This is a genomic window from Streptomyces sp. SP18BB07, assembly GCF_036322545.1.
In the GTDB taxonomy this organism is placed as follows: Bacteria; Actinomycetota; Actinomycetes; order Streptomycetales; family Streptomycetaceae; genus Streptomyces; species Streptomyces deccanensis.
Genome location: NZ_JAQYWT010000354.1, coordinates 1 through 52,864, shown reverse-complemented (window position 1 = coordinate 52,864; position 52,864 = coordinate 1). Strand labels below are relative to the sequence as shown.

Sequence of the window (52,864 nt, the reverse complement as noted above, 5' to 3'; positions counted from 1 at the left end):
TCCTCCAGCGCCTGCTCCGCGACCAGAATCCGCGTCTCGATCTCCCTGGCCTTCGCCGTCACGAACGCCTCCGGATCGTCCATCGCCGCCCACTCCCGCGGCCGGTACGTCTGCCAGTGCTCCCGGACCATCGGACTGAACATGTTCATCGTCGTCGCCTCCCAGCGCTGCGCGGAGCGCGGCCTGCTGTGCCTCGATCTCCTCGCGGGAGATGACCTTTTGGTCGTCGTTCCCGCCATTCTTGCGGACTGTCGCGCGGGCCGCCTCAACGCCGTGCAGAGCCACGTTGATGGAAGCGAGCCGCGTCTTGGCCTTCTGCCGGTCGGAACTATCCGCGTCCCGGTCCGTGGCCCGCACGGACATCTCCCGTGCCAGCTCCTCCGTCACCCGGTTCAGCTCGGCGAGGAGGCCCTCGGGCACCCACAGCTTCCGGCCCTTGATGTGGTGGCCCTTTTTGTTGCTGGGCACCAGGGGGTTCACGCCGTCGTCCCAGCCGTACCGGTCCTTGAACAGGCTGTAGAGGTACTGCCGCTCCTGGCTGGCGTTGGCGAGCCGGTCGCGCAGGCGCTCGTTCTGGTACAGCTCGACGAACATCTTCGGCACGAACACGGGGCGCTTACGGCCCCAGGTGCGCTCACCGCGGGTGTCGGGGTCGTTGTCGTACGCCTGGACCATTGCTGCCAGAGCTGCGGCGCGGGAGGGGTAGGCGGTGTCTGCGTGCCCCCAGGTGTGCTTGCCCCAGGTCCACCCGATCTCGCGGGTCTTGTGCCCGTGCGTCTGGTCCCGGTAGTCGACGTAGGCGTACCCGCTGCCACCGCCGATGCTGATCATGCCGTTGTCGTCGGGGTTGTCGACGCGCGCGATCAGTTGCTCGACCTCCGGCGTGGTACTGCGGCGGTTCTGCTCGGCCTCCAGCACGGCCATGCGTTCCTTGCGGGCGGCCTTGACGTCGTCGGTCTCGCTGTACGAGGAGCGGCCGCGGCGAAGCTCGGTGTACTCCGCGCTCAGGTCGTCATCAGTCAGGTTCTCGGGGGCGTCCCGGTCGGTGATGGCCCGCTTCTCCCGGTCGCGGCGCTCCCGCTTGACGTCCTCCAGGCGACCCTCGAGGACCTGCTGCGCCTCCGGCGGTGCCTTGCGGAAGTCGCGCCGGAGCAGGTCGTTGTACTCCTCGGACAGGTCGGCGTCGGTGAGGTCGGCAACGGGCGGACGGTCGGCGATCTGCTCGGCGTGGCGGCTCTGCTGCTCGCCCACGATCGCGTCGTGCCGTGCCTGCAAGGCCTGACGCGTAGTGCGCTCGGCTTCGGGGTCGTCGCCGGCGGCCTGATGCATGCGGACCCGGTCCGCGATGGTCTCGCGGGCCTTCGCCAGGTCCTCCTCGGCCATGGTCGTCAGGTCGGCATCGTCGTCGACCAGAGTTTGCGAGCGGCGGCGGCGCTCGCTGTAGATGGCCCGTTCGACGTCGTTGGCCGACTCGCCCTTGCGGGAGCCGTACGTGCTGCGTTCCTCCTGCGACTCCTTGATGCGGGCGGCAATGTCGTCGTCGCTGAGCGATGTGGCGTCGCGGGCGGCAGCCTCGTCCCGCTCCTTTCTGCGCCGTTTCAACTCCTCGTCGATCATGTCGACCTCAGAGTTCAGACGCCGCCGGTTGGCCTCCGAGCGAGAGCGGTTGATCTGGGTCCACCGGGCGTACTTCATCTGCGAGAGGCGGGCGTCGTCCGCGTCGGCCATGGCCTTGCGCAGCGCTTCCGTCTCGTCGACCGCGTTGGCCGGGGCGTCGGGGGTGCCCGCGCCGGTCTCGTCGGTGACGTGGATGTTGCGGCCCTGGCGGACGAGATTGCCCAGTACCTCGGCGATCCGCTCGTCGCGGGTCGCATCGGTCATGTTGGCCTGGGTCTGCCAGGCGCCTACGGGGCCCATGGTCGGGGCCCACTTCACGGCCTTGACCTTGCCGACGGCGGAGTAGTCGCGCTCGTCGCCCTTGATGGTGCCGCGGAACACCATGACTCGCTTGGCCGGCTGGCCTGGCTTGCCCGGCTTCATCACCCACGCCGCGGTGATGCGGTCGCGCTGGTTCGGGGCCTGGGCGGCGCGGTGCAGGCGAGCCATCACCGCGGCGCCCTGCGGCGGGTACGACGGGACGGGGACAGTGACGCCGTCGATCTTGGCCTTCGGCGGGTAGCCGCGCTCGCTGGTCACGGCGACCTGCCCGTCCGGGCCGTACAGGGTGATGGCTCCGCCGTGGTTGACGAAGTGGTAGCCCTCAACACCCTCGACGGGCTCGGCGTCGTCCGGCAGCGCCTGCGCCTGTGGCTCCTCCGGGGTCTCCGGTGGCTGCGGAGCGGCAGGCGCCTCCGGGGTGGCGGCCGCCGTCGGGGTCGCCGCGGGTTCCCCATCCGCGGCGTTGTTGCGATGGAACCTCTCTGCGGCAGCGTCGAGGACTTCGCTCATTGAGCGGTTGTCATCGGAGCGCCAGGTCTGGATACGGGTGTCGGGGTCCGACAGGTCCAGCGGCTTGCCGTCGTCCCCCATCGGAGGGTTCTCGGCGAAGGACTGGGCGAATGCCTGTGCGTCCTTCTGGGAGGTCCACCGGCGGCGGAGCGGCGCCCCACTGCCGGTGGCGGCCAGGTACCACTCGCCGTTCTGGTCCGGGCCGACGACGAACTGGCCGCGGCCGACGAGCTTGAGGCGGTCGTTGTTGATCAACCCTTCGAGGAGTCGCGCGGCGCGCTGCTCACGGAGGCTGTCGGGGCCGATGTCGTTGATCTGATCGAGGCGCTGCTGCCAGTGGGCGCGCACGGCCTGCAGGGTGCTGAACCGCTGTCCGTTGTTGCCGGTTGGACTGTCTGCGGTGGCCTGCTTCGGAGCGGCCGCGGGCGCTGCGGTGGCGTCGAACTCCCGCCGGGCCCGCTCGATAGCACCCTGGATGTTCTCGCCCTTGGTAGAGCGCCAGTCGCGGGCAGCGCGGTCGAGCTGCGGGTCGGAGAAGTCGAACGGCTGGTTGAACTTGGTGATCTGCCCGTTGACGGCGGTCTTGTCGAGGTGTTCGGCGAACCGGGTGGCGTCCTCGGCGGTGTTGAAGTCGCCGGCGGCGTTCATGCGCTGTCCGGTGCCGGTGGCCGTGAGGTACCAGCGGCCGGAGTCGTCGCGGAGGATCGCCACCCTGCCGGAGGGGGTCACCCGCAGGTCGTCGTCGAGGGCCACCCAGCGCAGGAAGGTGGCCATATCCGGGGTCGTGCCGGGGCGCTCGGCTACCTGCGTGAAGTGGCGACGGACAGCTGCGGTGTCGGCGTACCGGGCTCCGTCGGCGTGCCGCCGGTTGGGCAGGGCATCGACGTTGACCGGGTGGGCGCCGTCTTCGGGCTCGTCCTGGTCGTCATCGTCGTCCGGGCCGTCGCCGTCGTCTTCGCCGATGGGGCGGCCCTGGTCGTCGTTGTCGTGCGGGTCGTTGGGGGTGTCGGGGTCGCCGTCGTCGTCCCGGGCCACGCCGTTGCCGCGGCGCGGGTCCTGGGTACGCCGCTCGTCCTCTGCTGCGACCTTCTCTTCGTCGTCGGTGGGCGCGGTGCCGTCGGGGCGGGCGACCATGCTGACCCACTTGGCACTGGTGGTGTGCCTGCGCCCCGCGAACTCGTTGGGGCCGCTCTGGTCCTGGACGAGGATGCGGTCGTGCGGGAGCGCCCGGACGACGCGCGCGAGCTTGCCGCCCCACAGCCGGACCGTTCCGCCGGTCTCGATGAACCGGCCCTTTGAGTCACGAGGATGCAGAGCGGGGTTCCACGGCCTACGCGTGGCCTTGACCTCGAGGTCGCGACTCAGGTCCTGCGACTCAGCCTGTGCAGTGGGGCGATTCAGCATGGCGCGGACCATGCACACCACAGGTGGTTAGCGTCGCGGGCTACCGTCCGCGTCACAGATCAAGATCGTTCTTGCACAATTGTGCAAGGGCTCCGCCCGGCCGCCTACATGGTCTCGGTGAGGATGTGGAGGGCGAACCACCCGGAGAATCCGAACCAGCCGACGGCGAAGACGGCTCTGCCGACTCTGCTGCTGCGTGTGCGGAAAAGGCGGCGGACGTTCTCGGAAAGGGTGTCGTCGTCGCGCTTGTTGGCGAGGGCGATGCCCTCGGCGACGGCGAAGGCGAGGCTCCAGGCGATCCATACGGTGGCCCACATGACGGATTACTCCTTCGGTTGGGGGAGGGGGCGGGGGCCAGTGCCGTCGTACGGGGCGGCGTGGCCGGCGTCGAGGAGGTCGGTGTTCAGGCATGCGCCGTCAGCGGTTGTGATGGTGGCGAGCCAACGGCCGTACTTCTCTTTGCGGTGGGTCTCGACCACCAGCTCGGCGGGGGCGTGATGGTCGAGCCAGTCGGTGACCCACGCGTTGGCGGCCTTGCCTTCGGGGGTGTTCTTCTCCGGGGTGTTGAGGCCTCGGAGGCGGACGCGCTGACGGACGCGGATGCCGAAGCCGAGATCTATGTCGAGGTCGAGGGTGTCGGCGTCGACCAGGCGCTCGACGGTGGCGGGGTAGGTGTTCAGGTCAGCTCACCTCCTCGTCCGTGTCGTAGTGGAGGCGGCATCGGCAGTTGATCGTGAGGGCGATCGGCGCGAACGGGTCGCCGGGGTAGCGGAGGCTGGCGCCGTCGACGGTGTACGGGGTGCCGACGGGTAGCGTCTTGCCGTGCAGGGCCTTGTGTGCGGGCCGTACGCGGGTGTCCCTGCGGCTGACCCAGGTCCGGACGACGCCGGGGCCGGCGTTCTCCGCCGCGGCGTCTGCGGCGCCGTTGATGGTCGCCACGGCGCAGGCCTCAGCGACGCGGGCTATCAGAGCGGGCTCTGCGGACGTGTAGAACTCGATGACAGCGGCTTCGAGGTCCGCGACGGTTCTGGCGTCGTTCTGGGCGGCGCGGAGGACTTCGGCGAGTTCGGCGAGGAAGACGGTGATGGCTTCGCCCGCGTACGCCGCGGTGATGATGGCGGCCGCGGCCGCGGACGGGGGAACTGTGTCCGTGCCGGTGAGGGCCTGCCCGACCTTGCGGGCGGTGGCGACTGCGGCGTTCTGCAGGATCGGAGCGAGGGTCTGGCTGGTCTCCTCGGCCCAGCGGGCGGCGCTGACAACGCGGCCTTGGTCGAGGTCGGCGTCGACGTGCCGGGTGTCGTTGTCGTTCTCGGGCTCCCAGTACCGCGTGTACTTGCGGAGTTTCGGTGCGCGGAGCCGGGCGAGTATGACGCCTTCCTGACGTGCCAGAAGGGCGGTGATGGCGGCGGCCACGGCCATGGAGAGCGCGTCGAAGTCGTCGTCGGTGACTTCGTATCCGTCGTCCTGGGGCAGGGCCTTGGCTTCGAGCTGGCCGCGGGCGGTTGCGACGTCTTCGGCGGCCTCGCCGGGAAGTGCCGCGGCTTGGGTGTCGCGAGCGTGGGCCACGTCGGCGGCTGCGGCTCCTGGGCCAGGGGTGGTGACCGCCGCTCGGGCTGCGGCAACAGCTTCAGTGGCCGTCTCCGTCGAGCCGGCGGGTTGTGCTCGGGCCGCTGCGACATCGTCCGCAGCGCTCGGGCCGGCGTCCAGGGCGCGCGCGGCCGCCACGTCTGAGGCCGCGGTTTCGGGTGCGCTGCCCTCGGGGAGCGGGGCGCCGGAGAGGGGGGCACCGGGCATGCCTCCGGCAGCCGGGTCGGGTCCGAGACCGAGCGCTGCGGCGTCCTGCGGGTTGGCCGGCACGGGGGCCTTCTGCGGGCTGATCCACAGGGCACGGGACTGCGGGACACCGAAGGGCTTCCGGTTGGCGATCTCCCGGTACTCGTCGATGGTGATGAGGCCCGCCTCGAACTCCTTACGGGCCTCCTCGCGGACCTGGCGGCGGGGGAACTCCAGCGCCTGGACGCGGGAGGTGTCGAACCGGACGATCCACTCGTCATCCAAGTCCGGGTCGAACCCGGAAGCGATCAGGTTCAGGTGGGGGAGCTCCGTGTGGTCCCAGAACGTCCACTCTTCGCGGTCGGCGTTGGCGTAGGTGCGCTCGGAGGCGTTGCCAACGATGGACTCCGGGACGCCGAACGCAGCCAGAATCTCGCCCTTGGCGGTGCTGGACAGCGTCTCGTAGGCCATCTCTCGTGGCCGGGCGGAGGTGTCGACGTAGGTGACGCCTCCGGGGCCGGTGCCGACGAGGGTGAGCTGCCCGGCGTTGTGCGCGCCGGGGGCCAGGCGCTTCTGGATGCGCTCGACTTCTCGCTGGTCGACGCCATCGAGGTCGATACCGACGATGCCGCCGGGGCGGCCGTCGTTGTCGATGAAGCTGATGTTGTACGTGCGGGCCTTGACGTCGAGGTCGATGGACAGGCCCGCGGCCTCGAGCGGAGTGACGCCACAGAAGGGGTCGAGCGGGTGCGGGTCGCGAATCCAGATGACGTGCTTCGGCATCAGCTCCCGGACTTGACCGGCGTAGTTCGTGAACTCGAAGTGTTTGACGTAGTCGGCGTTCTGGTCGTCCGGGATGATCTGGACGCGGTCCGGTGGGAGCAGATCGAGGCGTACGAGAGTGCCGCCGCGGCTGTAGGTCTTCTCGATGAACACGCCCTTCTTGGACAGAAGGAGTTGCGCGCTCAGCCGCTTCTTGAAGACGTCGCCGGTCTCCAGCGGGTTGGCCTTCTTGTTGAGCAGCTTCAGCAGGGGGTGCTCGTCGAGGGTCTCCTCGAAGCGGCGTTCGTCGCCTCCGCGGCCGATCTGGATGGGGAGTGTGCTGGCGTGCTTGCTGATGGCCTCGATGGACTTGAAGGTCCAGATCGATCGCTCGTAGCCCTCGACGATGACGCGTTCCATGTCCCAGCCGTCCGCGCGGCCGGGGGTGCCCCACACGTTGGTGACGCCGGCGTACGTCATCGACACGTAGGCGTTGCCCGCGAGGAGATCCTTTGTCTCTGCAGGCGGTGGAGGCGCGGCGGTGCGCGGGGCGAGGAGGCCCCGGAGGGCGGGGAAGAACTGTCGAGGCATCAGGCAGCCCCCTCGTGCCCAGGCTCACGGGTGGCGAGCCACATGCCGACGAGAGCGACCGCGAAGGACACGCCGATCCAGCCCAGAGGGATGCACAGGACGAACGCGCAGCCGGTGAGTCCGCCGTATCCGGCGATGCAGGCTACGGCGCGCGCGACGTGGGCCCAGCGTGGTGCGTCTGCCTTCGGGCGGATGAGGATGCCTGTGGCGAGGAGGCCGGCCGTCGCGGCAGAGAGTCCGGCCGCCCAGTGGAGTGCGCCCAACGCCATGAGGACGCCGAGCAGGCCGAACGCGGTGAGGAACAGGCCGGCGGCTTCACGCGCGAGCGCCCAGGAGGTTCGCTGAGTAGTCACGCCGCGCACCTTGGAGAGCGGGCGGCGTTAGTGTCGCGTGGTCAGCGAGGGGGGCGGGAGACTCCGGACGTGTAGGCGATGATGCCGCGGCGCTGGATGCGGCCACCGGGGACGACACGGGCGTTCTTCGGAGGGGTGGGGATCTTCCTCTTGGCACGGGTGCTCTGGTCTCCGCCGATCAAGTGCCGGTTGTCGACCTTCGCGGAGCAGTCCTGCCCGGTGACCTCGTCGTACGGGCGGCGGCAGGCCTTGCAGTAGACCTCGAGCGCGTCTATCCGTTGGCCCCCGACCGCCTTGAAGCTCCCGCGGTAGTCGGCCGTCTTCGCGATCCGCGGGGTGACCACGATCTCCGCGGCAACCACCCACACGTGGGAGAGGTCAGGCTTCTCGTCCTCCGCAGGAGGGGCAGGGGGGCCTTCAGGGTCGGACTCTACGAGTGTCTGGGTCTCGGTCACGGGCGCGGTCTCCGAGGCGAGCCAGACGAACAGAGACTCCTGCAGGTGCGACCTGCCGGTCTCGGGCGAAAGGGGAGCTGTCGCGGTCGTCACCGTTCCTCCGGAGCGCAGTGGGGTTGACGTAACCGCAAACCCCTTTACTGCCCCAACGTCAGCGGCTCTGTTCTGTTACACGTCCCGCTCGTTACGGTCCTCGTTCCAGCCGTGTACGGAGAACGGTTCGTCCTTGATCCAGTGACTGATTCCGAGGGCGTTGTACGGCACGGTGTTGTCGGGGAGCCTGTCCGGCTGGTGCCAGGACAGGCCTGCGCACTTCTCCTCTTCGGCGTTGTACGGCTCGCCCTCCCAGTGGGTGGCGGTGAGGAACCAGCCGGTACGGACTTCGCCCTCGGGGTTCCGGTACTGCATGACGTGGACGATTCGGAGCGCTGCCAGAGGGACGGTGACACCGACTTCCTCCAGGACTTCTCGGGCGGCGGCCTGGAGGACGTTCTCCTCCTCGCTGTCGACCTTGCCGGAGGGGAGGTTGAGCAAGCCGTCGGCGTACCCGGTGTCCTTCCGCTCCGCGAGCAGGATCCGCCCGCCCCTCTCCAGGATGACCATGACGTCGGTGATGGTGCGCAAAGGCATGGGGTCCCTTCCCGTGGTGCTACTGAAGGGACCGACCCTAGTGGTCAGTCAGATGGTGATGAGCCCCCGTTGGTCAACCTGTGCGGCAACCCACTGGACACGCTCGTCGATGGAGAGGCCGAGCGGCATTTCGAGGATCGGCACGCCGGTGCGCTTGCACGCGTCGAGGATGGCGCGGTCGGCTTCGTCCTGGAGGCTCAGCACCTTCTCGCGCATGCGGTCTCCGCCGGCCTTCTGGTCGTACTTGTCACGGCAGTACACCACGGCGTCGTACGCGAGCGGCATCCAGGCTCGGCACAGGGACTCTGCGGAGGCCAGGACGCTGCCGACGCCGGGTTCGGACGGGTCGAGGACCAGGCGGGCCAGGGCGAGGACGTTGGCGGGGGTCTTGTCCGTGATCAGGAGCTGGTGGTGCCGGGCAGCGCGGAGGGGGACGGTGAGGTGCTGGGCGAGGAGGTCGAGTTCGGCGACCAGGTCGAAGTTCCCCTCCTCGTGCAGGACGATGGCCTCCATGAAGGGGCTGGTGCGGGCGGGCTCGCCGGTGCACGTCGCGCCGATGGACTGGCCGCGGTAGTGGGCGGTCAGCGCGTGGACGAGCGTCGTCTTGCCGGCTGCCTGGGTGCCTTCGACGGCGATAACGGCGCACTCTCGGATGGGCACGGGTCCTCCAGAAGTCGGGTGAAGGTGGGGTGTTCGAGCCAGGACCAGGCGCCTTGGGCGTGCTCGGCGAGGGCTCGGTTGACGTTGAAGCCGTCCGCCGGCCAGTGGCCGACTCCGGCGGTCCGGGCGGCGACGTAGGCCGTGGAGAGGGAGTGGCGCAGGTTCAGGACGCTGACGCGTTCGCGTCCTTCGGCGTCGCCGTCCTCGGTCCAGCGGCGGTGGAGCGCGGGCATGGAGGCGCTGCGCAGTTCGGGCTGTGTCACATCGAGCCCGAGTTCGGTGCACACGTCGACCAGCCGGCGGGATGTGCCGGTGAGGATGTGGCCGGCGTCGTAGCGCGTGTCCAGGTAGCGGGCGGTGTCCTCGTCGCTGTCCTGGCGGCGCTGCATCCACTGGGCACGCGCGTAAGTGAGCGCGGGGAGGGCTCCGTCGGGGGCGTTGGCCGCGAGGACGGCGAGGTCCGAGCAGAACTGATGCCCGGTGATGAAGTCGGCGCTCTCGGCGGCGGTCTCCACCGTCTGCGCGGCCAGCGTCACGAGGGCGTCCATCTCCCCGGGGTCGTCGACGTACACGGCGGTGTACTCGAACGGCACCGTGGTGACGTCGGCCGGGGTGTCTGAGGGAAGGTCGAGCCAGGTGATGCTGAAGCAGAACGGCTTGTTGCCGTTCTTGATCCGGTAGTTCTTGGTCCACTCCGCGTCGATGGAGGCGATGCGGACCTGCCCTGAGCGGCGCCGGGGTGGCTGCATGGGGCGTACGAGACTGCTGGTGGTGATCATTGTTCCCTGCCGGTTGAGCGGGGCCGCGCGCCGGGTGCGGCGGCCCCGCTGGACGCTACTGCGTCGTCAGGTCCGTACGCTGCCGAAGAGGTTGGGCAGCACGTCCCAGGCGACGGCTTCCATGGCGTCTCGGATGTGCAGCTCTCCGTCCCAGTGCAGGCGATCGGTCACCTTGCCGCCGAGGAGCGCGGTGGTGAGCGCCGACGACAGCGCGCTGCCGGCCATGAACTCGGTGACGGTCTCGGGCATCGCGCCGAACACCAGCTTGTCGCAGGCCTTCTGCGCGTCGTCCTGCTGCTGGCAGCCCAGGAATTCGGGCACTGGCACCAGGCCGTGGTCCTGAGCGGTTGTGGAGATCAGACCGAAGGGCCCGAGGTCGTAGCCGGTATCAACGCAGAGCGCCACGCCCTTCTCCCGTACGGTGCGGTCGCGCCACGCTGCGGTCACGGCCTCGATGCCGGGCAGGCGCGCTGCGCCGTTGGGTCGGGGCATCTGGTTCAGGACGTGGAGATCGTCCGCGCCGTTGTGCCAGGAGATGACGGAGGCTTCGCGCCGCGCCTGTATCAGGGTGGTGTCGATCTCGGTGAGGATCGCCTCGTTCTCGCCCTCGGCGCTGGGTACCAAGGTGCGGTAGCCGAAGTGGATGAGCGGAGCGGAGACCGGCATGGTCTTGGTGCGGTGGACCCGCATGACGACCACCGCGGCCCCCATGATCACGGGCTCCGTCGAGTCGCCCCACAGTACGGACAGTGCGGCGAGCCACTGGCCTTGCTTCTGCACGGGGTTCGTTGTCGACCCGAACGGTGTCTGAGGCCATCCCAGGTTCGTCAGTTGCCGCATCTCACGCGCCCTGGGCAGTCGGCACGCCCTGGGGGACCGTGTGGATGGAGAGCCCCAGGTACTTCTGGAGGTGGTTCTTCTTGAAGCGGTACCGCTTCCAGATCTCGGTGATCGGCTCCTCCAGGACGTTGCCCAGCGGCTCCCAGAGGTCTTTCGCGTCGTACACGGGCCAGGCCCGAGCGATCCCGTTGGGCTCGATCACGATCATGTGGCCCTCGTTTTCGGGGGTCCACGTGGTCAGGCGCAGGGCCGGCGACCACATGTGCTCAGAGCGCAGCCGCTTCAGTTGCGCGAACTCCGTCTCCGCTTCGTCGTGGGAGATGAACTCGTGCTCGGGCAGCTTCAGCGCGTTGCCCTTGCGCAGGGGCAGGATGAACTTCACTTTGCCCGCGTTGAGGACGTCGGCGATCTGGACCGTGAACGGCAGCACAGACAGCGTCGAGCGGTACACGACGGCGGACAGCGCCAAGGGGATGCCCTCGGCCATGAGTGCCCGAACGCCGGCCATCTGCTTGTCGTAGTCGCCGCGTACGCGGTTCGTCGTCGCCCGTGGACCTTCCAGGCCGATGTTGGCGAAGGCGATCTTCCCGGCGATGTTGCGGGCGTGGTCCAGGCCGTGTGTGGCGTTCGTGGGCACGGCGAGGATGTGGTCTCTGTGGTACATGTCCACGATCTCGGCGAAGTCTTTACGCATCAGAGGCTCACCACCGGAGAGGAAGACCCGGTGCACGCCGGCGAGGTTCCGGCGCATCTGGTCGAGCTGGTCCAGCGAGGGGTCGGGCAGCTGCAGGGTTTCGGAGCAGAACGAGCAGTCGAAGTCACAGCGTTTGGTGACCTGGAGGATCACCGACAAGGGGACCGTGGATGCGGTCACGGCCGCATCGAGTTCGAAGTCCTCACCGGTGTCGAAGTGGTGCCCGTTGAACGCGAACCCGATGCCGCTTCCGAGGTCACGGCGTCGCTGGGCCGGTACTCCGGGCATTCCGAGATTCGTCATGTGCGTCTCCTTTTCGTCAGGTGGTGCGGGTGCGCGCGGGTGATCGCTGTGCGACGCCCGCGACGGTCGCCAGGACGAGGAACAAGCTGGCCACGGTGGCGTACGGGGCTGGCGCAAACCACTTGGGCAGCACGTAGCCGAGGTTGTACGTGGCATGTCCGATCACGAGCGGCAGGAAGGTCCCGTACCGCCGGTACAGCCAGACGTGGCCTGCGGCGAAGGCGGCCATGGCGACGGCGGCCAGCCCCATGTATGCGTGCAGCAGTGCCTCGATCAGGCAGATGCTGCTGTAGATCTGCCAGGCGGGTCGCCGCGCGGCAGCCAGAAGCGTGGCGGTGGCGGCCACGATCACGATCTCCTCGATGGCCACCGTCGCGACGAACTTCAGGGCGACGGCTGCGGGATCGTCGGCGTTGAGCGCGGCGCGCTGGTCAAGGCCCACGGCCCATGCGCCTTCAAGACCGACGTAGCGGAGCGCCTGCTCGATCGAGCTGCCCAGGACGGCGCCCGCGAGGCAGATCAGGAACGCCCACGACGTGACCCTCCACGTCTGGGCCCGCTGCTCGACGTTCGCCACGCGGAAGCCGGGCCGGGTCGGGCAGCCGTGTTTCCGGCATACCTCGATAGCCAGCCACGCCAGTGTGCAGCCGTACACGGCCGTTCCGAGATTCATGGCGAGCACGCTGGACGACGGGGTTGTTGTGTAGACGAAGGCTGTGCCGCCCAGAGCCACGAGCAGGCGGTACACCAGGCGCTGCCGGGGCAGGATATGAGGCATGCGGCCTGCGAGAACCCAGGCCATCCAGACCGCGACGACGAGCACGGCGCCGAATCGGACGGCGTCGGCGAACCGTTCCGCGGCGTTCGAGGCGTTCACGGTCGTCACGGCCTGGGCCACGGACATGCAGGACGCGAGGGCCAACAGCCCGCCTGCTGGTATGAGCAGTTGAACCAGATGGGATGGCTCGTCGACCGCGGGTGCTAAGGCCGGCGAAGCTGGTTGCTTCATGATCTCGTTTCTCTCGATTGGCGCCGAACGGAGCTGTGAGTGCCCTCCGGTTGGCTCACGTCGGGCGACAGCGGGCCAACCGGAGGACGGGGCCCGTCTCCTGCCTTGCCGGGGGAGTCACAGGAGACGGGGTGGGGGGCTAGCTGAGGGGTTGCGCAGCGTTACCCGCGCGGTGCCGGTCCTGCCACGTCGCAATGGGCTGATCAGTGACGGCGAAGAGCAGGTGCAGCGAGTGCCCCGGCGCGGCGGGTGTCTCCACCTCGTGCTGGACGTGCTTGGGCAGGATCAGCACGTCGCCGGCCCGCATGACGATCTCGTCGGGAGACCTGCTCCGGTCTGGCCACAGCCGCCACCGCTTGGCGCCTCGCATCTGCACGATCACACCGAGCCACGCATCTTCGTGCGCGCCGAGGTTGCTGTCACCGGTACGGGACTCGTACGCCGTACAGATCACGTGCCGACGCAGCAGGCCAGCCAGCTGCACCTCGGCCAGGCTGAACCAGCCGTTGCTGCGGACGCCCAGACTCTCGTAGACGCGCGTCCTAGGGCGCTTCTCATAGGCTCGGGCCGCCGCACGCGTGTCGGTCTCGCGCTCGAAGTCCTGGCCATTGATCAGGGCGACCGTCTGCTCTACGTCTTTCTCCTCGCCCACTGGCAGCGGAAGGCCTTCGACCCACGAGGGCTCGAACGCACGCTGTACATGGGCCAGATGTCCGTCCCCTGATGATCCGATCCGGGGCAACGCCGCGGAGCCGAGGCGGGCCAGGAAGGCGAAGGCAATTGGATGTTCAGTGCTTGTTTCCATGATCTGGTTCCCCTACATCACGTAGAGGTGGAAGGGCCTGCCCTCGTGATAGCCGGTAACGCAGTCGCTGGCACTGGGCTGCTCGGCGTAGGTGGTGAATGACTCGTCCGAGAGGCAAACGGTCTGAGTGTCGTGCAGTACGTCGCTGAGGGTGACTTCGCGCAGGGGCGTCGGGTGCAGCTCTATGACGCGCCGCTCGGGGTCGACCTTCTGAACGAGCATTTCGCCCTCTTCGAGGGGGAGCCCCTGCGGCGCGTAGAGGAGCTTGAAGTCTCCGTCGACGCCGTGCTCCTGAATTACCGCCGTCAGTCGGCTCATCAGGTCGGTGTGCCGCTCCACCAGTGTGGGGGAGGCCTGGGGCATGTCCTTCTCCTTTTGTGTTCTTCGGGTGCTCGGCACTTGCGCCTGCGCCGAGGGCTTTGCGCCGCCTGACGATCCGGGCTGAGAAGAGCAACCGGACCGCCAGGCGGCCGTCTACGTGGCTGGGGGTGCCGTCAGGGGCGGAGACTCATACAGCGCCGACGGGGACCGGCCGACCTTCCACGAGGAATGCGGGGTGCCGGGAGGGGTCTTCGAGCGCCGCGACGGCAGCCCGGACACGTCGCTCGGTGTGCCCCCCGGCAAGCTCGCTCAGCTGGTCCAGCGGGACGAACTCGTACCCGATCAGCTCTGGCTCCTCGCCCGGCGGCGGCTCGGGCAGAACGATCACTGCGTTGCTCGGCACGGTGCCGCCGTCGAAAACGAGGTTCAGCCCCTCCGTCACGCTGGTCTCCTCGTTGCGGGGAACGTAATCCACCACGAGAAGCCGCCCCGGTGTGAAGACCAGGCCCGTTTCCTCACTCACCTCGCGCCCGCACGCCAGGTGCGGCGCCTCGTCTCCATGCGCGCAGCCGCCGGGCAGCCCAAAGGTTCCGTTCTTGTAGCCCTTCTGCATCATGAGCACCGCCCCGGTCTCGTCCCGGATGACGGCGAGCGCCCCCGTACGACGGCGGGGTGGATTCGTAAAGTCGGTGTCCCCGTGCATGCCTGTCCTCACAGTCTGGATTGAGTGGCCGGGTCCCCCGGCCGGGGGGCTCAGGGGTGCCGCGGCCCTGGGCTCGGGCGGCGTCATAGGCGCGCTGCCGTGGCACCGGTCGCTGCACGACGAGCGTCTTCCGCCGCCATCACCCGCAGCTCATTCATGGACACCGGAGTGACGCCGTGGAGGCTGACCGCGGTGAAGCTGGCCAGCGTCCACCGGATCTTCTCGTCGTTGACGGATACGTACGTGAGGTCGCCTGGCCGTCCTTCGGGGATCGGGAGCGGCTTCAGGGTTTCCCTGTCGTAGACCTCGCCGGCCACGCCCCACAGCGGGCTGTAGTCCACGAGCGCGGCGGCCCACCCCCGCCCAAGGGGCGGGCAGTTCTCGATCGCCTCGACCGCGCAGGGCGCATGCAGAGGGGGCGCGGCCGTGGTTTCCCCTTCGAGGATCGGGGTGTCGCCCCCCAGCAGGTGAAGGGTGGGTTCGTCGGCGCCTGGGCCGAGGACCGTCAGGCCGCATATCTGGCACAGGCTGTACCGCATCGCCCGCTTCTGCCGGGGCGAGTTGACCCCGCGGAAGTTCGGGGTGCCGCAGCCCTGGGCGAGGGCGGAGCGCACCCACAGCGCCTCGTGGCGACGGTCAGTCACCGGGTTCTCGTCCTCGAATCCGATGCCCTCGCCACCACGCCCGATTCTGCGGACGACTTTCGGCTGGCGAACGGCTTCCGCATCCCACGCCGTGACGTACGGCACGTGAATGCCACGCCAGTAGAACTGTTGTTGAGTCACGCGTCCACCGGTCCAGGGGGGAGCACGGCCCGTACGGTCTTGCTGACCGATTCGTGTGGCAAGTACCGGCTGACCTGGGCACCCAGGCGGGCGACGTGCCACAGGCCACGCCCCTTTTCCCCTCGTGCTGCTTCCTCGAAGTCAGGGAAGGACGGGTTGAGGTCGGACACGTCGATGAGGAGGTCACCGGCCTCGTTGACAGCCGTGCGCAGATCGATCCGCCGCCGGTGCGGGGGCACCTCGTCGGGCATACCGTGCCGCACGCCGTTGTCCAGGAGCCGACTGACGACTTCTACAGCTCGCAGGACATCGCCGTGCCATTGCAGCGCGGTGATCGCGGTCCGCATCCACATACGGCCCGCGCGAACGGCAGAAAGGTCGCCAGGAAGTTGCGCCGAGAGACTGCGGACAATCGGTGACTCGGTCGCCCGTTCGTCACACGGCCGGATCGGGAGCGGTGGCACAGTCACGCCTCCTCCTTGATGCACCCGATCACGCCCAGATGCTCGTGCAACTCGTTGACGGACCAGGCCATCAGCCGGACGTGCCCAACGGCTTTCCGGTAGTCGCCGGGCATCTCCCGACTACGCATCGCCCGCGCACGTTTGATCAGGTCTGCGGCCTTCGTGTTGCCGTGCTCGGCCTGGGTGGCGACGGCGATGTGGACGAGCCTCATTGAGTGGCCGCGGAGCCTTTCAGCGAGTTCTTCGAGACGCTCCTCGGGCGGCATGACGTCGTCCACCACAGCGCTCACGTCTTCGAGGAGGGCGTCGCCGTCGTACGGCTTCCACTTCGCGAGCTTGTTCTTGACGTCTTCGAGAGCTGCACGGTCCAGGGGCGGGGGAGTAGCTGGTTCCACCGGGAGTGGCCAGTGGAGTGCAGTAGGGGCCGTCACGGTCGCTCCTCGGGCACAGCGAGGCAGCACCAGGTTTGCGCGCCGGCGTCGCTGGTTCCCCAGCTTCCACCGTGCTGCTGAGCCAGGGCCTCGACGAGGATCAGACCCCGCCCGGATTCGGCGTTGTCGTCCGCGATTTTGAGCTCGCATCTGCTCGGCCTGCCGTCGCAGACAGCGATACGGAGGAACCCGCCCTCGACGGCGAGGCTCAGCCGGATCTCCGTGGTGCCGCTGTGCAACAGCGCGTTGGTGATCAGTTCCGAGACGATCAGCATCGTGTCGTCGATCAGCTCTTCGAGGCCGCGGTGTCTCAGACGTGCGGCAGCGATCCGGCGCATCACCCCTACTCGGTTGGCATCCTCCGCACGAGGCGGGGCTTCACCGAGGGGAGGGACGACCTTGAAGCGCTCGTCCATCACGTTGCTCTCACGGTGGGGAACCGTGCGAGGCGTCTGTACGGCAGTCGTCGTCATCACGTCCTCTGGGGGGAGTGCAGGACGGCCCGGACGGCGGACACGCGCCTGCACGCTGGAGTTCGTTCCGCGGGCGCGAGCCGGTCAGTCAGCACGATGCCGAACGTCCTGACGCACTGGAGAAGCCGCTGCAGATTCAGGCTCCCGGGCCGCAGGCGGTCGCCGTCGCCGTCGCCGACTAACGCCTCCCTCGCCGAAAGGGCCGTGCTCGGCGCTGTAGCCGTACCCATTGACTCCTCCTCGTCGCGACCCGAGTACATAGCGTTGTGCGGCGAGGGAGGTTGTGACTATGCCGTCGATATGCCTTCTGAGTGCCCTTTCGAGTGGCACGATGACGCGGCTGTGACTTCTTCTTGCCTTCTGGCAAGCGGCAGTTCCAAAGGGAGGCCACTGCGGTATCCCATGGAGGGGAACCGATTCCGTGGAGGGGACGGGGACATGGACGAGGGTCGGCGTACGGTGCTGTTCCTGCTGGCCACCAGACGGGGTATCCGCTCCCATCAGGCCTTCAGCAACGAATACACGCGTGTCGCTGGGCAGTTACGGACAGAGGGACACGTCGTTCCTCCGGCTCCGGCAGCGCGCCAGTGGGAGCGCATGCTGAAGGTCGGGGAGATCAAGACGACGCCTCATGCCCCCACCGCTCGGGTTCTGGAGCGTATGTTCCAGCACCCTGTGGGGGACTTGCTCCGCTCGGCATCCGACATCCGAGAGCTTGAGCCGGACTGTTCCACTCGGGCCCCATCCCCGCCCGTGCTTGATGAAAGTGATCTTCTGATGACCGCTCGGGACGCCGCCTCACACGCGAGTGAAGCTGCCTCGCTCCACCTGGACGAGATGACTCTCGACCAGCTCCACGACGAGCTGATCGCGCTGTCGCGCAAGTACGGCCGTACAGCTCCGGCCGAGGTCTTTCAGGGCGCGAACGAGCTGCTGAACCGATCGCAGGTGCTGCTCGAACGCACCCGGTCCCCCGAGCAGCACACCCGCCTCTACTACGCGGCTGCTCAGGCCAGCGCGCTACTCGCAGCCGTGTCGTTCGACCTGGGGGCCCTGGCGCCGGCGATCTCCTTCGCCCGATCCTCCGCGCAGTACGGCAAGACCATCGGGCACGGGCCGGTACAGGCCTACGCCTACGGCATGCTGGCCTTCATGGCGTTCTGGGACGGACGCCCCAACGAAGCCGTCCGGCACGCCAAAGTCGCCCATCAGTTCGGCGGCCTGGGGGACACCGCTCGCCGCCGCCTGTACGCCATCGAGGCCCGCGCGCACGGACATCTGCGCAACGTCGACCAGGCCGAGCGCGCCATCCGTGAAGCACTGGAGCAGAGCAGTGGTCGCCGTGACGAGCTGCACGACGACATCGGCGGCGAGTTCGGGTTCGACGGCGCCCGGACGGCCATGAGTAACGCGACCACGTGCCTGTTGCTGCGCGACGCCGAGGGAGCCGAAGAGTACGCGACACGGGCTCTCACGCTGCTGCGCACGCAGCCGGCGGACGAACAGCCGATCGTGGTGGCCGGACCGGCGGCCGTCGACCTGGCTCGCGCGCGGCTGCTCCGCAGCGAGGTGGAGGGGGCCCAAGAGGCTCTGGCGCCGGTCTTTCAGGTGCCGCCGAACTGGCGCGGCTCCGGCATGATGGAGCGACTGACGGCGGCTCGCATCGAGCTGACGCGCCCGGAGTTCCGCGGGGCACCCGCGGCGCTCTCGCTGGCGGAGCAGATCGAGGACTTCAGCGCCCTCTCCCCAGCCCGCCGGCTCGGCGCCGCGAACCCCCTCGCGATCGAAGCCTGACCCTACCGGCCGAGCGCGGCCAGGAGCGCAGCCTCCTTCTCCGTCGTGATTCCGTGCTCGGCCCAACGCGGGTGTTCTACCGGCGTCCCGCCGTCACGGAGCCACGCCCAGGTGTCCGTCACCGTCTCCGATAGCGGTCGGCACACCAGCCCCGCGGCCTGCGCTCGCGTCGAATCGATCCTCCATACACCGGCGTGCGTGCGCCAAAGGGGCAGCTCTGTCCACTGCTGCACGCCGTGGTCCAGGAGCAGTTTGTCGGGTGCCCAGGCTAGTTGGGCTTCGCCTCCGGTGGCGAGCACGCAGGCTGTGAGGAGGTCACTCATCGTCTCCCGGCCGATCGGCGCGACGCAGTTGTAGGCGCCGCCCCGATCGGCGGCGGCCTGGTCGAGGGCGAACGCGGCGACGTCGCGCACGTCGATCGGCTGGATGGGCTTGTCCGGTGCCCCGGGGGCCAGCATCCGGCCGCCGCGGGCGGCTCGGCGCAGCCACCACGGCAGTCGCCCGACGTACTCGCCGGGGCCGAGAATGACGCCAGGCCGCAGGATCACCGTCCGGTCGTCGCCGAACGCCGCGGTGGTGGCCCGCTCCGCCCCCGCCTTCTGCCTGCCGTAGTACCAGTCCGGGCCGTCCCAGTCGTCAGGGAGACGGCCGTAGTCGGCATCGGCATCCGGCGGCCCGTCCAGGACTTCGGAGTCTTCGGTGAGCGGATCGTTCGGCCAGCCGCGGTAGGCGTTCACGGTGGAGACGTACATGTACCGGTTGGCGACCGGCTCTAGCGCGCGGGCGCCGGCCAGGACATCCCGTGGCGCCATCTCGGATGCGGACGTGTCCACCACGGCGTCCCACGGGCCTTCACTGGCCAGCCGCGTGAGGTCGGCGGCGAGGGTGCGGTCCCCGCGGACCGTCCGGGCGCCTTCTGGCACGGTCCCGGACCGGCCGCGGTTGAAGACCGTCACCTCCCACCCACGATCGAGCGCCGTTTGTGCGACCGCCCGCCCCAGGAACCAGGTCCCGCCGAGTACAAGAATTCTCATGCGGCGATCCTGCCGTGTTGGGTCGGCCTGGCGAAAGGCGGTCAGGCGTCCGTCCCTTGGCGCGGGCCCTGGGGCTATTTGATCGGGTTCTCGTCGAGCCAGTCGGACAGGTCGTGGGCGGAACCGAGAACGTCGGGCCGGTTCGTGCCGACGGCCGTGGCGCCCTTGTCCTCGCCCACCGCAATGCCCTTCTCCATGGTGTCGATCAGCGCGTACGCCTCTGTCCAGAAGTCCGGGCCCACGGACTTCTCCGCGTTCATCGCCTTCCGCAGACCGCGAGCGGGCTCCACGAGGGCCTGCATCTGCTCCCAGCACGTCCCTGGCGTCTTCTCGAGGCAGCCGCCGTCCTCGTCGAACTTCGTCACTGCCGCCTGGAACTCGGTGGTTGCGTCCGTCACGGTCACCGCTCCCGGCGTCGCGGCCGCTGGCTTCACCTTGTCGTCGTCCGAGCTGCTGCAGCCGCTCACGGCCGCCACAGCCGCGGCGAGGGCGAGCGCGCTGGCTGTCTTCCCCCATGTGTATCTCCCCATGACTGGGGATCATCGCACGGCCCACCGACACGGACACGACAAAGGGCCCCGGCCAACTGGCCAAGGCCCTCCCCGAAGCGCTCCGAACTACTTCTTCTTGTCGTCCTTCCTGCTGCTGAACAGCGCGCGCAGCGCCCAGGTGGCCACCGCGACGCACAGCGCGCACAGGCCAGCGGCGACGAGGGTCGCCACCACGCTCGCGAGGACCAGGAGGCCCACGCTGGCCCCAGCGAAGCCAATGGCCATGTACCGGACCCATGGGTCGGACTGCTTGATGATGATCTGCTGCACGGGTGCCTGGCCGTGACCGTGTGCGTGATCGCAGGTGCACGCCTGCGCCGTCTGGTACTGCTCCACGGGGAGGTGCTGCGCCATCGGCTGGTAGACGTTCGTCGGTATCAGAGGCTTGCGGGACATGCGGGGTTCTCCTCGGTGCTGGCAGGGGCTTCGGGGGCGGGGGTGTGCCGTGCTGCGGTGAGGACGTAGACGACGGCGCGGTCGCGTTTGTCGGCGTCCTCCACCCAGCCTTTGGCAACCCACTGCGACAGCCACGGGCCGATGGACGTGTGGTGATTGCAGATGCCGAGCCGGACCGCTTCGGGCTTGGTCAGGCCTTCCGGTCCGGCTTTCTCCAGGGCCTGCCAAAGCTGCAGCCGGTTGTCGGGGATGCGGGAGCCGTCCGGGAACTTCGGCACCACGTGCAGGGCTGGCCGGCCGCCGCGCGGTCCGCCGCCTCCGGGCGGATTCGGCGGCTCCGGGTCAGGGTCAGGCTCGGGCGGGGCCGGAGGCGCTGCAGCCGTGTCGGGCCCGTCGTCGGGCGCGAAGTGCAGCGACGTCAAGTGAATCTCGTGCTCGGTGATCCAGTAGCAACGGCCCTCCTTCGGGTGGGGGTGCCGCTCTGACGAGACCATCGTCTTGCCGGGGAGGTCGAGTTCGTCGAGGCGCCATCCCTTCCCGTACGCCCCTGTCCCCATGATCATGTTGATGGGGGTCGGCTCGTTCACCGGCAGGCCAATGCGCGTCCCGAACTGCTGCCGGGTGTCGGTGCCCTTGCCGCCGAACGCCTGCTCGCTGGGCGACTGCGTCGCCGCGACGATACGGATGCCCATCGCGCGAGACACCTGCATCAGCGTCATCAACTCGGAGACGACGTCAGGCGCCTGGCGAAGCAGCTCGGCAAGTTCGTCGATGATCAGAACGATGTACTTGCCGTGCTCCCGGGTCCACTTCTTGACCCGCTCGCCCTTCGGACCGCGCAGTGTGGCCAGGTACCGGCCGCGCCGCGTCATCTCCGACTTGAGCCAGACCAAGACCTGACGGGCGGTGTCCGCATCGTCGGCGAGGGCGACCATGTTCCGCTGCCACGGGCCCAGCTCGAGCGCGCCAGGCTTCATGTCGATACCGGCGAGGGCGACGTCGTCGCAGGCCACCAGGTTCGCGGCGAGGACGTTGACAGCCCCCGACTTGCCCTTGTTCGTGCCGCCGGCGACGAGGACATGCCCGTCGGTGAGGCGGATCTCGATCTCGGTGCCGTCGGGGTAGATACCGATCGGAATGGGCTGCTCAATCGAGGTGACGCGTACGCCCGGCCAGGGAACGGTCTCGGCGAGCGGGTCGGTGTTCTGCATCCGCACGATGAGCTGGTTGGCCTGGGCGCCCTCCGTGAGGCGCAGCCGGCCGGGGAGGTCAAGGTTCGCCAGGAGTTGCTGCCGCTTGGCGATGACAGCCTGGGCAGAGGTGTTCTTGCCCGGCGGGAGCGTCACCATGGCGTACCAACCGGTGTCGGTGAACACGATCCGGGACACGTCGACCGCGGGCACCCCCAGCGCCACCAGGGCGCGGCGTAGCGCGGTCTCCTCCTCGGTGTCGCCCGTGACTCCGGCCTGACTCACGTTGATACCCATACCGTCGGGCAGGGGCGCGGTCTTCGCCGCCTTGATCTGGAGACTGATGCGCTCGTGCCTGGTCTTGATCAGCCACGGCACATACACGCCGTACGAAGCGATGGTGATAACGCCGCCGGCGACGAGGGACGGGACGGACGGGCCGAGCCATGCGCCCACTGCGGTGTTCACCAGCGTGCCGGTGGACGCGACGCCGAGCGAGGCCGCCGTCTTGTTCTTGAACTTCAGCCCGCCGTACGTCAGCGCGCCGGTGGCCGCGAGACCGAGGCCGTACCCGCCGAGGTCCTGCCAGCCGACGCCGACGGCGTGGTGCAGCCACCCCAGGCACGTCATGCCGAAGGACGCTGCGGCCGGGATCAGTTCGTACCGCAGGCGACCGCACATGCGGCAAACGGTCTCGAACGCATGGCGGGCGCGGTTCCCGCCGGCAGAGACCTTCTCGACGGACGACGAGGTGACGTGATCAGGCGCATCCGGAGGACGAAACACGTCGCCTCACCTCGACAGGAGGAGGGAGGGACGGCAGGGGACTGGAGTGCGCGAGGGCATCGCGGTGTTCCTTCGTTCGGGCGGTCCCAGCGGTGCTCTCCGCCGGGGGGTCTGGCCATGACGCCAGGTGTTCAGTTGTGGGTGTGCCGGGGGGACCTGGCCCCTCGGCTACTTCGGGGTGTTCTTCTCCGTGGCCGGCAACTCGATGGGGTCGGGCTCGTGGTCGTACCACGCATACGACCACTCGTGACGGACCCTCATCTCGGAGGCCCACGGGAACACCTGACTGGCGAGGGCCTGCACGGCGCTGGTGAACGCCTCCGCAGCCGCCCTCATGCGTTCGCCACGGATGTTCACGCGCAGGCCGATCGGCACACGGAACTCGAACGTGAGCCGCAGGACTCGAGGCGATTCCTCTGACGCCACCGGTACCCCTTCCTAGATCAGCAACAGCCCTCATTGTGCCGATCTTTCAGGGAGATTGGAAGTTCTCGCCGAGATTCATCAATCTCGGCGAGAAGCGCTCCGAGGAACATCGGAACCGAAACCACCGGTAGCAGTGGTTCCGGTTGTGTTCGCCCGGCCTGACGGGCGTGCCTTGCCGGGTGGGAACGACACCTCGAGCTTCACCAGGTCCGGGTGTCGGTCGGACGGCCCGATCGCATGGACCTGGCAATGCAGAGTCAGCGTCCGGCACCCCTCGAGCGGCAGCGAGGAAGGCAGCTCGCCGCCGAGCAAGCCGGCCAGCTCCTCAGCGCCGAGTTCCTGGTTTCCTGCGGCCTGCCCGGTCACTGCACCTCTCCCCAGTAGCCAGGGAGCACTGTGGTCGTGATGCCCTCCTGTTCTGAAAGCCGGGTCAGGTTCGGGTCGGCGCTCCAGACGCTGAGGTTGGCGAACTGGCGGTGGGCGGCACGTAGCTGTTCCCGCTTCACCACAGCACCGGGCCGGTAATCGCCGCGGCCCCGCATCAGAACAAGGGTGGACGGCACGGTGTGCCGTACCAGCCACGCAGCCACCAGCGGCTCCAGGCGCCGGTCCCCACCAGTGATGACGAGGACGGTCGCCCCTTGCTCGTGCGCCCGGCGGGCAGCCTTCACGATGCCGAGGTTGGGCGGGCAGCCGAGGCTCGCACGGTGGAACGCGGAGGCATCGCCTGCCAGGCGGCGGATACGGGACACGTTGATGAGGCCGCCCTCAAGGTCGAACACGACCGCGGTGCGCGGCGGAGCAATGGCGGTGGTCACTCGGCCCCCTCGTTGTAGGCGCGAACGATCTCCGCGGCCTTGTCCTTACAGCCGTGGCAGGCGGGGCCCTTGCCGGTGCCGCATATCGCGGCAGCCACGGCGTCGGCAGCGCCCGTGGCGGCGACGTTCAGGAGGCCAGCGCCCTTCCGGCGGCAACTGTCACACGGCTGGGTCTTGCCGGGGCGCTGACCGCACGCGATCAGGGCGATGCGCTGCTCAAGGGCGCTGGTGTCGCGAACAAGAGCGAGGGTGGGGCTCATCGGTTGCAGTCCTTCGGGGCGCGCGACTTGTGGTGTGCGATGGTCTGGAGGTCGCTGCCGACCTGCTCGTACGCGGTCATCTCCTGGCACGCGGTGCACCTGTAGGCGATGAACCGGCGGAAGCGGACGGCCTTAGACGCGGGATGTCCCTGACGGCCGCCGGCCATCTCGCCGGGGCCTGGATCCCCGCACCATTCACACGACGGGTCGTAGTGGGAGATGACGGGCGATGTCGTCCACCGAGACCAGGTGATCGGTCGTTCGGCGTGCTCGGCGGGTAGGGGAGCCTCGGCGTACGTCACCGGGTCCGGAACGGCCTGCAGGTGTCGGCCGCGGTGCTCCGCCTCCTGCGTTGGCAGCTCCTCGGCAACGCCGGCGGGGACGAGCCGGGGCGTCTCCGGCTCCGGCTCTCCGCGCAAGGACCGCAGGCAGGCCGGGCAGATACTCGACTCGGTGACCGGCCCGGCCCACGGCCGCACGCCCGGCGCCCGTTCGGCGTCCGGCTCGCACTCCAGGGGGACGGTGAACATGGGCACGGCCGGGGCCAGGACGCCCTCTCCGACCACATGAAGAACGGGGCGGCCAGCGGCACGGACGATGCCCCGCCCGGCCCAGACGAGTGATGTCTCGACAGCCAGCGCACTCATGAGTCGGCCTCCGTCCGGAGGAATCGCGGCAGCTCCACGACGAACACGTGCCGCCAGCATCCAGAGCCCACGACGAGGACCCCGGTCATCTCCAAGTACCAGTCGCGAGCGAGTCGTTCGGCCCCGCACGCCGGGCAGAGGAGCGCGTTCCTGACCTTCACCATCGTGCGCGGCATCGGGGGCGGGAAGACAGGAAATCCAGCGGCGAGCACCAATCGCTCCCCCGCCTCCGGCTGCAGACGGATGTAGACCTGCTCCCAGGCGTACGGGTCGATGAACGTCTCCTTCGGCCACGCGGCAGTGTGTCCCCTCATCGGGCACGCGCCGCGAGGAGGGACAACAGGCCGGGAAACTTCGGGTTCTGCTGGTAGAGGGCCCGGCGGGCAGAGTGCACGGTCCGCCGGGCGAGGCAGAGCACGCCGGCCGGGACGTGGCACGTCTTGCACGGTACGGAGTAGACGCCGTGCCGGAACCGGGCCGCGGTCTCGTGCGCAGCGTCGTGGGCGGCGTCCGCGGCCGGGGACGGGATGACGACGGAGTGGAGGGCCGCGCCGTGTTCAGCCATGATCTTCCGCACCGTCACACACCGACTGAGCAGCGATGGGACGGAAGTGCGGGCGGGAGCCTGCGACCGGGAACGAGCGCGTCCGGTCGAGCATGTACTCCCACTGTCCGGTGTTCGGCTGGGGCCGCTTGAGCCGCCGGTAGTAGGCAGTGCCGAACTCCATGTTCTTGCTGTCTCCGACCTCGGTGGGGAGCTCGAGCATGAGGATCGGACCGGCCAGAGTGTCCGGCTCCTGGGGCGCCTTCGGACCCCACACGCCCAGCAGGACACCCATGTGCGGGCCTTCGACGATCCGGACCTCGTGGAAGTCCTTGTCGTTCCCCGATGCCTCGGCGGAGGCGTTCCGCAGGTTGCGTGCCCAGGTGTTGACCTCCACAGCCGTCGGCGTTGCGGAGTAGCCGAGGACGCTGCGAAGTGCGGCGATCGTCGTGAGGAGTTCCGTGTACGCAGCGACGGGGAAGCCGTCGGTCCACTGGTCCCGCAGCAGGGAACACGCTGCCTTGTCGACAATTTCGAGGAGGTGGAGGTCGACGAAGTCGCGGTCCAGGAGGGTTCCGGCCGCCGCGAACGCGCTGACGACGAGGTCTACCTCGCGGGATCGGTCCCATGGCGGCGGGGTGGGCATCCCGCGGTGGTCGTATATCTGGAGTGACGCGGGAACGTTGGTTCTCATGGAGGGGCATCTCCTGTTGCTGGGGGCGAGGGCGGGCCATCCCTCATGTCATGTACGTCGGGGCGGCGGTTCCCGTTACGGTTTCTACGTTCCCGCTGGTCAGCGGCTCGGTCAGTTCAACGATGACCAGCGACATCCGAGCGAATCCGGAGTTCACGGGCTCGCCCATAGCGGGGTACGGGCCGAGCAGATGCGTGTGGTCGTCGTCCGGCAGCAAGTGCCGTAGCCGGGGCTGCTTCGGGTCGGGAGTCACCAGGCCATCGACGTATGCCTTCGCGGTCGGGGCCCAGTTGCCGGGGTCCCTAGAGCGGTTGAGCTTGCGCGGGTGCAGCACGTAGTGGATCGCCGCGTGCTGGAGGCGCGGGACTCGCATAGGCACGATGAGGCTGGTGGCGTCCGCGCGGAGCTGCTTGCGGATGCGGTGTTCGACGCTCCAGTGCGGGTACCGCTTGTTGCTGGTCAGCATCTCGTCGACGTACGGCATGAGCAGGGTCCAGTGCCGCCCCGGGGAAAGGAGTCCGGCGAGGAGCGGCTCGACGACCGGCGGTGGCGGGGTGGACGGCGGGCCCGGGTCCGCGGTCGGCTTCTTCCGGGCCGCCTTCTTCGGGACGGCGGCCGCCGGGGGAGGCTGAGTGCTGCGGCGGCGTGCCAGGATCTCCTGGTACTGCTTGGCGGTCATGCGGACCACGGCGTCAGCCCTCCAGTGCGGCGGTGCCGGCTTCGGTGAGCTGCCAACGGTGGCCGCGGACCCCCTTTTGCGTCGCGCCGTACTCCTGGTCCTGGAGCACCCAGCCCTTCTTGTGCAGCTTCTTCACCGCGACATCGGCCTTCCGGCCCAGGTGCCCCCACGCCGCGCGGCTGCGCTGGCTGGTGTCCCGGATCGTGACGGTGCCGCGGACGCTGAAGGTGAACACCACGCCGGAGGCGATCAGCCGCAGCAGGGCCGCCTCGGCGTCCGTCGGCGGGGCCGGAGCGTCCGCGGCGCGGATCTTGGCCGCGTAGTCGAGGCAGCGCACGCAGTTGGGCGGGAGGTCGACGGCGTCGCCCAGGTGCAGCGGGTCGGCCCGGCCGGGCGTCTCGCACAAGCCCCGGTCCGCGGGGTGCTTCCGCGCTTTCCCGGAGACGACGTCGGCCTCGGGCGCGGCGTGCCGCGTGCTGCCGTTCGGGCCGGTGTGGCGAGTGTTCTCGTGCACCGTCAGGACGACGGGAGACGCGCCGGCCACCAGGTTCCAGCGGCGCTTTTCCGTCTCCAACTTCCCTGCGGCCAGGGTCTCTTCGGCTTGACGGCGCTGCTCCGCGGCTTTCCGCTCCTCGACGATCCGGCGGGGGAGCGGTGGGTCCAGGTTCAGCTCGTCGGCGGCGACCAGCATCCAGCCGTCGACGCTGGAGACGCGGTCGATGCCGGGGAAGCCTCGTCCGAGTACGGCCGTGCACCAGTCGCGCCCACGGCGGGCGGCCACGTCGGTCATGCGTCGGAGATCATCGGGACCGAGCGGGGGGCGGCTTCGCAACTCGGCTTCGTGGCGCAGCTCTTGGTACAGCTCATACCCCGGCTCCGGCTCGGGCGGGGGCAGTACGACGGTGACGACATGGCGACGGGACATGCGGTGTTCCTTCCTTCGGGACTCCGGCGGTGCTCTCCGCCGGATGGCGCCATACCGGGCGCCGTACGGTCGTGCGGTGCGCGGGTGCTGAGAGCTAGTGGTCCTCGGGGCCGAACGCTTCAGCAATGGCGGCTGGGTCCGGTTCGAGGTGGGCGGCGGCGGCGGTGAACCCGGCCGCTCGCAGCTCGGCGGCCTTCTCACGGTCGCGGAGAGCAAGCACCGCGGCGGTGTAGACGGGAATGAGGGACGGGCGGAGGCCGGTCTCCTCGAACAGTCCCTTCACGACCTCTTCGGCCGTCGGCTCCGGCGTCTCTGAGACGGGCATGTGGGATGTGCTCCTCGGGGAGGCTGAGCGGAGAATCGTTCTGAGCGAAGAATCGAACGGCTCGAACAGGCCGGTCGTTACGCCTTGACGGGAGCGACGGCAGCGACCGAAGCGACCAACGCGCGGCCCAGCCAACGCGGAACGCCGGGGAAGACGCGGACCAGGATCAGACCGGCTGCGATCGTGAGGGCGAGAGGCAGATTCGTCAGGACCCATCCGGCGACGGTGACCACCGCGGCGATGACGACACCGAGCGTGCCGAGGACGGGCGGGACCATGGCCGGGTACGCGAGGGCCAGGAGGACGAGGGCGTACGCGACCAGCTTCAACTTCGCGACGGGAAGCACGAGTTCAGCCCTCCGTCTGCTGCTGGCCGTAGAAGCCGTTGTTCGGGTCGGTGGTGTCGGAGAGGTGGACGCGCCACCCGTCCGTCGTCTTCACCAGCGGGTCCTCCGCGGTGCCCGGGTGCCCGTCGGCCGCGCAGATGTTCCGCTGCCCGTCGTGGTCGCGCTTCTGCTGGGCGCTGTTGATCCAGCCCGCCATGGCGGTGCTCCTTCGTTCGGGGCTCGGGCGGTGCTCTCCGCCCTTCTGTGAAGACTCTACGGGGTTACCCACAAGTAGCCGACAACAACTGTGATTGTTGTCGGTAATCTTGGCGAGACGTCAGATCCGAGCGAAGGACAGTCGTGGACGCAGAGCAGTGGAACGCCCGCTACCCGAAGGGCACCCGTGTGATGGCCTACCCGTTCATCCGGCCGGATGACCCGATCGCGGTCGCCTACAACGAGCGGCGCACCCACACCGGCCACGACGCCGACCCTGTCGAACGGCTGGACACCGTCACGCGGTCCGTCGCCTGGAACCTCGGCCACGGTGACCCGGTCGTCATGGTCGAGGGGTACGCGGGCGGCATCGCCCTGACGCACATCGACCCGATCCCGGCCGCCACCGCAGGTGGTGACGTACGTGGCTGAGGACTTCGCCGCCGGCGGCCTCGTACCCCGCTCGGGGCGGGTGCCGGTGGAGCAGTGGACGACGCTCCGCATGCTCCGCCCGCCGGAGCCCAATCCGCACCCTACGCCGGACGACATGGACGAGTGGGTCGCCTCGTTCGCGGCGGCCACAGATTCACCCTTTCGGATGCGCCCGGCCCCTGCTCCGACCGGACTGCCGGAGCTGGACGCCCAGGTCCAGTACCTCCGCGACGTCTGGTCGGAGGAGCGGTGCATTGCCGCGGCCGCCGCGCTCGGCGGAGAGACGTGGAAGCTGGGGAACAGCACGGACTGGCGGCTGTGGGTCGAGGACCGTCAGGGCCGTCGCGTCGCCACGCTGCCGACCCGGCTCGGCGAGGGCGACGTGTCCGTCGGCGAGCACATCGAACGCCAGGACCCGCGCGCGGTCCTCGCCGACCTCGACGCCAAGGAGCAGCTCCTCGAGTTCCTTCGGCCGACCGAGACGTACGCGGCCGCAGTCCGCATCCTCCTACAGCGCTACGCCACGAACGACGACTTCCCGGAGGCGTGGCGCCTGCCCGTCCCGACTGAAGGGACCACGCCGTGACCCTGGACCCGAGCACCATGTACAGCATTGACCTGTCCGGGCCTGCGCCTGACCTGGGCATGCAGGCGTGGATGGACGACCGCGACAGCATGCCGCGCGTCGTGTTCGTCGCCTCCCACCGCCTCGAGACGTTCGGGACCGACGGCAGCACCGGGCCGGACCCGTTCCTCCACGGCCTCCGCACGGACGGCTGGGCAGAGTTCAACGACTTCCCGGGGTGGGCCGATGCCGCCCCGGGGTGGTCCGCGGTCCTCGACGTCGCGACCGACGAGCTGACCGTGTCGAACCCCGAGGGTGTCGCCTTCTATCAGGGAACCCTGAACAGCTCGAAGGCATGGCGCCGCACGGCGCGCAGGAACGGCCAGTTCATCGCGCTCGCCGGAGACATCTCCAACCCGAGTGACATCGCGGACGCCGTGGACGCCGGGCGTATGTACGCGCTGGTCTGCCCCATCGCCGTCGTCGCTCCCGGAAGGACGCCGTGACGGCCGTCGACGAGCAGCTCGCGCTCGCCTTCTACGAGTTCGTTCAGGAGAGGCACGCCGAGGAGCTGGGCGAGGCGTACCCCACGGAGGACAGCACGCCCGCGGTGGAGACGTACCGCGGGCAGTACCGCGCGGCTCAGGCCGCCCACCAGGACGTCGTCGATGCGTTGCACCGCGGCGACCAGGCTGCGGCCGAGGAGCATCTCGCCAGGCTCAAGGACTGCGCGGGGAAGTGGGCGGCGCACCCCGACCACCCCGAGGCGAAGCGATGACCGCACGGTGAGCGTCGACGCCGCGGACGAGGAGTTCGTCGAAGCCGAACTCGTCGAGGACGGGGAGCTGGTGCGCGCCACGCCGGCCCCCCGCCTGCTCGTAAACCAGCACACGGCGTTGATGCCGGGCGAGGCCATCCCGACCAGCGACAATCCGCGCACGACGTACACGGAACGGGACGTGTACTACAGCGAGGAGACCGCCCAAGCCATCAAGGATGCTGAGGCCGAGGAATCTCCCCAGCGCCGGACCGCCATGCGCTTGTTCGAGGATTGGTGTGCGGAGCAAAAGCAGGTGGCGAAGCCGTGCACCACGAAGACGTACACCGAGTACGGGCATCACCTGATGTCGCGCGGGCTCAAGGTCACCACGATTCGGCACTACATGTCCCTGATCCGGACCTCGATGCCAGCGGGGGAGCGCCCTGACCCGAGCGTGTACCTGCTGCTCCTCCGCCACTACCGGAAGAAGAACAAGCGGGCGCTTCGCAGGAAGGAAGCCTTCCCGATCACCCTGTCGTACCTGGTGCCGATGATGAAGAAGGCGGAGGCGGATGACCGGCCGATCGGCTGGCGTGACTCGGCCATGCTCGCCTTCGGATACCGGTTCCTCGGCCGCAGTATCGAAGACGTCGACCTGGACCTCGAGGACCTGACGATCCTGGACGACATGGTCACGGTGTGGCTCGCCGAGGACAAGACGCACAAGGGCGAGGAACAGACCATCTACCTGCACGATCGGGAAGACCTGCGGCTAGTCTTCCGGATGCGTCGTTGGGTCGACTACCTCGCGTCGCAGGGCATCACCACCGGGCCTGTGTTCCGCGAGGTGAAGCGCAACGGCACCGTCGCATCGTCGGAGACCCGGGCGAAGACGGCCACCAAGCGCGGTGACCACCTGCGCCCCCAGACCGTCAACGAGCGGGTGAAGCTGTGGTTCGCCGCGGCCGGCCTCAAGACGGACGGCCGCCCCGTGTCCTCGCACAGCCTTCGCGCCGGCGGCGCCACCGATCTCGGCGTGAACGGCGCGACGGACGAAGAACTCGAGGCGGCCGGCCGCTGGAAGAAGGGCTCGCGCATCCCCCGGGAGCGGTACGTCCGCCCGACCAAGAGCGCAGCGAAGGACCTGTTCAAGAAGGTGCCGATGCACAACCCGGAGGCCCAGGCACAGGAGTGACCCGGGCTACGCGAGGGGGCCCGTACGGCGCTGCACGGGCCCCCTCGGTCTGCCGGGGTCAGGCTTCCGGCACAGCGACCGGGTTGTCGCCGAGATAGCCGAGACGGGCGTCCACGGTGGCCTCGGCCTCCCGCTGGCGGCCGACGTGACTCTTCTCGGATACCCGGCCGTTCTTCGTACGGCACTGCTGGCCCTCGCTGGCGTCACACGTCTCGCACGTCGTGATCAGAACCTCGCGGGCGACGGCCGCGTCCCGCTCGCGGCGGCGCCGGGCCTGCGCCTCCTTCGACTCCCAGCCCATCCCCACCCCTTTCATGGCCTCGGGGTACGTCGTGGTGTCTGCCGTCGCGTCCCGGGCGAGAGCCCACTTGGCCTCCTGGGCGAGGCGTCCAAGCTGCCACTGGGTCGGGATCAGCGCCGGGCCGCCGAAGTCCTTGCGGTCTGTGCCCCGGGCCGCCGTGCCCCACGGGTCTCCGCTATCGAAGGTCTTGGCTAGCGGCACGTCGCCCTCGACGACGCGGGCAAGGAACGCCATGCGGTCGCTTTGTTCCGCGAGCTGGGAGGCGATGCGGCGCAGTTCCTTGATGGTGTCGGACAGTTCCACGGGGGTGTCCGGGGTCTCGGCGGCGCGGGCGAGCTTCCTCACCCACAGTGCGGCGCCGCCCAGTCCCACCGTGAGTTCGTCCAGGGTGATCTGCCTGCCTGCCATGACGTCGGAGAGGTCAGCTGCCGGGTCAGTCTCAAGAGTGCACTGCGACACAGGATCGGTTCCTTTCACGCGTTGGTGGAGACGGCCTGAACGGCAGCCCAGGTGAGGAAGGTGACGGCGATGAGCGCTCGGGGGTCGTCGCGGAGCTCCCAGAAGCGTTCGAGCATGCGCTCTCGTCCGGCGCGCCCGTCAGGGACGGCGTTGAGGGCGTCCTGAACGGCGGCGCGGGCGCGGGCGGTGGCCGCTGCCTGCTGCTCGGCGCTGGCGAGGCCTTCAGCGAAGGGAGTTCCGAGGATGAGCCGCTGGGATTCGGCGGCATCCAGGAGCGCCAGGGGGCTCGTTGTGGGCGGGACGAGGCGGGCCAGGTCGACGGTGCCGCGCGGTGTGCGGCAGTTGGCGGGGCAGTCCTCGTGGACGACGGCGGCGAGGACCAGCTGCGCGATGTGCGTGGTGGTGTGCAGCCCGAACTCGCGGGTGTGCTGGAGCAGTATCGGCAGCACGGACCACGGGTTGCTGCCGGGCTGGCTGGCGGCCTCGCAGAACGCGTTGGCGCGGGGGGTGACGATGTCCCAGTACAGGTTGCGTCCGGCCTTGGTGGAAGAGGGCATGGCGGAGCCTTTCGGCGGGCTGAGGGTGCGCGCTGGTCAGACGAGACCGGTGATGGTCATGCGCGCGCCGAACATCAGGCCCTCGCGTCCAAGGGGGAGCAGGGCGGCGAGGTTGCCGCTGCCAGCTTCGAGTTGCGGGGTGGGGATGGAGCCGGCCGGGGCGGTCAGGAAGATGGCGCTCTGGTGGTAGTGCGCGGCGGCCAGCCACTCTGGTCCGGGCGTCCACGGGCGGGGCGGCTGGTACCAGCGGCCGGGGCCCTTCCTCTCGATGTAGAGCAACCCTGTACGGTCGGCGGTGATCGACCACTCGGCCAGTGCGCGCGGCTTCTCACGTGCGAGGTCGAGCACCGGCAGGCCGTCGGATAGCCGGTCAGCGCGGAAGCCGAGCGGTCCGTGCCGGTGGGCGTCGCCGGGCTGAAGGTAGAAGACCGGCGGGCTGCCCTCGGGGGCCGTGAACACGTAGTAGTCCTCGACGGGCGTCCGGCCGCGCCGGTGCTGCTTGGGCGGGAGGTCTGCCGTGTTGATGGGCAGGCCGCGCCGACGCCGCTCGAGGGTGAGCTGGGACCAGGACCAGACGCGTGTGTGCCCGCACTGGTCGTGGGTCCAGACGGGGACCACCACCTCGGCGCCGGGGCGTTGGACCTTCTGCAGCAGGGCGATGCCGGCGTGCACCACTTCCTCGCGGGTGACGTCGATGGGCTTGTCGCACAGGTGGCAGGTGATCGGGTCGGGGGCGTCCGGCTGGCCGTCCTTCTCGGCGTGCTGGACGAGTTGCTGGACCTGGTCGAGGCCGAGGAGTTCCTGCACGCCCCATGCGGTGAAGTAGGCGGTGCCGGTCACCCGGGGCCGGTACTCGTTCTCGTCAGCGTAGGGGGCCTCGTCGAAGCCCATGCGCTCCTGGTCGTCGGTCGCGTCGTCGTTGTGTTGGCCCTGCTCGTACTCGCGGCGAACGTGCCGCATGGCGGCCTGCAGCGACGTCTCGCCGGACTCTTCCATGTACTTACGGGCGGCAGCTTTCAGCGCCCGGTTCTTGTCTCCCACGGTCGTCCCCTCGCAGCGCGCGCGGTCCCGTGACCCGGGGCGCGCCTGGCGTACAGGGCGAACCGGTGGACGTCTTCATGAGGTCGCTGGGATTCCCGCTGTGCGGGTTCAGGCGTCTTCGCCGTCCGGTCACGGGCCGGACTACTCAGCCGTGGTCGTCCGCAGCGTGGGCGACCACCAAACAGGTTAGTGGATGCGGCGCTGCCCGCGCAGGAGAAGCACGGCGGGGGCGTACGCGGATGACGCTACGGGCGTGCGAGCGGTCTCGGCGGCTCGGTTTCATGGCAGCACCCTAACTGATCTCATCACATCCCATCTCAACTCATCACAGTGATGAGTTGAGATGGGATGTGATGAGTTGAGATGGGATGTGATGCGTTGAGATGGGATGAGATCGATCCCCTGTGGTACAACTCGGGCTCCGAACTTCCACAGCGACCAGGAGAGCGAAGTTCATGAGCGAGTCCACCGCCGATGCCCCGGTTGGGGAGCACGCCGAGCGAGCGACCTGCAACTTTCCGGGGTGTGGGTCGCCGCGGGAACCGAAGAAGGACCCGAAGGCGCCGGGTCCAGCACCCACGTTCTGCGAGCGCGAGGATCACAACGCGGGTGCGAAGTGGCGGGCCGAGCGGGCTGAGCGGGCCAAGGCAGCGAAGCGGGCCGGCGGGGTGCCGGAGCCGGAGAGCGACAAGCCCGTCACCGACTCCGCGGTCGACGCGGTCAACGTCCGCGAGGAAATCGTTCGTCTGCTCCAGCAACTCCCTATCTCTGTCGAGCGCTGGATCGCCCTGCTGCAGACGATCACAAATCCGGAAGCTGCCGAAGCGCAGGTGATGGCTGTGGAGAGCGAGGCCAACACCCGGATCACGGCGGCCGACGCGCGCGCCGACCAGGAGCGCAGTGCCAAGATCGCGGCTCAGAACGCGAAGTTGGCGGCCGAGGAGGAAATGGCGGCTGCCAACCAGGCCGCTGAGCAGATGGCGGCGGAGCTCGAGGCCGCCCGCGTCCAGTTCGCTGCCGACGTCGAGCGGATCACCGGGGAAGCCAACGCCAGGGTCGAGACGGCGCAGACGTCCTTGGAGGAAGCCCGCGCGGAGGCTGACCGCCTGGTCGAAGAGGCCCGCGCCAACTTCCAGGCCGAGGCGGAGCGGATCGCCGCGGACGCCAAAGCCGAGATCGAGCGCGTCAAGGCGGAGACCAAGGCCGAGATCGAGCGCGTCAAGGCGGAGGCGACGCGCGAGGTCCAGGAAGCGCGCGACCTGCAGGAGGAGAAGCGGCAGGAAGCTGACCGTCTGGTCGGGGAGGCCCGCGCCAACTTCCAGGCTGAGGAGGAGCGGATCGCCGCGGCGGCAAAGACCGAGGTTGACGCGATCCGGCGACGCTCCGCTGAGGAGGTGGCGACCGCCGAGAACGAGGCAGGAGAGGCCCGGGTTGAGGCGGACCGCAAGGTCGCGGAGATGACCACGAAACTCGAAGAAGCGCAGGCTGCCGCTGCGGCACAGGTGGAGGAGGCCAATGGGAAGGCCGCGGCCGCCGAGGAGCGCGCGAACGAGGCCGAGAAGAACGGGCAGCAGGCACTGCGGAACGCCGAGGCCATGGTGCAGGCCACGAAGGAAGCGGCCGCGACGGTTCAGGCCGGGATGAAGGCCGAACTCGAGCGGACGACCGCCAGTCTGTCGGCGAAGGACCGCCGGGTCGACGAGCTGCGCGCTGAGCTGGACGGCGTGAAGGACGAGCTCCGCGCGGCGGCCGAGCGTGAGCGGTCTGCGGAGCAGCGGGCGCGTACGGCTGAGGACGCGCTGCGTACCCGGGAGGAGCAGGACGGCACGGAGTAGTCCGGGCGCTTGCACTCTCCGAGGCTCGTCGCCGCAGATAACGGGCCGTTATCTGCGGCGACGAGCCGCCCGACCTCACCTAGCGTTTGATCTCACCTGCGCTGGACGGCGATCCGCCCAGGCGCCAGCCGGTGGACTGTCGGGCGCGGAACGTCTTCCCGGACTCCACGGCCTGCTTGTTGCGGGCGAACTCCCGCTCCGCGGCAGCGGTGTCCCACTCGCGCGGTACTGCGCTGCCGGTGTCCTGCGCCTGCTGTCGGCGGCGGCCCTTGCCGCGGCGTCGCGTGTTCACGGCCGCAGCGTAGCGGCCCGGACGGATTCTCCTCGAGCCGTCGGGCGGGTGCGGTTACGGGGCGTCGGCGAGGGCTCGGGCTTCTGCGGCTGGGGGATCTTCCCCAGGATCCGGTCCAGCAGTTCGTAGGCCCGTCTGCTCTTTTCCTCCGGCCCGTACAGCGCCGTCCCGAGTACGACCACGGCGGTGACCATGCCGCAGCCAGCGACGGCGGTCACCAGGCGGACGGCTGCCACGGTTACTTCCGGAGGGATGTTGATCTGGATCGGAGGGGTGTCGGCGCGGGGCATGGGCAGGTCCTCGTGGTCGGCGTGCCCGGCATGCTATCGGTGGGCCGCCTTTTGGCGATCGTCACCACTGCATCCCCCGTCGGTACTGGGCCCTTTCACGTGCCGTCAGCTCCCGGGCCCGCGCTGATCGACCGGCGGCTCGTACGGCGCCGCAGGCGTGCCCACAGGGATGGGCGGGGCTGGGCTACCGCTGCGACGGCTTGCCCGAAGGACTCGAGTGCCGCTTCGAGCCGGGCGGTGTTCTCGATGTCGCCCATGGCCGCAAGCAGTTCGTTCGTCGTCCCGACAACACGCTCATCCTCGTGGTGCTGAAAGGGCGCCGCTGCGGCATAGACGCGGATCATGGGCTCGCGCAGGGCGGCGACGGCGGCCTTACTGGCGTGGATCTCGCGCAGGCCGATCTGCGCGGCCGCACCGGCGCCGGCAGCGAAGGTCTGCCGCTCGGATGCGCCCATGGCGCGTACGCGGGCGCCTTCCCCAACGGCCGTGAAGAGGGCCAGAGCGATGAACCGTACCTGCTCCCATGGACGCTCCCAGAGGCGGTGGTTGAGGTCGGCGGAGGCTCGGACATCGGCGATGGCAACGATCAGGGTGTCGGCCCGGTCGCGGAAGGTGGCCAGTTCCGTCTGGCGGTCGCCGCGGTCACGCGACCAGTTCGTCAATCGCCAGATCACCAGACCGCCGGCGAGGGCTACAACGCCGTTGACGAGCGTGTCCGCTTGCCCTGCTAGGGCTTCGAGGAGCGTGTTCACGGCGGCAGCTTCCCGGGACTGTGATCAGCTGGGAAGGCCTGTTGCCCGACGAGGGCGAAATGCAGACCGTCCTGTTGCAAACAGGGTCAGGTCGCGTAGTCGTGCTGAATCCGACCAGCACGGGTGACGACGGTGTCCACAGCCTGCTGGAGGGCGACGAGGAGCGGTTCCGTGGCGGCTTCGAGGACGGCGGCCCGTACGAACTCCTCAACGCTCTGCCCGGCGGTAGCCGCGGCGCGCTGTACCTGACGGTGCTCGGCGGCCGTCAGAGGCACGGGGAGGGCCTGAGCCTGGGCGAGATCCATGCGGGGACGGTACCAGCGCTCTGAGGGCCGTCAGGCGTCCTCGTGGGCCTGGCGCTGGGCGAGGAGCGTACGGCGCATCGTCTCCCACCTGGTCGGGACGAGGTCCTCCTCGGCGACGCCGGCGGCGTCCTGCTTCTTCTGCACAGCGTCGGCGACCTTCTTGTACCACTTGCTGATGCCGCGGCGGTGGATCGGTACGCCGGAGTCGGGGTGCGGCGGGGTCGACAGCCACAGGTGTCGGGGGGCGCTGCCGTGCAGGCGGGTGATCAGCTCGGTGCGGCGCTTCGTCCAGTCCTCGAGGCGGCGCGCGGTGTCCGGGGTCAGCGTGATGGTCTCGGGTTCGGGCATGCGTCCGCGTAGCCCGCCCTGCGGCTGCCGGATCAGGGCGAGGGTGCGGACATCCGCGGTCAGGGTGAGGTCGTCGAGGAGCATGGACTCCAGCTCGCCGAGGCGCGGCAGGGCCTCGCGCATGACACCCCACATGGCCAGGCCTCGAACGATGACGTCGGGCCGGTCCACCTCGGTCCACTGCTCGGCGTCGGTCTCCAGGTGCTTGGTGATGAGGTCGGCGTACCGGGGGGAGACGGTCGGGCGAAGCGTCATCGGGGGGAGTTCGGGGGCCTCGAACGGCAGCCGGGCGTGCCGGGCGAACGCCTCCAGGCAGTAGATCCGGATGCGCTCGGACGCGTCCACGCTGGTGGGGTCGGTGGACACGATGGGCATGCTCCGCAGGTACCCGCCTCGGCCGAGAAGCAGGTAGGCGTGGACTGCGTCCGGGGCGAGGAGGTCCTCGAGGGAGTCGCCGGCCGTCTCCGACAGGCCCAGCGGCAGCGCTATGGCCAGCTCGGAGGCCACCCATTCGAGTTGCTGCAGGCGGGAGTCGGACACGACGTCCTTGGCCGTGCGGTTGACCGTGCGGAACACGTCGAGAACCCGTTCCAGCTCGACGATCGCGGACGCGGTCGAGGCGACGGCTCTGAGCGCGACCGCGGGCGTCGAGCGGTCGCCGCTGGCGCTGAAGTTGCGGACGGGCGAAGTCATGACACTAGATATTGCCGTCTCTCGCCGACATTGGATGCAGCGCTTGCCGAGAACCCGTTCGTGGGGAGTTCCACGGAAGGCGTGTCTGCCGCCCCTCCGGCCCTCATAGGATCCGGGCCATGGCAATCCCGAACCAGCACCAGGCGCCCGAGCCCGCGCCGAGCGCAGCAGAATTCTCGGCAGCGCTCACCGCGCTCGGCGTGTACGCCCAGCCGCCGACCGCCGACGAGCTGGGGGAGCAGGCCCAGGCCGTGGGCGGCGAGCACGTACTGGCCGCCGTCCTGGCCAACGCGCTGTACGGCGCGTCGATCGGGGCGGGGATGCTCGCGGAAGGCCACATGCTCGCCCGGGGCGCGGGCGGCAAGGAGCTGGGGCTGGCCCGCCAGCAGGTGCTCAAGGCGTCCGGTGCCGACGGCCCCGGGGTGGTGGGGGCGCTGCACTGGCAGACCGGACAGGTCTCGCAGCTGCTCAAGGGGATGGACAAGGAGGGCTGTGGACCGGTGATCGCGGCGGCTGCCCGTGCGTCGAGCGCGCTGCTCGCGCTGCTGGCGTGTTCGGCGGTGTTCTCCACCGAGGACGAGCGAGCCGGGCAGATCCCCGCTGAGCTGGAAAGTGCCCGCCAGAACCTCGTCGAGGCCTTGTCCGAGATTGACGCACTGCCCGCCATGGCCGCAGCGATGTTCCTCGTGCCCGACGATCTGTAAAGGTCCCAGTAGCAGCGGCGAAGAAGCCGGGGCTTTCTGTCAGTTGAGCAGGCCCCGGCGGCGCGTCTGGTTCAGGGGCTCCGGCTCGTACACGGACAGCAGGGCAGCTTCTGCCCGGTCGGGGCTCTTCATGCCGCGGGCCTTCATCACCTTCTTCGACTCGATGATGCTGTACCCGGCGGTGTTCGACCCCAGCTTGGGCGTGGAGAGCTGGATACCGGCCTGCCGGTCGACGCGCAGGCGTAGCCGGCCGATGCCGGTCGAGGGGTCCGGCTGGAGTAGCGCCCTGGTGGCGAGCCACATCTCATCCCTTTTGCGGTACGGGCGCATGACCGCGCCCGGGTCGTCCTGGGTGGGTGACTCGGACACCATGACGCCGACGATCTGTGCCTCGTGGGTGCCGTTCTCCGCCCACACCTCCAGCATGCTCGTCGCGCCGTGCCCGATGCCGTTCTTGTCGATCTTCACGCGGACGGGGTGGGGGGATTTCAGGGCGGCCGCGAGGCGCTGCGCCGCGCGGATCTCCTCGAGGATCTTTTCGGCGACCTTCACCTGGTTGTCGTTGGCGGTGCCGGAGGAGGCGTGCCGCATCTCGACGGCGTCTCCAACGCACCGGTAGATCGTGAATTCGTCGCCTCCGTCGGCGGCTACGTCGACGCCGAGCCTGACCCAGGCGCCTTCGCGGACGGTGTGCTTGGCCGTCTCGTCGTCGAGGCCGAGGTCGCACAGCCGGTGCCAGCCGGGCCCGGACGGGTCATCGCTATTCTGGGCGTCCTCGACCCAGGTCACGGGTATCGCGAGGCCTCCGCCGCCCTTCGGGAAGCGGGCGTGCACCTTGGCGATCACGTACGGGTGATCCTCGCCGTACTCCCGGATCGTGCGGTCCACCCATTCCTGGTCCGGGAGGTGGATCGCGAGGGAGTGCACGGGTACACCGGAGGGGCAGTCGTTGCAGTACGGAACGCGTTCGCCAGTGATTGCCGGTGAGGCGAACGTGGCGATCGGGATGGTGACGGTGGACGGCTCTTCGGGGTCGTCGCCTTCCTCGCACAGGGCCTCGAACCAGCTCCGCGGCATGTCCATCGCCGGGTTGCCGATGGCCAGCATGCGAGCGTCGCCGGTGAGCAAGTTGTTGGTGCCGTTGCCGATGGTTCGGGCGATGCCGCCGGCCTCGTCGACGACGATGAGGAGCTTGGGCGTGCCGTGGATGCCCTGCATCGCGGCTTCGTCGTTCTCGGGTGCGGTGAAGCCGTACGCGACGATGACGTCGTTGCCCCACTGGTCGGGGATTTTCCACTGGGTGGTGTCGCAGTAGCCGGGCAGGCCCGCACGCGCGATGGTCTTTCGAATGTGGGGCCAGAGCTGATTTCGAACCTGGCGAAATCGGGTCGCCGTGGTGACGATGACCATGGTTCCGGGGGCGTTGACGGCTCCGGCCCAGGCGACGAGTCTCCCGGCGATCCATGTTTTGCCGACGCCGAAGCCGGCCGGGACGGCGATGCGTTTGTTGAAGGGGACGGCGTCGACGATCTCGCGCTGACGGCTCCAGATGGACTCGCCCAGGACGTCCTCGATGAAGCCGCTGGGGGTGTCGTGCCACAGGCCGTACATGGAGCCAGTGGCCCGCTCGACTTCCCGCATGACGTGGGGCCGCTCGCGGGCGGTGACCTCGTGCTTGAAGGCGCGACGGCGGGTGGCGGCGGGGGCGCGGAGCAGGATGTCGGCGACGTTGGCCGCGTCGCGGGAGACGACGCCGGGCTGACGCCCGTTCCGCAGCTCCCGGGCCGGGGGCACCACGCGGGGGCGTGCTGGGGGCGAGAGCTGCTTGCGGGCCATGGCGGGAAAGGTGCCGCCCGCGAGGATCTAGTGTCGCGGCCTGGCCGGGGTCCATGCCCAGACCGGCGGCCAGGCCGCAGGTTCCGGCACGGACATGAACTCGGTGCCGCCGCCTGCCTGCCAGGGGTGACGCCCGTACCGGAGATCTGTCGCCGGAGTGCGGCCCCTGCACCGGGGAGATGGAGCAGGGACCGTCACCCCGGCCGAGGGGGGTGCGGACCGGAGTTGCTTTCCCCAGGGGATCTCGGGGTCAGAGGGCCAGCCGCACCCTGTAGTACGTCAGGGGGCCGAATCCTGTTACACCCCGATGTCTCGGACGAAAGCCTGCGGGCTGGAGGGCTTCCAGCGGTTCCAGCGCATGCGGTCGAAGCTCGAGGATTTGCCCAACAGATCGTCCAGCTCCCCGACGGTGAGCCAGCGCGAGGAGAAACCCCAGGGGCCGGGCTTCGTGTCGTCGACGACGTCGAGCGGCTTCCCTGCGGCTACCCACTGGGTGACGGCGTCCTCGGCGACCTTCCGGAGTCGGGTGCTCTCCTCGTCGGCCGCCGGCGCGCTCTCGATGTCGAGGAGGACGACCTTGACCGCGAACGGGCCCTTGGTGACCTTGGTCTGCGGCACGGTGTCCAGAAGGCCCTTGGGCGTCCGCGCCAGGAGTTCGAGGAGGGCAGCGACGGCGGAGCAGCCGGGGCACTCGCAGTTCGCCGCAGCGCCGTCGTCTGCGGCGGCCGCGGTGTCCGCGACGGTTGGCCGACTGGCCTCGGCCGTCTTGTTGAGGCTGGCGAGCAGGTCCTGCTCCTCCTCGGCGGCACGTATCGCCTGTCGGAACAGTTCCATCTCCGACTCGACCACGGTGCGCTCCACCGGGGAGAGCTGGAACCACGGGGTGGACTCCTGCCCCGCGCTCTGGAGGAAGGTGCGGCGGGCCTCGTAGAAGTGGCGGGTCAGGTTCGGCGGGAGCATGGTCCGGAGGATTCGCGTCGTCATGCTGGGTGGAACGCCGGACGGCCGGATTCTGTGACACCCGCCGCTGTTGCTGGCCCTTCGCCGCCCCTGCGCTCGTGGTCGGTTCGAGGCCTCTTGGAGGGGATGCGCGCCGATGCCTGAGCGAAGCGAAGGCATCGGAACTCTTACTTCATTGTGGTCCTTGATCTTGTTACTAAAGGCGCCTGATCTTCCGGCACCCGGTCCCCCGGCGTCCGTTTCACCGGAAGCCGGATTTTCAGGCCCCGGTGACCGGCGCCTGATTTTCAGGCCCCGGTCTGACCTGGGGGACAACGAAAGGACCGGCCCCGGTGGTGCTCGGGGCCGGTCCGCGGACGAGGGGAACCAGTCAGCGCTCGTTGTTGAGGCGGGCTGTCCTCTGCTGCTGGTAGATCAGCTTCGTGCCGACGCCGGCGTGCTCGGCGATCTTCTCGACGCTCCAGCCGTAGGGCTCCTGGGACAGGGCCAGCGCCGCCTTCCGCATGAAGACGACCGCGGCCGCTCGGCGGGCGCGCGCCGTGAAGACGATGCGCGCCAGTTCCGGAAGTTTCTCGTCGGCATCGTCGACACGCTTGAGGCCCGCGTCCTTCGCGATCTGGACCAGTTCCTCGTTGCTGGCGGCCGCGGGGCTCGCCTGCTTCGGGTCGCCGTACAGGACCTTGCTCAGGATCTCCCGGTATGCGTTCTGAGCGACACCGGTCGCGGCGGCGAGTCCGAGGACCTGCTCGTAGAACCAGAGCGAGGCGACGGCCTTGTCGCGGTCCTCGGCGTGCAGCGCGATCTCGGCGTCCGCCTGGCGGATGATGTTGGCGGCGCGCTCGACCCGGTCGTCCGGGCGAGTGATAGCCCCCAACTCCTCCTTGACGTCGCTCTCGACCTGCTTGCGGATCTCCGCGAAGTTGGACTTCTCGATGTGCTTCTTCGAGTAGGTGATTCCGGCCTTGGGCATGGCTGCCGTTCTCCATCTCAAGCAGTGGCGCTGTGCTGCGCCTGACGCCGACTGGGGCAACCCCATGCCTGCGCGCACTACGGAGAATAGTACAGCCACAAGAATCCTGTCAGGGGTGCTCGCGCCGTGCGGGCGCTGACCTGCACCGGAGCACCGCGAACGCGACACCTCCCAAGATCAACACTCTTCCCTGACCATCCCTGGTCTTGGCCTGCCCTGGGGCTGGATCGCGGGGGGTGTCCGTGACGGCGATCCGGCCGAGGCCGAAGAACTGGCTCCGCGGGATGTGGGCGGACCACAGCAGCCACCGGCCGAGCCACAGACCGCGCGGCTGCCGGACCGACAGCAGCAGCACCACGACGAGGCAGTACGTGACCGCCGCGGTGGGGGAGCACACCACCCACATCAGCACGCCGAACGTGGCGCGGAACAGCACGGACGCGGTCCACTCGCCGAGGCGGTAGGCGAGGGACGGCGTCTCGGCCGGCCGGTAGCGGACCGTGCCGGGGCGCACCTCGTAACCGAACTGGTTGGCACCGTCCTCCCACTGCAAGTGGGTGGGCGCGCGGTCGAAGAACGAAGCCTGGTGGGGGCCATCGTGCCGAGCGCGCCGCTGGCACTGCAGGCCGATCTCGCGCTTCGTCCAGCTGGGGCACTGGCGTCGGCGCCTCATTGTGCGGCCTTCCTGTGCAGGTCACCGTGGCGTTCCCGGCTCGCGCGCAGGTCGGCGCGAGTGGCGAGCTTGGCGCACATCAGCGTGCGGGAGGCGACCGTGACGGTGCAGCCGATGCGGCTGCCGTTTCCGCCGAACGCCCAGCCGGTCGACACGGGCACGCGCCGGATGGTTCGCCAGCCACCGATCGTGTACCGGCCGAACCGGTGACCGAAGTCGCGATACCAGCCGCGTGTGGCGCGGCACGGCTCGGCGAACACGCCGAGGGCGACGGTGTACCCGAGGAGCGTCGCGGCGACGCCGATGATTCTCTCGCGGCCGTCGACGTGGGCGCGGATGGCCTTCGCGCGCAGGCGGTACTTGCTGCGCCACCCGGCGAGATACCACTGGGCGGTCACGGGGACGACGAGGGTGCGGCCGGGGGCGGTCATCGGGCGGCCGCCACGGTCGTAGAGCGCACGCCGTCGGGGGCGAGGATGTACCGGCGGCCGTCCGCGTAGTGAACCTCGACCTCGCCGGGGAGCTGCGGCCGGCGCACCTTCCATCCCTTCTCGTACGACTCTCGCGGGTTGTCCTCGAACCAGCCGTTGCACACGGTGCACGCGGTCAGGAGGTTGTGAGCCTGGTTGATCCACGGCTCCCGCGCCCCGCCCATGCCCCTGTTCACGCGGTGGTGGACGGTCAGGGCCTCCAGAGCCCCGCAGCGCACGCAGGCGCCGCCGTCCCGGTCGAAGACGAGGGCCTTCACCACAGCGGTGGGCCCGGTCCGTCGTCGTGCCACAGCACTGGTCTCCTGCCTGCCCCGGGCGCCGGGCCGCGTGGTTCACGGTCCTGGGGCGCGCCCTGGGGCGAGGCGGGGAGAGTGGACGGCGGCCGACGCTTACGTCGCGTCCTCTGCTCGGCGCCACCCCGCGGCCCTGCAGGCCGGGCACGGCCGTTGCAGGTGCTCGGTCACCGCCTCGTCCCAGCGGCGGGTCTCCCAGCGCAGTTCAACGGTGTAGCGCGGTACGGCCAGGGCGACCCCGCGCCGGGACGGTGGGATGGACGGGCAGTAGTACGAGGTCGGGCGCCCGTTGGCCGTGGCGAGCGCGCGCAGAACCCGCTTCCACTGGCCCGGCGGCCGGTTGTCGGCGGGGCCGTAGTAGGCATCCCGGGTCTGCGTCACCGTGGTGAGCGTCAGCCGTACTGGCAGGCCGATGGTGTGCCAGGTGCGGAGGGTACCGCCGTCGTCGGCGACGCTCTGGAACATGAGGTGGAGTCCGCCGGGGAGGCGGACGGTGTCGAAGGATCTGCGCAACATCAGGCACCCACCCTCACGACGTCGCGGCGCAGCCGGAGGCGGCACAGTTCGGCGTACGCGGACTTCTCCTCGACGCCCATGGACGGGAAGCCCTCCAGGCGGGCGGCTTCGAGCGTCGTGCCGGTCCCGGCGAACGGGTCCAGGACGAGCCCGCCGGGCGGGGTGAGCAGCCGGACGAGCCACCGCATCAGCGCGACCGGCTTCACGGTGGGGTGCACGGTGCCGTCCAGGAGGCGCGGTCGCTCCTTCGTCGGGGCCTTGGCCTGGTAGCGGAACGCCGGGTAGAACCGCGAGGCGCCGCCGGAGTCTGCACCGCGGACCGGCTTGCACACGGCCTGTCCCTTGAAGTCGCCGTAGACGTCGCGGAACTTGTCCGCGCCGCGGCGTCGCGGGTTCGCCCCGGAGGTGAGCAGTCCCGACTGGGCGTCCAGCTCGGCGACCGGGCACCCTTCGGTGCAGCCGTCCGCGCAGCCGTCGACGATCCAGCCGTCCGCGTCGACGGCCCACGCGTGCGACAGCACGACGTTCGTCGGCCACCGCCCCTCCGGGGCGCCCGGTGGGGTCCGGCACGCCGCGGTGTTCATCGCCCCGGTGCCGTGCGCCAGGACGTTGCCGGCGACGGTGTCCTCGAGCGGCTTGCGGGCCAGGACGATCGGCTCATGGCCGGGCTTGAGGGAGGTGTTCCAACCGTCCCAGCGCGCGGCCTCAGCGGTCGCCGGGACGGTCACGTCGTACACGCCCTTGCTGACCGCGGCGATTGGCACGTCCGACTCGCGGCTACGTACCCGGTAGCCCCGGTCGACGACCTCCCGCTGCGCCCAGGCCTCCCCGGGCTCGTTCTTCCGCCCGTTCAGCTCGTGCACCAGGTCCTCGAGCTCGGCCGGAGGCTCGACGCCCATCGCTGCCTTCAGCTTCTGCCACTGCTCGACGGTCGGCACCGCGGCGCTCCTGCGCTGCGTCGTCCAGTGTTGCGCCATGCCGTTGAAGCCGAACAGGGCGTCGATCTGCGGGTTCGTCCACCCGGCGGCGTCGCGCAGCTCGGCGAACTCTGCGGTGAAGCGGCGGCGGGCCGGGTGCTCGTCGCGGCGCCGGTCGATGAGCTTGCCGACGTCCTGGCCCTTGGGGAAGCCCGTGCCGTACAGCCAGTGCAGCGAGTCACGGATCTCGAACCCGGCGTCCTCCACGGCCACGGCCATGCGGTGGTAGGTGCGGGTCGCGCCGAACGCGGCCAGGTGCCCGCCCGGCTTGAGGACGCGCAGGCACTCCGCCCACAGGTCGACGCTGTATGCGATGCCGGAGGCGTCCCACGCTTTCCCGAGAAACCCCAGCTCGTACGGCGGATCAGTCACGATCGCGTCCACGGACGCGTCAGGGAGGGTCGGGATCAGGTCGAGGGCGTTGGCGCAGTGCAGGACCGGCTCGGGGCCGGTCAGCTCCTCGACGGGTATCAGGGCTTCTTGCCCGGCGGGGGCGAGGTTCGTTGCCGCCACGGCGGTACGTCCGTCCTGCCCTCGCGCGTCGGGCCAGCCGGGAACGGCAGCCGCGAGGGAACGGCGGGAGCGAGCCAGGACCATGAGCCGCCCGGTGCGCTTACGTCGCGTCGACGGCTACGACGGCCCCGGGGAACCCGGCGTGAATGCGGGTGACGACGAGCGGGTTCGTGGGCCCGTGGGCGGCGATCTGTCGGGCCGCCCACCGAGCGTCCGGCAGGTGCAGCGCCGGAGAGTGCGCGCCGTGCTCGGCGGGACAGGAGGTGCACGGCCCCAGCTCCTCGCCGGTGACCGAGGGGAGATCGGACACGGCCATGGGGACGGTACGGCTGGTATCCCGCCGCGCCAGGCGCTCGAACCAGGTCCCAGGGGTCGGCTCCGGAACGCCTATGGCGACGAGCCGGGCGCGCTCGTCGAGGACGTGGTCGACGGCGGCACCCTGCACGGGATGGAAGCGTCCGGCGTCGGTCGCGATGACCAGAGCATCAGGGGTGTAGAGGCCGGCCAGAGCGAACTGGTCGCCCGGATCAGTGCCCGTAGTCATGCAGTGCACGGCCGGTTCGCGGAGCCCGGCCTGCTCGGCGAGGCGCAGCAAGTGCCGCCGCGCGTAGTCAGCGATCTCTCTGGTTGGGCTGACGATCACGGCCATGGCGTCAAGGTCGCGCCGCACGGCGACGTGCCACAGCGCCAGGAGCGGCGCCAGGTGGCGGCGGGCACCCGATCCGAAGCAGGCTGGAGCGACTACGCGCGGATGTTCCACCGTGGTGTCCAGCACCGTGCGGAGCCGGGCCCACGTACGCAGCGCGAGGACGTCCTCGATGAACCCCGACGGGGTGTCCGCCCACAGGGCGTAGGGGGTGCCGTGGCGTAGGTACGACAGAACCAGAAGGTCACACACGGTTTCGTCGTCGAGGCGAGCGAGGGTGGCCCTGCGTATCGCGGAGGGCGCGGATGTCAGGTGCTCTAGCTGGTCGAGGCGGGCGGGCCAGTCGGGGACGGCCGAGGTTCGGGTGCACAGGCCGGAGTCGACGATGTTCCGGGCACGGACGGCGAGCGCTGCCATCCGGGGGCGGGGTGGGCCGGCGGTCGTGAGCATGGCCGTGGACCGTAGGGACGACCGCGGCTTGCGTCGCGCGCTACGCCTTCGGCGCGCGGGCGAGGACCTGACCAGCGCCAGGACCGAGGCCGATCCTGCGGCGTCGGGAGCGGGCCGGCTCCGACCGTCCGGCGGGCGGTTCGGGGGCTTCTCCGAGGTGTTCCCGGAGCCGGGCAAGCGCGGGTCGCACGGCCGACAGGTGGTGCGCGGCCGCGGGGTCGAGGCGTTCCGCCAGGGCTTCGAGCAGCGTCTCCGTGGCGGTCAGCGCGTCGTCGAGTGCGGTCGCGCTCCACGAGCCAGAGTCGGCGAGCACACAGGCGCTCTCTGCGAGGGCGTCAGCGAGTTCGTCCGTGGTCGTCATGCCATGCCAACGAGGGTGAGGCTGGGCCGGTGCCGGTCAGGCGGCGACGGCGTCCCGCTGGGCGTCGTAATCCCGTGCGAGCAGGACGACCGCGAAGCGTAGGTCGTCCTCGCCCTTGTAGAAGACAATGCGGGCGGCCAAGTCGGTGTCGTCGCGTTCACCCCCGAGATAGTCGGCCCAGGCGTCGAAGGCGCGTACACGTTCCTCCCGCTCGCGGAACGCGCACTCTCCAGTGAGCGCGCCGCCGCTCGTCACCGTCCATGTGAGCAGCGGCAGGCCGGTGTTCTGCCCCGATGCCCTGATGTACTCGGCCATCAGCGCGGCCGCGCGCGTCTGCCGTTCATGCGCGGCGTGCTCCGGGTACGCGGGAAAGTCGTCGGTGGCCATGGGTCCCCTCCTCGTTGGCGTCTTCCGGCCTGCCCAACGAGTCACCTGCCTTGAGGCGACGGGCACAGGTGAGGTGACGCGGTACCAGCCCGGGAACTGCGTCACCTCACCCCGCCGGGTCAGTCCGGGCGCTGGTCGGCGAGGGCCCGCTCGAGGGCATCGAGCATCGTCACGATGTCGTCGACCTTCACGTAGGAGATCGCGAACGTGACGGTGCCGTCTGCGTTGACGTCGAACCCGTACTCCGCGTAGGTCTGTTCGTCCTCGTACGAGTACGTGCCGGGCTCCGCGGCCGCGAACCCGCCGGGGCCCTCGTCGAACCAGTCGACGCCCCAGCACTCCGTCATAGCGGCGCCGACGGCCGCCTTCGGGACGTTCTCGAACTCGATCGTGGCCCGCCCATGGTCGTCGAGGCAGACTTTCCCCCTCCCTTCTCCGGGTGTCACCCAACGCAGGGTGGGCCCGAAGCACTGGCACCGAGTGGCGGGCGTAAGGGCGGGGAACGCCGCGGTGAAGGCTCCCTGAGCCGTCTCCTGGTGGAGCTCCCATGCCCCGTGCCAACTGTCGAGCGCCTGCTGGACGTGTGTCTGCACGGCACCTCCCATCTGCCCGGCCGTGGGGCCGTCGAGGTGACGGCCGCAGGGCACGGCCTCCGGGCGAGCGGGCACCCTGCCGATCAAGAACCGCTTACGTCCGGCTCCATCCCAGGTCAGAGGTGAGATGTCGATCACTGCGCCGGTCGGCGTCCGAATCGTGCTTGGTCGGGGCAGACAGCGCTGCGCCCCGACCGGGGAGTCGTCCGGACGGGGCACAGCGGGGGTGGAAGCGGTCAGACCTCGGTGCCGGGCGAGCACTCGGGGTCGAAGATGTTGCACGCCGTTGGGCCCGGGTCGGGTACGGACGGCGTGGGCTCCGGGCCGACCGTCGGGTCCTCGGTTGGCGGGGAACTGGGGCTCGGGTCGACGGGTGCGTTCGACACGGGGGGCGGCGGGGTCGTAGAGGAGTCGGAGCGAACGACACCGATCGCGATGCCCGCGAGCGTCACGAACAGGTTGACGACGAGCAGGGCCACGATCACGAGGTTGTAGCGCTGGCACCGGCTGTTGCAGGGGTCAGCGACGAGTTCGACGGAGTCGAGTGCCGCCGGGCACGGGGAGCTGCACGGGGCCTTGCGGGGGGCGGGGTCTGACACGGGGAGTCCTTCCGTACGGGAACTGAGCCCGCGGACCGTGTCCGCCTTGGACGGCTTGTGTCGCGTGCTCGCCGGGCGTGGCTGCGGGGTGGGGCACAGTTCGCATCCGGTGCACAGGCCGAGGCGCCAGCCGCACTCGGGGCGGGTCACCGCTTGCCCATGGAGACGCGGGGCGGCGCGGCCGGGGCCTTCGGGGCTGCCGGGACCTTCGCGGCCGGGGGCTTCTGGGCGGGCTTCCGCGCTCTGCTCCCGGAATCGTTGGTACCCGGGGCTGCTGCTCCGCCGGAGCTGCCGTACGGCAGGCACGTCGCCGGGTTGACCGTGGTCACCGTGGTCATGGGGCAGTGGCGGGTGCTCGTGCTGTCGTCGTCGGCGAGAAGCGCCGCCAGCACCAGGCCGAGGACGATGATGCCGACCGTGACAGCGACGATCAGCAGGTGGGACGGGCGGTCGTTCGGCAGGGGCTTGGTCTTCACGGCGTGGCCTTCCACTCAGGGGATGAGGCTGCGGATCGTGGAGGCCTGGACGGTCTTGCGTCGCGCCCTGCCCTGTGGTGCCCCGGGATTGGCCGCCTACAGTCGAGGACATGAGCAGCATCCCGGAGCCGGCGGTGACTCGTCCGTGGCGTCCCGAGGACGGGCCGAAGCCCGTGGTGTGGACGTGGCCGCGTGTCGATCCCCCGGCCCTGTGGGTATGGGCGAACGGCCGCTACCGGTGGGCGACGGTCGTGGCCAAACAGGTCTGGGCGGACGACTCGGTCGTCTACCAGGTGCTCGTGGATCTGCGCGGGGACACGACCGTGGTCGAGCGCAAGTACCGGTGGCCTCAGCCGGGGTTGCGGGTGGGCGCACCGGAGCCCATTCGAGCCGTCGCGGGCCGACCGCAGAGACGAACCCCAGACGCGGCCCCGCTGGGCGTGACAGGGCCGCAGGGGCGTTCGTCTACAGGTAGGTGATCTAGAGTTCGGCGGCGAGGAGACCGCCGTTTATGCGGTCTCGGGCCCGATCCGACAGGACCGGGCCCGGCGCTCCTCACCTCTTGAGCTGATCAAGACGCCGAACGGGTGACTCGGGGTGCGACGCATCGTTGCAGGGGCGTGCCGTACGAACTCCTCGATGCCGCTGTCCAGGAAACCGCCTCCTGCCAAACCCAGCTGGAGGGCCTGACCGTCGCTCTGCCCGCTGACGCACTGTTCGGCGTCGACGAGCAGGAAGTCGCCGCCCGCAGGAAACTCGCGGGTGACGCTCACCAACTGCTGGAGGACGCCAAAGCGGCGGTCCTCGCCGGGAAGCCGGAGGCCATCACCGCATCCCTGATCAGCGAGGCGAACCAACTCGCGTGCCAGCTACGGGACCGGGTGCTCGACGCGGCGGTGGCCTCCAGCCCGATCCCGGATCCGTGGCCGATGTGACCGGTTAGGCGGCGGCGTCGACGTCCTCGCGGACCAGGGGGACGGCTCCCTTGGCGTGCTTGAGGGCCTGCCGGGCAGCGACGAGGTCCGCGCCCTTGATTCCCTCCCGGGCGCAGCGCTCCCACCACGAATGGGACTGTACGGCGGCTGTGGCCCCTCGCAGCGCCTCGAACAGCCGGTCGTACTCGGCGGCCTCTCCGTCCGTCCAGCCGGGCGTCTCGGGCCGTCCCGGGCGCTCCCTGCCTCGCTCGTTCTCCTCCGGCCAGCCGGAGTGCGGCTCCCGGGACCATGGAAGGGTGGCCTGGAAGGTGTGGAGCTGGGCGTACAGCTCGGCGACCTGGTGCTGGGCGGCGATCAGGTCCTTGGGGAAGTTGTGCGGCTCGAACGGGGCCGGTGAGGTCGTGGCCGGCCCGGGGGCGCTGGAGTCCTTCGCGGCGGGTGCAGGGGCGGGGGTGCTCATGCTTCGGAGCCTAGTTCGAACCAACGACAACGCCCGGCCTCCGCGAGGGGCGGGGCCGGGCGTTGTCGGGCCTTCAGGTGGCTAGCGCGTAGTCGTCGGGGTTGAGCATGTCGTCCATCTCATAGAGCTGCGCTAGGTAGTCGCGTACGAGGGCTTCTCCGAGGACTCCCAGGACGCCAGACAGGACGATGGCGGCCATGACCGGGGAGACGACGTCGGCGGCCTGCTGGAAGGTGCTCGTACGGCTTCCCTGCCATGGGTAGGAGCGGCGGAACCCGACGAGAAGACCGGCCTCGGACTCGGTGAGGCGGTACCCGTCACTCTCGCGCTTCCAGGTACGGGACTTGCCGGTGAGGCACCAGGAGGGGCCGTCGGCGGAGAACGTGTTGCCGCCCTTGGCGCGGCCGGTCGTCGGGTCGACGGGGCGGTTGCCGCGAGTGTTGACACGCTCGCCGGGCTTCCAGCCGAGGGCCTGGGCCATGGTGGTGGCGGGGAGCGGGCGGATGCGGCGGGTGGTGGTGGGGGAGTAGCGGCGGGAGGCGATCATGTAGACGCGCTTGCGGCGGGAGGGCAGGCCGTAGTCGGCAGCCTCCATGATCTCCCGGTTGGTGTAGAACCACTCAGCGCAGGTGAGCTCTGTGGACAGGTCGTCGAGGATGTCCTCGGGCAGGTTGCTGGACTGCTCCATAACCATCCAGCGGATCGGCGCACCGGCGGCCTGCAGGGCGATCGGCCAGATGGCGACCTCCAGCATGAGCGCGATGCGGGGGTCGCTCACGTCGGCGGCCATCTCGCGGACCTCGTCCCAGGTGGCGCCGGAGCGCGGGGCGAAGTGGGCATTGCAGCCGTCGTAGGGGCCGCAGGGGCAGTCCCCGTTCTCGTCGTAGTCGTCCTCGTCGTGGTAGTCGAAGACCTCCTCCACCGGCAGGAACCCGGCGGCCTCGCCCACGTAGGAGATGGCATCGCACAGGATCCCGATGTTGCGGGCCTCTAGGCCGGACAGCTTGCCCGCCGGGGAGAAGGTCGGGCACGGCGGACTGATGATGACCGCCACGGTGTAGCGCAGCGCTATGTGCTCGGGGTCCAGGGTAGTGATGTCGGCGCAGATGCGGCGGTGACCGGCCTTGCGGGCGGTGGCGCAGGCGTCCGGGGAGATGTCGACGCCGCAGGAGTCGATGGCCACGCCGAGGACGGCGGCGATCCCCTCCGACCAGCCGCCGGGGCCCGCGAACAGCTCAACCACGCGGATCGGGTCGCCGGGGAGCGGGGCGAGGAGCCACTCGGCCGGCCACGGGGCGGCGGCAGCTTCGAGGATCGGGAGGACCTTGGCGGGGATGGGCAGACCGGCCTTGCGGGCGAGCGTGGCCACGTGGACGGCGGTCTGAACCTTGGCCGGGAGGGTCCTCATCTGCGTGTCCTTCGTTCGGGGCGGCTGGCGGTGCTCTCCACCAACACCGTCAATAGTACAGCAATGAGAATCTGGCGTTATGGATACAGGGGAAACGCCCTCTCACGTCTCAGAGCTGCACCATTGGGACGGCGGCGCGCCCGGTCTCTCGCACTCGGAGACCGGGCGCAGCGCTCAGGCGGTCGGGACTTCGGCGTCGGTCTCCTCGGGCCCGAGGCCGGCCTCGGCGACCAGCCGCGCCCACTCCTCCTCGGCGCGCCACCGGATCGCCTTCTCCGCGCAGCACTCCGACCGCCAGCACACGCAGCGGTGGCAGTCCGGGCAGTACTGCCGCCGGTCACACGCACACCGGCAGTCGTGCGGGCGGCACCCCTCCTTGTGGTCCACCGGGTTCAGCACCCCGGCCAGCAGCGGCAGGGCGGCGTCCAGCATCGCGACCGCTTGGTTGCCCGCCTCCTCCTCGTCCAGGAGCGACCGGTTCTCCGCGTGCATCCGGT

The 52,864-nt window shown here is 69.6% G+C and carries 70 protein-coding genes (1 of these 70 cut by a window edge); 10 read left to right on the top strand and 60 right to left on the bottom strand.

Annotation, left to right across the window (positions count from 1 at the left end; translation table 11 throughout):
* From PUR53_RS36120 to PUR53_RS36035, 19 genes are all read right to left on the bottom strand, one after another.
* Window positions 1–3,852, bottom strand: the start of a protein-coding gene (locus PUR53_RS36120) for a hypothetical protein (RefSeq protein WP_329911083.1). 13,182 nt of this gene lie to the left of the window's left edge; only the first 3,852 of its 17,034 coding nucleotides appear in the window; it begins with the start codon at window positions 3,850–3,852; its stop codon lies beyond the left edge, outside the window.
* Window positions 3,853–3,956: 104 nt separating this feature from the next.
* On the bottom strand, window positions 3,957–4,169 hold the full coding sequence (locus PUR53_RS36115) for a hypothetical protein (RefSeq protein WP_329911081.1): 213 nt from the start codon (window positions 4,167–4,169) through the stop codon (window positions 3,957–3,959).
* A 6-nt stretch (window positions 4,170–4,175) separates the two neighbouring features.
* Entirely contained in the window at window positions 4,176–4,454 is a 279-nt protein-coding gene (locus tag PUR53_RS48405) for a thermonuclease family protein (RefSeq protein ID WP_443080404.1), read from the bottom strand.
* A 79-nt stretch (window positions 4,455–4,533) separates the two neighbouring features.
* Window positions 4,534–6,978: a phage portal protein gene (locus PUR53_RS36110; RefSeq protein ID WP_329911079.1), complete on the bottom strand. Its 2,445-nt coding sequence runs from the start codon at window positions 6,976–6,978 to the stop codon at window positions 4,534–4,536.
* Window positions 6,978–7,331 carry a hypothetical protein gene (locus tag PUR53_RS36105; protein ID WP_329911078.1) on the bottom strand — a complete coding sequence of 118 codons (354 nt, stop codon included), beginning with the start codon at window positions 7,329–7,331 and terminating at the stop codon, window positions 6,978–6,980. Before PUR53_RS36105 ends, PUR53_RS36110 begins: the two co-directional genes overlap by 1 nt.
* A gap of 41 nt (window positions 7,332–7,372) precedes the next feature.
* A complete protein-coding gene (locus PUR53_RS36100; protein ID WP_329911077.1) occupies window positions 7,373–7,879 on the bottom strand; it encodes a hypothetical protein in 507 nt (168 codons plus the stop codon).
* Between the two features lie 75 nt (window positions 7,880–7,954).
* Entirely contained in the window at window positions 7,955–8,416 is a 462-nt protein-coding gene (locus tag PUR53_RS36095; protein WP_329911075.1) for an NUDIX hydrolase, read from the bottom strand.
* 48 nt (window positions 8,417–8,464) lie between these two features.
* The gene (locus PUR53_RS36090) at window positions 8,465–9,076 is read right to left on the bottom strand and encodes an AAA family ATPase (protein WP_329911073.1); all 612 of its coding nucleotides are present in this window, start codon (window positions 9,074–9,076) and stop codon (window positions 8,465–8,467) included.
* On the bottom strand, window positions 8,998–9,855 hold the full coding sequence (locus PUR53_RS36085) for a hypothetical protein (protein ID WP_329911071.1): 858 nt from the start codon (window positions 9,853–9,855) through the stop codon (window positions 8,998–9,000). Before PUR53_RS36085 ends, PUR53_RS36090 begins: the two co-directional genes overlap by 79 nt.
* A gap of 66 nt (window positions 9,856–9,921) precedes the next feature.
* Window positions 9,922–10,635 (bottom strand): hypothetical protein, encoded by a 714-nt coding sequence (locus tag PUR53_RS36080; protein WP_329911070.1) that lies wholly within the window; start codon window positions 10,633–10,635, stop codon window positions 9,922–9,924.
* Window positions 10,636–10,696: 61 nt separating this feature from the next.
* Window positions 10,697–11,692, bottom strand: a complete 996-nt coding sequence (locus PUR53_RS36075; RefSeq protein ID WP_329911068.1) for a radical SAM protein — start codon at window positions 11,690–11,692, stop codon at window positions 10,697–10,699.
* Window positions 11,693–11,708: 16 nt separating this feature from the next.
* Window positions 11,709–12,701, bottom strand: a complete 993-nt coding sequence (locus tag PUR53_RS36070) for a CPBP family glutamic-type intramembrane protease (RefSeq protein WP_329911067.1) — start codon at window positions 12,699–12,701, stop codon at window positions 11,709–11,711.
* A gap of 139 nt (window positions 12,702–12,840) precedes the next feature.
* Window positions 12,841–13,506: a hypothetical protein gene (locus PUR53_RS36065; RefSeq protein WP_329911066.1), complete on the bottom strand. Its 666-nt coding sequence runs from the start codon at window positions 13,504–13,506 to the stop codon at window positions 12,841–12,843.
* Window positions 13,507–13,518: 12 nt separating this feature from the next.
* The gene (locus PUR53_RS36060) at window positions 13,519–13,869 is read right to left on the bottom strand and encodes a hypothetical protein (RefSeq protein ID WP_329911065.1); all 351 of its coding nucleotides are present in this window, start codon (window positions 13,867–13,869) and stop codon (window positions 13,519–13,521) included.
* Between the two features lie 145 nt (window positions 13,870–14,014).
* A complete protein-coding gene (locus PUR53_RS36055; RefSeq protein WP_329911063.1) occupies window positions 14,015–14,530 on the bottom strand; it encodes an NUDIX hydrolase in 516 nt (171 codons plus the stop codon).
* Between the two features lie 83 nt (window positions 14,531–14,613).
* A complete protein-coding gene (locus PUR53_RS36050; protein WP_329911062.1) occupies window positions 14,614–15,279 on the bottom strand; it encodes a hypothetical protein in 666 nt (221 codons plus the stop codon).
* Between the two features lie 32 nt (window positions 15,280–15,311).
* Complete coding sequence (locus tag PUR53_RS36045) at window positions 15,312–15,662, bottom strand: ATP-binding protein (RefSeq protein ID WP_329911061.1); 351 nt, start codon at window positions 15,660–15,662, stop codon at window positions 15,312–15,314.
* A gap of 119 nt (window positions 15,663–15,781) precedes the next feature.
* Window positions 15,782–16,210 carry a DUF6415 family natural product biosynthesis protein gene (locus PUR53_RS36040; RefSeq protein ID WP_329911060.1) on the bottom strand — a complete coding sequence of 143 codons (429 nt, stop codon included), beginning with the start codon at window positions 16,208–16,210 and terminating at the stop codon, window positions 15,782–15,784.
* The gene (locus PUR53_RS36035) at window positions 16,207–16,626 is read right to left on the bottom strand and encodes an ATP-binding protein (protein ID WP_329911059.1); all 420 of its coding nucleotides are present in this window, start codon (window positions 16,624–16,626) and stop codon (window positions 16,207–16,209) included. Before PUR53_RS36035 ends, PUR53_RS36040 begins: the two co-directional genes overlap by 4 nt.
* Window positions 16,627–17,460: 834 nt before the next feature.
* Here PUR53_RS36035 and PUR53_RS36030 point away from each other — a divergent pair.
* Window positions 17,461–18,477 (top strand): hypothetical protein, encoded by a 1,017-nt coding sequence (locus PUR53_RS36030; RefSeq protein ID WP_329911058.1) that lies wholly within the window; start codon window positions 17,461–17,463, stop codon window positions 18,475–18,477.
* Window positions 18,478–18,479: 2 nt separating this feature from the next.
* On the opposite strand, the gene PUR53_RS36025 is transcribed toward PUR53_RS36030, so the two are convergent.
* From PUR53_RS36025 to PUR53_RS35950, 16 genes are all read right to left on the bottom strand, one after another.
* Window positions 18,480–19,511 carry an NAD-dependent epimerase/dehydratase family protein gene (locus PUR53_RS36025; RefSeq protein ID WP_329911056.1) on the bottom strand — a complete coding sequence of 344 codons (1,032 nt, stop codon included), beginning with the start codon at window positions 19,509–19,511 and terminating at the stop codon, window positions 18,480–18,482.
* A 74-nt stretch (window positions 19,512–19,585) separates the two neighbouring features.
* Window positions 19,586–20,041, bottom strand: a complete 456-nt coding sequence (locus tag PUR53_RS36020; protein ID WP_329911055.1) for a hypothetical protein — start codon at window positions 20,039–20,041, stop codon at window positions 19,586–19,588.
* An 87-nt stretch (window positions 20,042–20,128) separates the two neighbouring features.
* Window positions 20,129–20,458 (bottom strand): hypothetical protein, encoded by a 330-nt coding sequence (locus PUR53_RS36015; protein WP_329911054.1) that lies wholly within the window; start codon window positions 20,456–20,458, stop codon window positions 20,129–20,131.
* The gene (locus PUR53_RS36010; RefSeq protein ID WP_329911053.1) at window positions 20,440–22,329 is read right to left on the bottom strand and encodes an FtsK/SpoIIIE domain-containing protein; all 1,890 of its coding nucleotides are present in this window, start codon (window positions 22,327–22,329) and stop codon (window positions 20,440–20,442) included. Before PUR53_RS36010 ends, PUR53_RS36015 begins: the two co-directional genes overlap by 19 nt.
* A 273-nt stretch (window positions 22,330–22,602) precedes the next feature.
* The gene (locus tag PUR53_RS36005; protein WP_329911052.1) at window positions 22,603–22,860 is read right to left on the bottom strand and encodes a hypothetical protein; all 258 of its coding nucleotides are present in this window, start codon (window positions 22,858–22,860) and stop codon (window positions 22,603–22,605) included.
* A 362-nt stretch (window positions 22,861–23,222) separates the two neighbouring features.
* Entirely contained in the window at window positions 23,223–23,678 is a 456-nt protein-coding gene (locus PUR53_RS36000) for a hypothetical protein (RefSeq protein ID WP_329911051.1), read from the bottom strand.
* Window positions 23,675–23,938: a hypothetical protein gene (locus tag PUR53_RS35995; RefSeq protein ID WP_329911050.1), complete on the bottom strand. Its 264-nt coding sequence runs from the start codon at window positions 23,936–23,938 to the stop codon at window positions 23,675–23,677. The genes PUR53_RS36000 and PUR53_RS35995 overlap by 4 nt, the downstream gene beginning before the upstream one ends.
* A complete protein-coding gene (locus PUR53_RS35990; RefSeq protein ID WP_329911049.1) occupies window positions 23,935–24,585 on the bottom strand; it encodes a hypothetical protein in 651 nt (216 codons plus the stop codon). The genes PUR53_RS35995 and PUR53_RS35990 overlap by 4 nt, the downstream gene beginning before the upstream one ends.
* On the bottom strand, window positions 24,582–24,899 hold the full coding sequence (locus tag PUR53_RS35985; RefSeq protein ID WP_329911047.1) for a hypothetical protein: 318 nt from the start codon (window positions 24,897–24,899) through the stop codon (window positions 24,582–24,584). The genes PUR53_RS35990 and PUR53_RS35985 overlap by 4 nt, the downstream gene beginning before the upstream one ends.
* On the bottom strand, window positions 24,896–25,150 hold the full coding sequence (locus PUR53_RS35980) for a zinc finger domain-containing protein (RefSeq protein ID WP_329911045.1): 255 nt from the start codon (window positions 25,148–25,150) through the stop codon (window positions 24,896–24,898). Before PUR53_RS35980 ends, PUR53_RS35985 begins: the two co-directional genes overlap by 4 nt.
* The gene (locus PUR53_RS35975; protein WP_329911043.1) at window positions 25,143–25,823 is read right to left on the bottom strand and encodes a hypothetical protein; all 681 of its coding nucleotides are present in this window, start codon (window positions 25,821–25,823) and stop codon (window positions 25,143–25,145) included. The genes PUR53_RS35980 and PUR53_RS35975 overlap by 8 nt, the downstream gene beginning before the upstream one ends.
* A gap of 43 nt (window positions 25,824–25,866) precedes the next feature.
* Window positions 25,867–26,502 (bottom strand): hypothetical protein, encoded by a 636-nt coding sequence (locus tag PUR53_RS35970; RefSeq protein ID WP_329911042.1) that lies wholly within the window; start codon window positions 26,500–26,502, stop codon window positions 25,867–25,869.
* A 13-nt stretch (window positions 26,503–26,515) separates the two neighbouring features.
* On the bottom strand, window positions 26,516–27,427 hold the full coding sequence (locus PUR53_RS35965; protein ID WP_329911040.1) for a hypothetical protein: 912 nt from the start codon (window positions 27,425–27,427) through the stop codon (window positions 26,516–26,518).
* A 94-nt stretch (window positions 27,428–27,521) separates the two neighbouring features.
* Window positions 27,522–27,752 carry a hypothetical protein gene (locus PUR53_RS35960; RefSeq protein ID WP_329911038.1) on the bottom strand — a complete coding sequence of 77 codons (231 nt, stop codon included), beginning with the start codon at window positions 27,750–27,752 and terminating at the stop codon, window positions 27,522–27,524.
* Between the two features lie 77 nt (window positions 27,753–27,829).
* Complete coding sequence (locus PUR53_RS35955) at window positions 27,830–28,099, bottom strand: hypothetical protein (RefSeq protein WP_329911037.1); 270 nt, start codon at window positions 28,097–28,099, stop codon at window positions 27,830–27,832.
* Window positions 28,100–28,103: 4 nt separating this feature from the next.
* Window positions 28,104–28,295 carry a hypothetical protein gene (locus PUR53_RS35950; RefSeq protein WP_329911036.1) on the bottom strand — a complete coding sequence of 64 codons (192 nt, stop codon included), beginning with the start codon at window positions 28,293–28,295 and terminating at the stop codon, window positions 28,104–28,106.
* A gap of 143 nt (window positions 28,296–28,438) precedes the next feature.
* Here PUR53_RS35950 and PUR53_RS35945 point away from each other — a divergent pair, with 143 nt between their 5' ends.
* The 5 genes from PUR53_RS35945 to PUR53_RS35925 are packed head-to-tail and all read left to right on the top strand — an operon-like array spanning window position 28,439 to window position 31,246.
* On the top strand, window positions 28,439–28,726 hold the full coding sequence (locus PUR53_RS35945) for a hypothetical protein (protein ID WP_329911034.1): 288 nt from the start codon (window positions 28,439–28,441) through the stop codon (window positions 28,724–28,726).
* Window positions 28,719–29,312: a DUF6221 family protein gene (locus PUR53_RS35940; protein WP_329911033.1), complete on the top strand. Its 594-nt coding sequence runs from the start codon at window positions 28,719–28,721 to the stop codon at window positions 29,310–29,312. Before PUR53_RS35945 ends, PUR53_RS35940 begins: the two co-directional genes overlap by 8 nt.
* Complete coding sequence (locus PUR53_RS35935; protein WP_329911032.1) at window positions 29,309–29,797, top strand: hypothetical protein; 489 nt, start codon at window positions 29,309–29,311, stop codon at window positions 29,795–29,797. Before PUR53_RS35940 ends, PUR53_RS35935 begins: the two co-directional genes overlap by 4 nt.
* The gene (locus PUR53_RS35930) at window positions 29,794–30,069 is read left to right on the top strand and encodes a hypothetical protein (RefSeq protein WP_329911031.1); all 276 of its coding nucleotides are present in this window, start codon (window positions 29,794–29,796) and stop codon (window positions 30,067–30,069) included. Before PUR53_RS35935 ends, PUR53_RS35930 begins: the two co-directional genes overlap by 4 nt.
* A 7-nt stretch (window positions 30,070–30,076) precedes the next feature.
* A complete protein-coding gene (locus tag PUR53_RS35925; RefSeq protein WP_329911030.1) occupies window positions 30,077–31,246 on the top strand; it encodes a tyrosine-type recombinase/integrase in 1,170 nt (389 codons plus the stop codon).
* Between the two features lie 58 nt (window positions 31,247–31,304).
* On the opposite strand, the gene PUR53_RS35920 is transcribed toward PUR53_RS35925, so the two are convergent.
* From PUR53_RS35920 to PUR53_RS35910, 3 genes are all read right to left on the bottom strand, one after another.
* Window positions 31,305–31,955, bottom strand: a complete 651-nt coding sequence (locus PUR53_RS35920; protein ID WP_329911029.1) for a zinc finger domain-containing protein — start codon at window positions 31,953–31,955, stop codon at window positions 31,305–31,307.
* A 65-nt stretch (window positions 31,956–32,020) separates the two neighbouring features.
* The gene (locus PUR53_RS35915; RefSeq protein WP_329911028.1) at window positions 32,021–32,563 is read right to left on the bottom strand and encodes a hypothetical protein; all 543 of its coding nucleotides are present in this window, start codon (window positions 32,561–32,563) and stop codon (window positions 32,021–32,023) included.
* Window positions 32,564–32,599: 36 nt separating this feature from the next.
* The gene (locus PUR53_RS35910) at window positions 32,600–33,604 is read right to left on the bottom strand and encodes a hypothetical protein (protein ID WP_329911027.1); all 1,005 of its coding nucleotides are present in this window, start codon (window positions 33,602–33,604) and stop codon (window positions 32,600–32,602) included.
* Window positions 33,605–34,059: 455 nt separating this feature from the next.
* Between PUR53_RS35910 and PUR53_RS35905 the strand changes: the two genes are divergently transcribed.
* Window positions 34,060–35,439, top strand: coding sequence for a hypothetical protein (locus PUR53_RS35905; protein ID WP_329911026.1), 1,380 nt, complete (start codon window positions 34,060–34,062; stop codon window positions 35,437–35,439).
* A gap of 79 nt (window positions 35,440–35,518) precedes the next feature.
* On the opposite strand, the gene PUR53_RS35900 is transcribed toward PUR53_RS35905, so the two are convergent.
* The 5 genes from PUR53_RS35900 to PUR53_RS35880 all read right to left on the bottom strand — a co-directional run bounded on the left by PUR53_RS35900 (window position 35,519) and on the right by PUR53_RS35880 (window position 38,119).
* Window positions 35,519–35,731 (bottom strand): hypothetical protein, encoded by a 213-nt coding sequence (locus tag PUR53_RS35900; RefSeq protein WP_329911025.1) that lies wholly within the window; start codon window positions 35,729–35,731, stop codon window positions 35,519–35,521.
* The gene (locus tag PUR53_RS35895) at window positions 35,728–36,021 is read right to left on the bottom strand and encodes a hypothetical protein (protein WP_329911023.1); all 294 of its coding nucleotides are present in this window, start codon (window positions 36,019–36,021) and stop codon (window positions 35,728–35,730) included. Before PUR53_RS35895 ends, PUR53_RS35900 begins: the two co-directional genes overlap by 4 nt.
* A gap of 95 nt (window positions 36,022–36,116) precedes the next feature.
* Window positions 36,117–36,773, bottom strand: coding sequence for a hypothetical protein (locus PUR53_RS35890; protein ID WP_329911022.1), 657 nt, complete (start codon window positions 36,771–36,773; stop codon window positions 36,117–36,119).
* Between the two features lie 86 nt (window positions 36,774–36,859).
* A complete protein-coding gene (locus PUR53_RS35885) occupies window positions 36,860–37,078 on the bottom strand; it encodes a hypothetical protein (protein ID WP_329911021.1) in 219 nt (72 codons plus the stop codon).
* Between the two features lie 30 nt (window positions 37,079–37,108).
* Window positions 37,109–38,119, bottom strand: coding sequence for a hypothetical protein (locus PUR53_RS35880; RefSeq protein WP_329911020.1), 1,011 nt, complete (start codon window positions 38,117–38,119; stop codon window positions 37,109–37,111).
* 119 nt (window positions 38,120–38,238) lie between these two features.
* Here PUR53_RS35880 and PUR53_RS35875 point away from each other — a divergent pair, with 119 nt between their 5' ends.
* The gene (locus tag PUR53_RS35875; protein WP_329911019.1) at window positions 38,239–38,823 is read left to right on the top strand and encodes a DUF6245 family protein; all 585 of its coding nucleotides are present in this window, start codon (window positions 38,239–38,241) and stop codon (window positions 38,821–38,823) included.
* A 39-nt stretch (window positions 38,824–38,862) separates the two neighbouring features.
* Here the strand turns inward: PUR53_RS35875 and PUR53_RS35870 are convergent, their stop codons facing one another.
* The 14 genes from PUR53_RS35870 to PUR53_RS35805 all read right to left on the bottom strand — a co-directional run bounded on the left by PUR53_RS35870 (window position 38,863) and on the right by PUR53_RS35805 (window position 49,564).
* The gene (locus tag PUR53_RS35870; RefSeq protein ID WP_329911018.1) at window positions 38,863–40,659 is read right to left on the bottom strand and encodes a hypothetical protein; all 1,797 of its coding nucleotides are present in this window, start codon (window positions 40,657–40,659) and stop codon (window positions 38,863–38,865) included.
* 297 nt (window positions 40,660–40,956) lie between these two features.
* The gene (locus PUR53_RS35865; RefSeq protein WP_329911017.1) at window positions 40,957–41,619 is read right to left on the bottom strand and encodes a hypothetical protein; all 663 of its coding nucleotides are present in this window, start codon (window positions 41,617–41,619) and stop codon (window positions 40,957–40,959) included.
* Window positions 41,620–41,989: 370 nt separating this feature from the next.
* Complete coding sequence (locus PUR53_RS35860; RefSeq protein ID WP_329911016.1) at window positions 41,990–42,589, bottom strand: hypothetical protein; 600 nt, start codon at window positions 42,587–42,589, stop codon at window positions 41,990–41,992.
* Between the two features lie 109 nt (window positions 42,590–42,698).
* On the bottom strand, window positions 42,699–43,262 hold the full coding sequence (locus tag PUR53_RS35855; RefSeq protein WP_329911015.1) for a hypothetical protein: 564 nt from the start codon (window positions 43,260–43,262) through the stop codon (window positions 42,699–42,701).
* On the bottom strand, window positions 43,259–43,693 hold the full coding sequence (locus PUR53_RS35850) for a hypothetical protein (RefSeq protein WP_329911014.1): 435 nt from the start codon (window positions 43,691–43,693) through the stop codon (window positions 43,259–43,261). The genes PUR53_RS35855 and PUR53_RS35850 overlap by 4 nt, the downstream gene beginning before the upstream one ends.
* Window positions 43,690–44,043: an HNH endonuclease gene (locus PUR53_RS35845; RefSeq protein ID WP_329911013.1), complete on the bottom strand. Its 354-nt coding sequence runs from the start codon at window positions 44,041–44,043 to the stop codon at window positions 43,690–43,692. Before PUR53_RS35845 ends, PUR53_RS35850 begins: the two co-directional genes overlap by 4 nt.
* A gap of 99 nt (window positions 44,044–44,142) precedes the next feature.
* Entirely contained in the window at window positions 44,143–44,562 is a 420-nt protein-coding gene (locus PUR53_RS35840; protein ID WP_329911012.1) for a hypothetical protein, read from the bottom strand.
* Window positions 44,562–46,052 (bottom strand): DNA methyltransferase, encoded by a 1,491-nt coding sequence (locus PUR53_RS35835; protein ID WP_329911011.1) that lies wholly within the window; start codon window positions 46,050–46,052, stop codon window positions 44,562–44,564. The genes PUR53_RS35840 and PUR53_RS35835 overlap by 1 nt, the downstream gene beginning before the upstream one ends.
* A 100-nt stretch (window positions 46,053–46,152) precedes the next feature.
* Entirely contained in the window at window positions 46,153–47,148 is a 996-nt protein-coding gene (locus PUR53_RS35830; protein WP_329911010.1) for a hypothetical protein, read from the bottom strand.
* Window positions 47,149–47,188: 40 nt separating this feature from the next.
* On the bottom strand, window positions 47,189–47,509 hold the full coding sequence (locus PUR53_RS35825) for a hypothetical protein (protein WP_329911009.1): 321 nt from the start codon (window positions 47,507–47,509) through the stop codon (window positions 47,189–47,191).
* 36 nt (window positions 47,510–47,545) lie between these two features.
* Entirely contained in the window at window positions 47,546–47,896 is a 351-nt protein-coding gene (locus tag PUR53_RS35820) for a hypothetical protein (protein WP_329911008.1), read from the bottom strand.
* Between the two features lie 119 nt (window positions 47,897–48,015).
* Window positions 48,016–48,342 carry a hypothetical protein gene (locus tag PUR53_RS35815; RefSeq protein WP_329911007.1) on the bottom strand — a complete coding sequence of 109 codons (327 nt, stop codon included), beginning with the start codon at window positions 48,340–48,342 and terminating at the stop codon, window positions 48,016–48,018.
* A gap of 383 nt (window positions 48,343–48,725) precedes the next feature.
* Entirely contained in the window at window positions 48,726–49,088 is a 363-nt protein-coding gene (locus PUR53_RS35810) for a hypothetical protein (protein ID WP_329911006.1), read from the bottom strand.
* Window positions 49,089–49,234: 146 nt separating this feature from the next.
* On the bottom strand, window positions 49,235–49,564 hold the full coding sequence (locus tag PUR53_RS35805; protein WP_329911005.1) for a hypothetical protein: 330 nt from the start codon (window positions 49,562–49,564) through the stop codon (window positions 49,235–49,237).
* A gap of 110 nt (window positions 49,565–49,674) precedes the next feature.
* Between PUR53_RS35805 and PUR53_RS35800 the strand changes: the two genes are divergently transcribed.
* Together PUR53_RS35800 and PUR53_RS35795 are read left to right on the top strand one after the other, a co-directional pair.
* A complete protein-coding gene (locus tag PUR53_RS35800; RefSeq protein WP_329911004.1) occupies window positions 49,675–50,043 on the top strand; it encodes a hypothetical protein in 369 nt (122 codons plus the stop codon).
* 141 nt (window positions 50,044–50,184) lie between these two features.
* On the top strand, window positions 50,185–50,499 hold the full coding sequence (locus tag PUR53_RS35795; RefSeq protein WP_329911003.1) for a hypothetical protein: 315 nt from the start codon (window positions 50,185–50,187) through the stop codon (window positions 50,497–50,499).
* 4 nt (window positions 50,500–50,503) lie between these two features.
* On the opposite strand, the gene PUR53_RS35790 is transcribed toward PUR53_RS35795, so the two are convergent.
* The 3 genes from PUR53_RS35790 to PUR53_RS35780 form a co-directional block, all read right to left on the bottom strand.
* Window positions 50,504–50,959, bottom strand: a complete 456-nt coding sequence (locus PUR53_RS35790; RefSeq protein WP_329911002.1) for a hypothetical protein — start codon at window positions 50,957–50,959, stop codon at window positions 50,504–50,506.
* Window positions 50,960–51,032: 73 nt separating this feature from the next.
* A complete protein-coding gene (locus PUR53_RS35785) occupies window positions 51,033–52,367 on the bottom strand; it encodes a DNA cytosine methyltransferase (protein WP_329911001.1) in 1,335 nt (444 codons plus the stop codon).
* 174 nt (window positions 52,368–52,541) lie between these two features.
* Window positions 52,542–52,864, bottom strand: a 323-nt coding sequence (locus PUR53_RS35780; protein ID WP_329911000.1) for a hypothetical protein, incomplete at its 5' end; no start/stop codon positions are given.

Excerpts from the sequence above, each read along its gene's own strand:
- PUR53_RS35785 (WP_329911001.1), bottom strand. The coding sequence starts at position 52,367 with ATGAGGACCCTCCCGGCCAAGGTTCAGACCGCCGTCCACGTGGCCACG.
- PUR53_RS35860 (WP_329911016.1), bottom strand. The coding sequence starts at position 42,589 with ATGCCCAAGGCCGGAATCACCTACTCGAAGAAGCACATCGAGAAGTCC.
- PUR53_RS35895 (WP_329911023.1), bottom strand. The coding sequence starts at position 36,021 with ATGCCCCGCGCCGACACCCCTCCGATCCAGATCAACATCCCTCCGGAA.
- PUR53_RS35995 (WP_329911050.1), bottom strand. The coding sequence starts at position 23,938 with ATGAGCCCCACCCTCGCTCTTGTTCGCGACACCAGCGCCCTTGAGCAG.
- PUR53_RS36035 (WP_329911059.1), bottom strand. The coding sequence starts at position 16,626 with ATGGACGAGCGCTTCAAGGTCGTCCCTCCCCTCGGTGAAGCCCCGCCT.
- PUR53_RS35920 (WP_329911029.1), bottom strand. The coding sequence starts at position 31,955 with ATGGCAGGCAGGCAGATCACCCTGGACGAACTCACGGTGGGACTGGGC.
- PUR53_RS35915 (WP_329911028.1), bottom strand. The coding sequence starts at position 32,563 with ATGCCCTCTTCCACCAAGGCCGGACGCAACCTGTACTGGGACATCGTC.
- PUR53_RS36065 (WP_329911066.1), bottom strand. The coding sequence starts at position 13,506 with ATGGAAACAAGCACTGAACATCCAATTGCCTTCGCCTTCCTGGCCCGC.
- PUR53_RS36060 (WP_329911065.1), bottom strand. The coding sequence starts at position 13,869 with ATGCCCCAGGCCTCCCCCACACTGGTGGAGCGGCACACCGACCTGATG.
- PUR53_RS36115 (WP_329911081.1), bottom strand. The coding sequence starts at position 4,169 with ATGTGGGCCACCGTATGGATCGCCTGGAGCCTCGCCTTCGCCGTCGCC.
- PUR53_RS35880 (WP_329911020.1), bottom strand. The coding sequence starts at position 38,119 with ATGACTTCGCCCGTCCGCAACTTCAGCGCCAGCGGCGACCGCTCGACG.
- PUR53_RS35950 (WP_329911036.1), bottom strand. The coding sequence starts at position 28,295 with ATGGCGGGCTGGATCAACAGCGCCCAGCAGAAGCGCGACCACGACGGG.
- PUR53_RS35855 (WP_329911015.1), bottom strand. The coding sequence starts at position 43,262 with ATGAGGCGCCGACGCCAGTGCCCCAGCTGGACGAAGCGCGAGATCGGC.
- PUR53_RS36070 (WP_329911067.1), bottom strand. The coding sequence starts at position 12,701 with ATGAAGCAACCAGCTTCGCCGGCCTTAGCACCCGCGGTCGACGAGCCA.
- PUR53_RS36015 (WP_329911054.1), bottom strand. The coding sequence starts at position 20,458 with ATGTCCCGCAAGCCTCTGATACCGACGAACGTCTACCAGCCGATGGCG.
- PUR53_RS35990 (WP_329911049.1), bottom strand. The coding sequence starts at position 24,585 with ATGAGTGCGCTGGCTGTCGAGACATCACTCGTCTGGGCCGGGCGGGGC.
- PUR53_RS35865 (WP_329911017.1), bottom strand. The coding sequence starts at position 41,619 with ATGCTCCCGCCGAACCTGACCCGCCACTTCTACGAGGCCCGCCGCACC.
- PUR53_RS36025 (WP_329911056.1), bottom strand. The coding sequence starts at position 19,511 with ATGAGAATTCTTGTACTCGGCGGGACCTGGTTCCTGGGGCGGGCGGTC.
- PUR53_RS35825 (WP_329911009.1), bottom strand. The coding sequence starts at position 47,509 with ATGACGACCACGGACGAACTCGCTGACGCCCTCGCAGAGAGCGCCTGT.
- PUR53_RS35830 (WP_329911010.1), bottom strand. The coding sequence starts at position 47,148 with ATGCTCACGACCGCCGGCCCACCCCGCCCCCGGATGGCAGCGCTCGCC.
- PUR53_RS35790 (WP_329911002.1), bottom strand. The coding sequence starts at position 50,959 with ATGAGCACCCCCGCCCCTGCACCCGCCGCGAAGGACTCCAGCGCCCCC.
- PUR53_RS35870 (WP_329911018.1), bottom strand. The coding sequence starts at position 40,659 with ATGGCCCGCAAGCAGCTCTCGCCCCCAGCACGCCCCCGCGTGGTGCCC.
- PUR53_RS35965 (WP_329911040.1), bottom strand. The coding sequence starts at position 27,427 with ATGTCCCGTCGCCATGTCGTCACCGTCGTACTGCCCCCGCCCGAGCCG.
- PUR53_RS35980 (WP_329911045.1), bottom strand. The coding sequence starts at position 25,150 with ATGGCTGAACACGGCGCGGCCCTCCACTCCGTCGTCATCCCGTCCCCG.
- PUR53_RS36055 (WP_329911063.1), bottom strand. The coding sequence starts at position 14,530 with ATGCACGGGGACACCGACTTTACGAATCCACCCCGCCGTCGTACGGGG.
- PUR53_RS35800 (WP_329911004.1), top strand. The coding sequence starts at position 49,675 with ATGAGCAGCATCCCGGAGCCGGCGGTGACTCGTCCGTGGCGTCCCGAG.
- PUR53_RS36110 (WP_329911079.1), bottom strand. The coding sequence starts at position 6,978 with ATGCCTCGACAGTTCTTCCCCGCCCTCCGGGGCCTCCTCGCCCCGCGC.
- PUR53_RS35850 (WP_329911014.1), bottom strand. The coding sequence starts at position 43,693 with ATGACCGCCCCCGGCCGCACCCTCGTCGTCCCCGTGACCGCCCAGTGG.
- PUR53_RS36020 (WP_329911055.1), bottom strand. The coding sequence starts at position 20,041 with ATGGGGAGATACACATGGGGGAAGACAGCCAGCGCGCTCGCCCTCGCC.
- PUR53_RS36085 (WP_329911071.1), bottom strand. The coding sequence starts at position 9,855 with ATGATCACCACCAGCAGTCTCGTACGCCCCATGCAGCCACCCCGGCGC.
- PUR53_RS36030 (WP_329911058.1), top strand. The coding sequence starts at position 17,461 with ATGACCGCTCGGGACGCCGCCTCACACGCGAGTGAAGCTGCCTCGCTC.
- PUR53_RS35840 (WP_329911012.1), bottom strand. The coding sequence starts at position 44,562 with ATGTTGCGCAGATCCTTCGACACCGTCCGCCTCCCCGGCGGACTCCAC.
- PUR53_RS36075 (WP_329911068.1), bottom strand. The coding sequence starts at position 11,692 with ATGACGAATCTCGGAATGCCCGGAGTACCGGCCCAGCGACGCCGTGAC.
- PUR53_RS35820 (WP_329911008.1), bottom strand. The coding sequence starts at position 47,896 with ATGGCCACCGACGACTTTCCCGCGTACCCGGAGCACGCCGCGCATGAA.
- PUR53_RS35885 (WP_329911021.1), bottom strand. The coding sequence starts at position 37,078 with ATGGATCTCGCCCAGGCTCAGGCCCTCCCCGTGCCTCTGACGGCCGCC.
- PUR53_RS36045 (WP_329911061.1), bottom strand. The coding sequence starts at position 15,662 with ATGCGGACCGCGATCACCGCGCTGCAATGGCACGGCGATGTCCTGCGA.
- PUR53_RS36010 (WP_329911053.1), bottom strand. The coding sequence starts at position 22,329 with ATGTGCGGTCGCCTGCGGTACGAACTGATCCCGGCCGCAGCGTCCTTC.
- PUR53_RS35875 (WP_329911019.1), top strand. The coding sequence starts at position 38,239 with ATGGCAATCCCGAACCAGCACCAGGCGCCCGAGCCCGCGCCGAGCGCA.
- PUR53_RS36095 (WP_329911075.1), bottom strand. The coding sequence starts at position 8,416 with ATGCCTTTGCGCACCATCACCGACGTCATGGTCATCCTGGAGAGGGGC.
- PUR53_RS35905 (WP_329911026.1), top strand. The coding sequence starts at position 34,060 with ATGAGCGAGTCCACCGCCGATGCCCCGGTTGGGGAGCACGCCGAGCGA.
- PUR53_RS35960 (WP_329911038.1), bottom strand. The coding sequence starts at position 27,752 with ATGCCCGTCTCAGAGACGCCGGAGCCGACGGCCGAAGAGGTCGTGAAG.
- PUR53_RS35970 (WP_329911042.1), bottom strand. The coding sequence starts at position 26,502 with ATGACCGCCAAGCAGTACCAGGAGATCCTGGCACGCCGCCGCAGCACT.
- PUR53_RS35985 (WP_329911047.1), bottom strand. The coding sequence starts at position 24,899 with ATGAGGGGACACACTGCCGCGTGGCCGAAGGAGACGTTCATCGACCCG.
- PUR53_RS35975 (WP_329911043.1), bottom strand. The coding sequence starts at position 25,823 with ATGAGAACCAACGTTCCCGCGTCACTCCAGATATACGACCACCGCGGG.